Source organism: uncultured Helicobacter sp., from assembly GCF_910577135.1.
Classification (GTDB): domain Bacteria; phylum Campylobacterota; class Campylobacteria; order Campylobacterales; family Helicobacteraceae; genus Helicobacter_C; species Helicobacter_C mastomyrinus.
This window is the reverse complement of the sequence record NZ_CAJTLL010000005.1, coordinates 1-57,671: the sequence shown is the minus strand read 5'-3', so window position 1 is coordinate 57,671 and position 57,671 is coordinate 1. Positions and strand designations below refer to the sequence as shown.

Below are 57,671 nucleotides of genomic sequence, written 5' to 3'. Positions count from 1 at the left end.
CAAAATTCCAAAGAAAATATAAAAAGGCTTTTGCAAGACTTTATCACAAAACCAAAAGAGGAATTATGTAGAATCTATGATATTGGAGAGGATTCTGGGGGTTGGAAGTTGGATTGGGCTATTGATGAAGTTAAGAAAAATAAAGATAATTTAGATGAATTTATAATGCAATGCCATTATCGTCCTTTTGATATGCGTTGGACTTATTATACAGATAAGAATTGTGGTTTTATGGCTCGTCCTGTTTATGATGTGTTTCAACATTTTTTGCAAAGTAAGAATCAAGCATTACTTGTTTCAAGGCAAAGCTCGGCTGTGGGTGATGATGAGATAAATACTATTGCTATTACTGATAAAATTGTAGATATTAATTTTTACCGCAGAGGTGGCGAACAAGTAATGCCTCTTTACCTAAAAAATACAGAATCTAGCAAAGAAAAAAGCACAAAAAAGAGCAAAAAAGATTCTAAATCTTGTCATACCCAAGAAGTGCAAAGTGAGAATGAAGAATCCAAAGGACAATGGGTAGAAAATTTCACGCCTGAATTTAGAGAGTTTATAGATTCTAAATACAACGAACATTTCGCTCCAGAGCAGATTTTAGGCTACATTTATGCGGTGCTATTTCATAAGGATTATAGAGAAAAATACATTGATTTTCTCAAAATTGACTTCCCAAAGATTCCATTTGTGGAATCCAAAAAGAAGTTTTTAGAATTTAGCGCATTAGGGCGGGAGCTTATGCTTGCACATTTAATGCAAGATTCGCAACAAGAGAGAGAGAGAGAGAGAGAGAACAGAAATGATGAGAATGACTTGCAATATTGGGCTAAATGTGGCAAGACAATACAAGATGAGCGGTTCTTGGCAATGTGCGATAGTAACGAATACTCTAGTAGATTTATCGCTAATGGGTGGTGGCAACACAGGTGCGGGGACAATATTCCCCCTCTATCTCTACCAAAAGGCTTAAGTATGAATATCGGTTTAGTCTGTGATAGAGGGTGCAAGTTACAAGAAATCAACAATATCTTCATCACGCAAAACATTATTGATTTGCATTTGGTGGGTAGTGGGAGCTATGTTTTTCCACTTTACATAAATGAAAGGGTAAGAAATGAGTGAGCAAATCGGCGAAGCCAAATACAAAGACCCAAAAAATAAAAATCTTAAAATTGAAAAAATCGCCTATGACCCAAAAGAACAAAAGCTTTTTGTCAATGAAAATTTACATTTTTGCGGTGTGAGTGAGGCGGTTTGGGAATATAAAATCGGTGGCTACCAAGTCTTAGATAAATATCTCAAATCCCACAAAGGCGAGGAGATAGATTATAAGCATTTTAGCAATATCATAAAGACTTTACATAAAAGTTTGGAGATAGAATCTTGCATTGCAAATATAAAATTAGTATGATAATAAATGATTAAAGAACTACCAAAGAAGCAAAAGGAACTCAAATGACTTTGATTTTAGAAAATGTCGATAAGAAATTTAAAAAATCTGTGGAAGCCTTTGCGAAAGCGATTAATGCAAAGTGTAAGGAAAGCCAAGATTCTAGCAAGTCTCACAAAAAGCCAAGCAAAAGGCTTCTAAAAGCCATAGAGGAAGTGCGAAATGGGGAAGTAGAGGTGTTTGAGGATTTTGAGAGTTTTAAAGCGGATTTGATGAAATGAAGTATCTTATAGAGCGGAGCAGGAGCTTTAAAAAATCTTTTAAGAAGCTTAACACAGGAGAACAAGAGCTTGTTTTGAAAATCATTCACAGACTTGCCAATGATAAGCCTTTAGAGCAAAAGCACAAAGACCACGCGCTTAAAGGCGAGTATATAGGCTTTAGAGAATGCCACATCAAGCCCGATTTACTTTTAATCTACCAAAAAGATAAACATATTTTAATCCTCACTTGTATCGATGTAGGCTCACATAGTAAGTTATTTTAAGTGATGATAATTACAAAGATTTCTCTTAAATATAGAGCTACAATATTTGCCTACAAAAAGCATAACTACTAAGATTCTAAAATAGGAAGCAAGATGAAGCACGTACTACAAGGGATTTATGGCATTTCAAATGAAGCCCTTACTCCCTATGAGATTCTCTCTCAATGTTTAGAATCTGCCCTCAAAGGCGGGATAAAAATATTTCAACTCCGCGATAAAAGCCATAGCGATGAGTGGCTCTATGAGAGGGCAAAGCCGCTTATGGAGCTGTGTGAAAAATATAACGCGCTATTTGTGATAAATGATAGACTAAATCTCGCCTTAAAGCTCAATGCCCCTGCCCTACATTTAGGCAAGGACGATGGGGCGATTCAAAATGCGCGGGAGCGATTTAAAGGGATTTTGGGTGCTTCAAGCTATGGAGATTTGCAAAGGGCAAAAGATTTAGAATCTTTGGGTGTGGATTATGTCGCCTTTGGGGCGTTTTTTGCCTCTCCTACGAAGCCAAATGCCCCGCTTGCGCCTTTAGAAATTCTAGAAACTGCTAAAGCGAGTTTAAACACTCCTATTTGCGCTATTGGGGGGATTAGCACTCATAACATACATTTGCTAAAAAATACCGATATGTGCGCAGTTATAAGCTCTCTATGGGAAAAAGATGATACAAATAAATCCCCCCGCACCTCAATTTTTGAAAATATATATCAAAATGCCTCTACCCTCACTTCTAGATTTCAAATCTAAATTTTATAAAAACTTAAAAATGTGCAATTTGTGGAGTTAAGATGAAACAATAAAATGGAATGAGATTTGTGCGATACAATAAACACCTTTTTTGGACAAAATGATTAGCAAAAGGCATAAGCTTCAAAAATATGCGTAATCCCTCTTTAAAATCCAAGCTACACAAGACTTAAAAAGCAAAGGAGATTTTGAGCTTATAACTCTTTTTATTTAAATAAAGCATCATATATCGGCTCTGTTCTTCCCGGCATAAATATAAAATTTTAACTCGATAGAAACAAATCACAAAAGCATTCTGTCTATGCTCTCAAATTTTCCCAAAATACTTAGTATTAAGTATTTTTTAAAGGTTTAGAAACTATATTAATCCATTTCAAAGGAGGCATTATGTTTCAAAAAATCCTTATTGCCAATCGTGGTGAAATCGCCGTCCGTATCATTCGCGCGTGTAGAGATTTACATATCAAAAGTGTAGCTATATATGCACGTGCTGATAGAGATTGTCTACACGTTAAAATGGCTGATGAATCTTATGAAATCAGCGATGACCCGCTTAAGGGTTATCTTGACGCGGACTTGATTGTAGAGACAGCTCTGCGAGCGGAGGTTGATGCGATTCACCCCGGTTATGGATTTTTAAGTGAGAATGCCGCCTTTGCCAAAAAGGTGCAAGAAGCGGGAATTGTGTGGATTGGACCAGATTCACAAACGATTGCCAAAATGGGCGATAAAAACGCTGCTAGGGAAATTATGCAAAAGAATGGAATCCCTATCGTGCCGGGCACTCAACCACTCAATCAATACCCCACAAGAGAAATTGCTAAATTCGCACAAAAAATCGGCTATCCTGTGATACTCAAGGCAAGTAGTGGCGGTGGTGGACGTGGCATACGCGTGGTGGAGAGACAAGAGGACTTAATAGAGGCTTTTGATGCGTGTAAGCGCGAGGCGATGGCATTTTTCAAAAATGATGATGTCTTTATGGAAAAATATGTTGTAAATCCCCGCCATATTGAGTTTCAAATCCTTGCGGACAATTATGGCAATGTGATACATCTCTTAGAGCGGGATTGCTCGATACAAAGACGTCACCAAAAGCTTATAGAAATCGCCCCTAGCCCCCTTATCAGTGAGGATTTGCGACGTAGAATGGGGGCTACTGCTGTGGCTGCGGCAAAAGCGGCGGGTTATACCAATGCGGGGACGGTGGAATTTCTACTTGATGAGAATAACAACTTTTATTTTATGGAGATGAATACCCGTATTCAAGTTGAACACGGTGTTACAGAAGAAATTACCGGCTATGATCTCATAGGACGACAGATTCGTATCGCACAAGGCGAGATTTTAGATTTAACACAGCACGATATACACGCACAAGGCTTTGCTATTGAGGCACGTATCAATGCTGAAGATGTGGCAAATGACTTTGTGCCAAATCCGGGCAAAATCACTACTTATTATCCCGCACTTGGACCATTTGTGCGCGTGGATAGCTGCATTTATAAAGATTATGTGATACCGCCATTTTATGATTCTATGGTAGCAAAGCTCATAGTGAGGGCTTCTAGTTACAATCTCGCTGTGAATAAACTCGCCCGTGCCTTAGATGAATTCACCATTAAAGGCGTAAAGACGACTATTCCTTTTCTTATCAATATTTGCAATGATAAAGACTTTAGGCGCGGGTATTTTGATACCTCATATATCGAAAATAAGATTGATGAACTAATGCCCACACCACAATCTAAGCCCGAAGATGATATGGTAAGCGTGATTGTGGCAGCATTGAGTGCACGTTATGGAGCATAAATGAAAAATATTTATCAAAGCACCGCTTTTTTAGACAAAAGGGCTTGTGAGAAATATCAACTCTCCCCTGAAATTTTAATGGAAAATGCCGCTTGTGCGTTAGAAACACTCATTGGCACACTCACGCACAAAGGCAGTGTGATTACGATTCTATGTGGTAGTGGCGATAATGGAGGCGATGGCTATGCTCTTGCGAGACGTTTGAGTGGAGATTATGCTGTGCGGATTATGCAACTCAAAGAACCTAAATCGCCCCTGTGTCAGCAAGCTTACGAACGCACAATGCAATGTGATGTGAAGTTTATTAAGAAAATTTTACCTTGCGATGTAATGGTAGATTGCGTCGTGGGAAGTGGCTTAAGGGGGAATTTAGAATCTAGTCTAAGTGATGTGCTAAAAAACGCCCAAAAAGCCGCACGTATCAATATTGCCTGTGATATCCCTAGTGGGCTTAATGAATCAAATGATGGCTTTGTTTTCAAGGCACATCACACGATATGTATGGGTGCTATTAGCCTTGTGTGCTTAAGTGATAAGGCAAAGGACTTTGTAGGCACATTGCATATTGGCAAGCTCGGCTTGAGTGAGAGTCATTATCAAGTAAGTTCTAATATCAAAATGCTTGAATCTTGCGATTTATCCCTGCCCCAACGCATACAGGAGAATACCCACAAAGGCAATTTTGGGCATTTGGCTGTGTTTGCAGGAGAAAAATGCGGAGCAGCGATTATGAGCGCGCAAAGCGCATTATCATTTGGTGCGGGACTGGTGAGTATTATTAGCGATGAAAATATCACTATTCCTAGCGAAATAATACAGGAGCATACCTTGCCACAAAAAAGCACAGCCCTTGCCTTAGGTATGGGGCTTGGCGTTGAAAAAAGTGCGGAGATTCTAAAAGATTTATGTGAATCCAGCCTCTCTTGTGTGCTTGATGCTGATGTGTTCCACACACCAATAATAAAAACATTCCTTGATGAATCCCTCAAGCAGCAGCGACTTGACTTCATACGAGAGATTATCCTTACCCCTCACCCCAAAGAATTTGCCTCATTACTCCAAATATGCGACTTAGGAGCATACACCCCACAGAAAAAGCTAGATTTAATGCTTCATTTTACACAAAAATATCCACACACCACGCTTGTGCTAAAGGGTGCAAATGTATTCATCGCTAAGGCACAAGAAGTTTATATCAATCCTCTAGGGAGTAATGCCCTTGCTAAAGGCGGTAGTGGTGATGTCTTAAGCGGACTTATAGGTGCGCTTCTAGCACAGGGCTATGGCGCCCTGCATTCTGCTATTCAAGGCTCACTCGCTCATACACTCGCAGCAAAAGCAGCACTAAAGCATATCGCCTCTTACGCGCTCACGCCTCACACACTTATAGAATCTATTCGCACTCTACATATTTCACAAAGGATAAAATAATGAATGATACATTTTCCATAGGCTCATACAACTTCACTTCACGCCTGATTGTAGGCAGTGGCAAATATAAAGACTTTGCTACTACAAAGGAAGCGACTTTAGCAAGTGGCGCAGAAATCATCACTGTTGCCGTGCGGCGCGTGAATATTATGGACAACAAAAGTGAGAATCTGCTTGAAACTTTTAAGGATACCACGATTCAGTTTTTACCAAACTCCGCTGGTTGCGTCAATGCAAAAGAGGCAATCACACTCTTTCGCCTTGTGAGAGAAGCCACAGGCATTAGCTTTATTAAACTTGAAATTATCGGTGATACAGAAAAAACGCTTTACCCTGATGTAATGGAGACTTTAGAGGCGACAAAGATTCTAGCAAAAGAGGGATTTTGCGTCCTTGCTTATACAAACGATGACCCCATTATGGCAAAACGATTACAAGATGCTGGAGCAGCTGCTGTAATGCCCCTTGCTGCGCCTATTGGAAGCGGACTTGGGATTCAAAATCGCTATAATATTAGCTTCATCAAAGAAGCTATTAATGTCCCGCTGATTGTCGATGCGGGTGTGGGCTGTGCGAGTGACGCAAGTATCGCTATGGAGCTAGGGGCTGATGGAGTTTTGACAAATACTGCCATAGCTCAAGCGCAAAATCCCATAGCTATGGCTGAAGCGATGAAATATGCGGTAAAAGCCGGACGCTTAAGCTATCTAGCCGGACGCATACCGCGTAAGCCCTATGCGAGTGCGAGCTCGCCCATTGAAGGTAAAGCACAACTTGTTTAGATTCTAGGTTGAATATGAAAATAAAACTACACAGATTCTATGCCTGTTTGCATTATAGTAATAAGAGTAGCTATGAAAGATAGAATCTTCACAAAAGATATTGGTAAGCAATTTGAGTTTGATGCGCAAGTGGCAAGTGTCTTTGATGATATGTTAGAGCGTTCAATCCCTCACTACAAGGAAGTGCTAGGGCTGATTGTGGATTTTTGCGCTATGAATCTTAAGACAGAAAATGCGCTTATCTATGATTTAGGAAGCTCCACAGGCACGACACTTCTAGCCCTTTATCAAGCTCTGCCCTCCTCTACACACTTTATAGGGATTGATAACTCTCAAGCTATGATTGATAAAGCCACGCTCAAGACAAAGGCGTATGGGGCAAATATCACATTTTTATGCGAAGATGTTTTTAGCTATCAATTTTTGCCCTCACATATTATTATCGCAAACTATATCTTGCAGTTTATCCGCCCTATGCAGCGACAAGCACTTTTGCAAAAAATCTATGATAGCCTTGCAGATGATGGGGTTTTGATTATAAGTGAAAAGATGAGTTCTCCACATAGAATCCTTGATAAGCAAATGATAGAGCGATATATGCGCTATAAGATGGAGCAAGGCTACACGCAAAGTGAGATTAGCAAGAAGCGAGAAGCCCTAGAAAATGTGCTCATCCCCTTTAGCCTAGCAGAAAATATAACTATGCTTAAAAATGTAGGATTTAGCGGCGTGGAAGTGCTATTTAAGTGGGTGAATTTTGGCACTTTGATTGCTAAAAAATAATATAAAACGATGGTTTTATTTGATGTTTTAGCATCTCAAAAAAATATTTTTATCTTAATGTATGATTTCTTTTTCTACACCACGAGAGCCAAGCGAGAAAGTGGGTAGGATTATTTTAATAAAACCCATACCAAATTGGCTTCATTATATGAAACTTTTATAAAATCTATTATATTTTCAATAAGGGGGGGGGGGATGCAATGGAAGCGGTAGATAAAACAAATGAAATGGAAGCTAAGCTATATGCAAAGTTTGAATCTATATGTCGCAAGATTCCCTATCCGCAGAATACAAGCTATAGAGATATGAATGAACAGGAAAGAAAGGCATATAAACAAATATACTAAGTTTTAGTGCTACAAGAATGAGACATTTTGCAGGAATGATATACGAGCTGATTAAAAATCATTGTAGAACATATATAGCTAAACTTGATAAAAAGTCCTACCCACAGGGCAAAGCATTAGGGTATTTAATCGATGATATAAAGCTACGCCACATGCTCTATTTTAGAATGCTTCTTATCATACATATCCGCTGTGCTGATGATGCTAATGACACCTATACCTTACAGCATAATCCCGATAAAGTAACACAATACATCATAAAAAAACTAAACAGATACGTACGTTATACGGGTGCTGTAAGCGCTAAGCATTCGATCAAAAAGACACAAAATGGGTTTAGACTCGCTATTATTTATACCATGCCAAAAACACGATATCCATCCTACGCCATACACGCCCTTACAGAAATCAAACGCACTCAAAAATTAGAACAATCCTCACGCACACAGAAACAAAAAGCATAAAAGCTATATAAATGGTTTTATAAACCAATCCTCAATCACTTGTTTATCTAACTTTAGGGTAAGCTATCGCTTTATCCCCTCTTTCTACTCGTGGCGCAGAGCGTCAATAGGATTAAGCCTTGAAGCGCGTTTAGCCGGTAAGTAGCCAAAAAGCACCCCAATAAATGCGGAAAATACAAAGGCAATAATAGCTGTGGGTATATCAAAAATAAAGGGAATCCCCATATACTTACTCAACGCAAAAGAGGCAAAAAACGCCCATAAAATGCCAAGCAGCCCTCCAAGTGAGCTTAAGGTAATGGCTTCTATCAAAAACTGCATAAGCACTTCGCTTTGCAATGCCCCAATCGCCATACGTGTGCCTATCTCTCTAGTGCGTTCGGTAACAGATACAAGCATAATATTCATAATGCCTATGCCTCCTACGATGAGACTTACGCCCGCAATAAGCCCTAGAAGCGCGGTAAGTGTTTTAGTAGTAGAGGTAAGCGTCTCTGCGATTTGCTTAGTATCCATAATCTCAAAAGAATCTCTATCGCCCGGGCGGACATTACGCACTTGGCGCAATATCCTTGTCAAAGCCGGGACTACTTCATCTGAATCTACACCATCTTTAGCACGAAGCATAAGGCGATTCACATAAAAGAGCGTATTAGCCCCTACCACAGAGCGCAAGAATGCCTTCATAGGCAATAGCACCACATCATCTTGGTCATTACCCATACCGCCCTGCCCTTTAGATTCTAACACACCGATACATTCACACACGATATTATTTAAGCGAATTTTCTGTCCTAAGGGATTTTTCTGTCCAAACAAATTTTTTAGCACAGATTCACCAATCATACAGACATTACTACCCACGCGATATTCATTATCTTCAAACCCTCTCCCCATACTCGTATCCCATTGTGTTACGTCAAAAAACGCCGCATTCACGCCTTGCACTTGCGTTGTTGTATTTTGGGATTGATATTGCAGCATTACGGAGCTTTGTGCGATGGGAGCGAGGGCTTCAATGTATTCTTGTGAAAGCGTTTGCACACTTTGAGCTTCCTGCATACTGAAATTACGGCGGAGATTCACACCGCTTGGATTCATCACACGTGCAGGAAAAACAAGCAAAAGATTGCTCCCTAAGGAGGAGATTCTATCACTTATCATTTTTGTAGTGCCATTCCCTAAGCTAATCATCACTACCACCGCACCCACACCAATAATCACGCCAAGCATTGTAAGGAAAGCCCGTAAAAAGTTACGCTGAATCTGTCGCAAGGCTAACGCAAAGGCATTGAGTATCATTACGCTTCTCCCACATCATACTTTGAATCACTTAGCAATCGCCCATCTAAAAAATGCAATTCCCTGCTTGCATATTTTGCCATATCCGGCTCGTGCGTTACCATAAGGATAGTAATACCCAAAGTTTGATTAAGGCTTTTAAGAATCTCCATAATCTCCACACTTCGCTTTGTATCAAGATTCCCTGTTGGCTCATCAGCAAGGAGAAAAAGTGGCTCTGAAGCAATCGCTCGTGCGATAGCCACACGTTGCTGCTGTCCGCCGCTTAGTTTAGCACTCGTATGCGAAACCCATTCCTTAAGCCCTACTTTATCAAGCGCGTTTAAAGCAATTTCCTCCCGCTCTGCCTTTTTGACACCTCGATACATAAGGGGTAATTCAACATTTTCAAGTGCCGTTGTCCGCGCTAAGAGATTGAATCCTTGAAAGATAAAACCAATATAATTACGACGCAAAAGGGCGCGTTCATTCTGCGTTAATCTAAACACATCAACATCGCAAAATAAATATTCCCCGCTCGTGCCTACATCAAGTGTGCCAAGGATATTAGCAAGGCTTGATTTACCCGAGCCACTAGGTCCCATCAATGCGACAAACTCACCCTTATCAATTTGCAAATCTACACCCTTAAGTGCCTCAAATGCACCCTCGCCTTTACCATAAGTCTTACGCACATCTTTTAAGACAATAAAATCTTGAATTTTTTCCTGCATATTGCCCTCTTATTGCACTTTTACGCCGGTGATAATGAATGTATTTTCATCAATGCCACTTAAAATCTGCACAAAACTCCCATCGCTAATGCCTACCTCGACATTTACAGATTCTGGCTTGCCATTTTTAAGAATCCATAATGTCCCACTTTTACCTCGCTGCTGTTTTTGCTTAGGAGCGCTTGTCTGTGCTCTAGGGGGACGTGGTGGGGTAAACATAGAACCTAGAGCCGATTTACCTTTTTGTGCTCCTGCCTTTTGAAGCGATTTGTTTAAGTCAAAATAAAGCGCTGCACTTGGCACAAGCAGGGCATTATCCGCTTTAGCAATAATAATATCAGCTGTGGCACTCATATCCGGACGCAAAAGGAGATTTTTATTATCCACTTCGATTTTTGCCCGATAGGTGATAATCGAGCTACTTGAGCTCGTGCTAGAGCTAGAGCTTGAACTTGAGCTGGAGCTACTGCCATCACCTGAACCAAAATTCACGCGATTAACTTTTGCGTGAAAATTTCTATCTGGATAGGCATCAACGGTGAAAATAACTTCTTGTCCTTCTTTGACTTTGCCAATATCAGCTTCCGAGATACTTGCATAAAGTATCATTTCCTCCAAGTTTTCTGCTACTTTAAATAAAGTAGGTGCTTGGAAGCTCGCTGCCACACTCTGCCCTACTTCCACGCTACGACTAAGCACAATACCATCAACAGGCGAGATAATTTCGGAGTTTTTCAAATCAATCTTGGCGCTCTCAATGCTTGTTTGAATCTCATTAATCGAGGCTTTTTTAATATCTACATCAGCGCGTGCTGAAGTGTAGCTTGTCTTCGCTGCTTGTAGCTCAAGCAAAGAGGGTGAAGCCCCACCTGTAGCGTCATAAAGCTCTTTTAGTCTATCATAATTCCACTTTCTATCAACCAAAGTCTGCTCACTTGCCTTAAGATTAGCCTGTGCGGATTTGAGCTGTGCTTCATATCGAGCAATGTTTTGATTAATCGTTTCAGGGTTAATCCGTGCTAAAACTTGTCCTTCTTTTACTTCATCATTTTCTTCGGCAAGCACTTCAAGCACAAGCCCTGAAATCACACTCCCTATTTCAATTTCATTAAGTGGAGAGAGTGAGCCAGAGGCGGAGATAGTCGATTTTATATCTCCACGTGTAGCTTGAGTAGTATCATATATAATATGTGTGCTAAAAATCTTATATATAGCCACAATACACACAATTACTGCTATGATAATACTGCTTATAATAACCCACGCAAGAGGAGTGAGCTTCCTGTGTGTTTTTTTATTACGTAAAGCTTGATATAGATTCATTGCTGCTCCCTTGTGATAGTATCCTCTTTGGTATCATCAATGCTTGAAAGTGCGAGATTACCCCCGAGTGCTTTAAAAAGTGTGATAACAGATAAGACTTCATTCGTTTTTGCACTAAATAGCTGCGTTTGCAGACTAAAATAGCTATTTTCAAGCCCTAAAAAATCATTTTTATCCAACAAACCACGAGTGCTTTTAGCGCTATTATCTTTATAGGCTTTAAGCCCAATGTCATAAACATCTTGTGTATTTTGTAGCTGACGTTTCTTAGATTGGACATCAAAAAGCGCATTTTCTACTTCACCTAAAGCAATATTGATGCTATTTTGCAATGTATAAAATGCCTCATTACTCAATTCTTTTTGTATAAGATAATTTTGCTTTAAAGAAGTGCGATTAAGTAAAGGAGTAGCAATAGAATTAGCAATTTGAAAAACAATAGAGCCAACAGAATTACCACTCGTGCTATATAAAATATCCCCTATTGAGCCGCTAAGGGAAATAGTAGGCAATCTCGCCGCATTAGCATTTGTCTGCTTATAAAGCTGTGCGTGGAGGGCATAAATATTTGCCTGAATATCAGGACGTGAGAGCAAAACATCACTTGGCATTTTATCGACATAAAATGCCCTAATTTGTGGGAACTCATACTCTTTAGAATCTAAGAAATTAATCTTTTGCTTAAGCTCCTCAAGCGGAATATTTAAAAGTGTAAGCAAAGCATTTTGATTTTGCTCAAAAGTATAAAGCAAAGATTCATAATTATTTTTTTGCGTTCGCGTATTAGCCACAATGCTTTGATAGGCATTAATATCAATCAGCCCTATTCTAAACCTATCGGTATTGATTTGCTCGATCTGCTGGAGATTCTCTAGTGTTGCCTTTGCGATTTTGACAGAATGTGCATTATCTCTTAATGTAAAATAGAGTGTTGCTACTTCAGCAATTAAGCTAATTTGCGCGTATGCGAGATTGCTCTGGGCTTGAAGATATGATTTCTTACTCGATTGGCGCAAGGCATTAAGCTTACCAAATAAATCAAGTTCCCAGCTCATACTCAAACTCGCATTAATAGAATTTGCACCCGGACGCACTATCGTGCTTTGAGAGAGTGTGCGGTTATCGATATAGCTTGAATTAAGCCCTGCATTAATCGTAGGTAGCATACTCGCAGTATTGATTTTCACTTGAGATTTGGCTTGTTTGATACGTGAAATCATTGTAAGGACATTAGTATTTTTTTCTAAAGCAATATGAAGAATCGTATGTAAATCCTTATCATTAACCAAAGCAACAAACTGCTCTAGGCTGAAGGGCTCTTCTTTGTCTTTGCTTGTTTTATTTTTTGTAGTATTTTCAGCTTTTACAGAATCTACCCTCTGTGTAGGCTTTTTCAACGATTCAAGATTGCGGAAAGATTCAGGAATATGGGTTTGCTTGGCATTTTCTTCAAGTGTAGGAATCTGTGTACTACACCCTATGTATATGAATACTAAGACACCCAACAAACATAATCGTTTCAATACTTTTACCCCTCTTTAAAGATTGTGTAATTTTGAAAAATAAGCCGGCATAGTATTAAAACAATGTGAAATTAAAGTGAAATTAATTTTTAATTCTTAAAATCACATAGCTTCAAATACCAAACTTAGAATCTTGTGTATATCAAAGGTTTTCAATGCTTAAACATCTCACTTGCTTTTTGCTCTGCCTAAACGCTCTTTTTATAATGAGTGCTTGCTCACATCATAGTGATTTACAAACCTTTAATGAATACTATTATAGCGGACAAGACATAAAAGCTTATGAATATGCCAAATCAAAAACAGGTAAAAATGGAGATGTGCTATGGAATCTACAAGCGGGTATGAGTGGTTTTAGCACACAGACAAAAGAAAACTTGATGCTGTTAGAACAAGGTGAAATGCTCTTTAGCAAGTATGAAGCCGAGGGTTTAATGGGTGGAATATTTGGCAATATCGGTGCAATGCTTGTGAATGAAAATGTAAAAAATTATAGAGGCAATATTTATGAGGGTGTAATATTTAATTACTACAAAGCCCTTAATGCTATGGCTCAAGGTAATTATGGTAAAGCTCGTGTGGAGTTTAACCGCGCTAATGATAGACAAAGACGTGCTAAAGATTATTTTAGAAAAGATATTCAAAAAGCGCTTGAAGAAGAAAATAAACAAAATGCTCAAAATTCTACGTTAAGACAGATTGATACACATAATTCAAGCAGAGCCATTTCTCCCATATTAGAGCAACAATATAGCAATCTCAAGGCTTTTCAAGCCTATGAAGGATTTATCAACCCTGCAGTAAGCTATGTATCGGCTTTATTCTTTATGAGTGAGGGGGACTATGCCAAAGCAATGGATTTATATAAAGAATCCTATGGTATTACTAAGGCTAAAGTGATTGATGAAGATTTGAAAGTGCTCCAAAGGCGCAAGAGCGGTCGCATAAAGCAAACATACACATGGCTTATTATCGAAGATGGACGAAGTGCTATGAAATATGATACATCGCTCAATCTCCCATCTTTTTATGTAAGTAGCGAGATTTTACACATAGGAGTATCCATACCTACACTTGTAGAGGGAAAAGCTACATCGAGTAACTATCAGGCTCAAAGTTATAGTGGAGAGACTTTCCAAGCTTACGAAATAAGCGATATGGATAAAGTGATTGCTAATGAATTTCAAAAGCAGCTGCCTTTTATCCTCACACGTGCTATTACATCAGCTATTCTTAAAGCCACCACACAAGCTGCTTTGAGTGATCAGCTAGGCACACTTGGGGCACTTGCAGGGGCAATCTATTCAGCCGGAACTACCAATGCTGATATACGTATAAGCACAGCCTTACCCAAACGTATCCTTGCTATGCAGATTCCTAACGATATAGGCAATTTCACACTCAAAGCCGATAGTCGCCCTTTATTTCATATTCATTTTGAATGTATTGAAAATAACAATTCTCCACAAAATGAATCAAAAAGCAAAACAAACTTGATATACTTATGTCACAAAAATGATAATATTCTCTACTTAAGACATAAAAGTGTAAATCCATTTTATCGTATTTTAAAAGGAGGCACGTAATGAATAAACACTTACTCTACACTATTGCTCTTAGTATGTTATTTGTGGCTGGTTGTGGCACATCGCCCAAATATATAGATACCGCGGATTCTAAGTCTTATACAAGTATGGGGCTTGATTATCACGATATTGAAAAGGCTGCGGTAGATAGCATGCAGTCTTTGCTCAAGAGTGCGTATGTGCGTAATATTTCCAACACAGGCTCACCAAAAGTATTGATGATTTCAGATGTTATTAATGACACTATGCAAAATATTGATACCGATCAACTTACAAGAAAAATTACACGCGATATGCGTAATAGTGGAAAGTTTGCACTCACTCTTGCAGTAGGAGACAAAAAAGACAAAGGTATTGCTATGGGGAGAAGTGTGCGTGATGATGATGAGTTTGACCAACACACTACGATTGAAAAAGGCACACTCAAAGCCCCTGAATATTCACTATCAGGTAAAATCGTGCAAAAAAATACTAAAATCGGCTCAAAGCAACGCACAGATTATTACTTTCTTCTCACACTTACGAATCTTAAAAACGGATTGGTAGTCTGGGATGACGAAGTCAATATTATTAAAGTTGGCTCAAATTCATCAGTGAGCTGGTAATTTTATTTTATAACAAAGGGATACAATGCAAACACAAGTAAAACATATTTTGGCAGGGAGTATTGCAGCAGTGCTGTTTATTGCAGGTTGCGCTAACAAAGATGACGCATTAGGAGAAGGTGCAAAAAAAATCGATAAAAAAGCGCTTCAAGCTCTTAATATTCAAGGTGCCCCAAATTGGGTTCTTAATGGCGGACAAGGCGATATGAGTGCGGTAGGGATTGCCGATATTGTCAATGGAGATTTAGGCTTTGCCCGCACAGAAGCTTTAGCTCTCGCTCGTGATGAACTTGCTCGTCAAGTAGGCACAAAAATTCAAAACACCATTAATCGTGCAGCGAACGTAAGTATGGGGGCTTCAACTCAAGATGCGCAAGTGAGCAAAACAAGTAAGCAAATTACAAAACAAACTGTTTCTCAAACATTAAGTGGCACCAAGCAAACAGATACTTGGATCACCAAAGATGCAACAAAACTTTTTGTTCTCATTAAGCTTAATCCAGAGCTTAAGGCCAAATTGGAAGCAAATGTAAAAAAAGAAATTAATAAAAGCACTCTTCATACGCAAGCCAAGCAAGACGCAATTAATGCCGTTAGTGCAACCTTATCTACTGCTGAATAGTAGCACTAAAATAGAATGCTATCACTGCGTTTTGTATGCTTAATTGCATTTATTTGCATATATGGAGGCTGTGGGGCTTCCCCATCTAAACCTCCATTGTGGTATGGCAAAAGCACAATAAGCGATCAATCCTTAATCGGTTTTGGGAATGATAAGAATCTTGATTCTGCAAAGGCAAAAGCCTTAAGCGATATTGTTACACAACTCAATGTACAAGTGAGTTCGCAATTTACCTCCACTACCCAAAGGCAAGATTTTCAAACAAGCCATAATGCAAGTAGCGATGTCTATCTTGATAGTGCAAATATCAACCTTAATGATGTGCACTATACAAAGAGTGCATTTGAAAATGGGCAATTTTATATTCAGGCAGAAATTACAAAAAATGCTCTTATCGCACAATTCCAAAAAGAATTTGATGTAGCCTATAATAAGCTTAATCCCGCCAATCTAAAGAAATGTAGGATTCTCTCTATTAAAGACAAAACACGTCTTGCAAAAATACTCAATACGCTACATCTTTATGCAGATTTACTGCAAACATTAGGCAAAAGTAGCAAATCCCTCAGCAGTTTTGAATCTATACTGAACGCAAATACACCCCTTCCTTTAGCACAACTTCTCATTGAAACCAATATGCCAAATGATAAAATCAGCAATGATTTAGCAAAAGAATTAGGGTATTTCTATCGTATCCAAAACAATGCAGCACACACACTCAAGGCAAAAATCCAAATAAGCAATACAAGCAGTGAAAACGCAAAGATAAACATACTCTTTAGTATACTTGATTGTTCTAGCAACCCTATTTTTAACACAAATGTATCTTATGAAGCAATAGACACCAAAGATGCCCTATATGTTGCTTCCCAACGCGTAAGCATACAGCTCTACAAAAAAATACAAGAGTGGATAGAGGAATAAACCAATCTCTAGTTTATAGCTATCCTCTTAGAATCTTCACACAATCTTTAATAGAGGCAATGAGATACTCTATATCTGCTACATTATGGGTATAATGGATACTTACACGTAGCCACATAGGCTTTTTAGCTAATGTACCCTCAGGCATAAGATAGTGCCCATAAGGTCCCGCGCAACTGCACCCTGCACGTGTTTGAATCCCATATTTTTTACTAAGCAGGGCGCATAAATCAAGGGGTGAGATTGAGCCGATATTAAAGCTTACAATACCCAATCGCTCAAGTGATAAATCTCCATAAATGCTTACTGCAGGGATTTTAGCTAATTCGTGTAAAAATACCTCTGTAAGAATCTTCTCCCTCCTTGCTATCCAGTCTAACCCCACCTCATTGCGCAGCTGATAGGCTAATGCTGCATAGAGTAAGCCCAATATATGCGGCGTGCCAGCCTCTTCGCGCAATTTTATATCATCAATAAAGCAATGTGTCTCATCATTAGCATATTCCATCACTCCACCACCGCTAAAGCTTGGCGGCAAGGCATTATCAAGCAATGATTTACGTATAGATAAGATTCCACAAGCCCCCACACCACCTAAAAGCTTGTGTGGTGCGAGAAAAGCCGCATCAAAATGAGTAGAATCTACCACCATATAAGGCGAGGAGCTAGCCATATCAAGTGCGATAATCGCTTTATGTTCGCGCAAGAGCTTCACACAAGATTCTAAAGGTGTGAAAATCCCTGTAACATTAGAGGCAACATTCAAGCTTGCAATAATCTTTTTATCTTTCAAATCACATAGTATATCTTTAAGATGAGCTACATCGGGCAATCCACGTTTATCAAATGCGATTTTATGCACGTGGCAAAGCCCCTCTTTGTAGCTTATTTCATTAGAATGATGTTCAAATCCGCTCATAATAATATGTGGCAGATTTAGCATATTTGTCTGTATATCGTAGTTCTTGAGACGCATAAGTAAGGGTAAAGATGAATAAGTGTGTGAATGAGTAGTGTCTTTTGTCGTTATGGCATTTTCAAGCATAGATTCTAAATGCAGCAAACTGCGCGGTGGCACATAAATACCCATTAGCTCTTGAAATTTCTTAATGCCAAAGCTCGCCCCGCTCCCTCCAGCAATCAACACAAAATCATCACTCAATCCCAAAGCCTCTGCAATGTGCTCCTTTGCTCTCTCATAAATCTCACTCATCAACGCCGCGTGTGAAGCAAAATGTGAATGTGTATTCGCATAATAGGGTAAAATAGATTCTATACGTTTATTAATCGCCCTATATGAAAGCCCTGAAGCCGTGAAATCAAAATAACGCTCTCCATTAGCAAGGAGAGTATTAGCGCGAAGCGTAGAAAGTATATCGCTATCGATATTCAGCAAGGGAGCAAAAAAGCGAGTAATGATTTTCCCATACTTTTGTGATGTGAGCGGCATTATTTTATTCCTTGATAAAAAATGACATTGTTACTTTATGTATCGCTTGAAAGCAAAACAACATTTTGCTTTCCTTAAAAATCCCACAATCTTTGCTAGGAGCGTATTTAAATAACATATAAAAGAAAAAGTAAATTTCAAAAAATAAACAAATGCAGCGTTTAAAAACAACATTTTGGATAACTTTCACTTTACTTTCCTTATTATTTAGGATTTTTATTATACAATTTGAAGCAAACCATTATATAAGGTTTTCGTTTCTATGACAACAACAAATCCACAAAACTAGCAAGGAGAACACAATGAGGGAAGAATACGAGCAGTTTCTTAAAGAGTATAAAGCACATACAGATGAGAGAGCTACGCAAGGTGTGCCACCACCACCGCTAAATATAACGCAAACGCAAAAAGCCATTGATATGTGTAAAGATTCTAGTCTAAATGCCGATCAAAAAGCGTTTGCTAAGGAATTACTTACACATAGAGTGAATCCGGGTGTCGATGCGTCCGCACAGCTTAAGGCGGCATTTCTAGGAGAGATACTCCTTCATAATAAGCAAGATTATGGCTTTACTCCAAGTGAAGCTGTTACTTATCTAGGCACAATGCTTGGGGGCTACAATGTAGCACCACTCATTCAAGGACTTTCCTTGCCAGATACTGCATTAGCTCAAGCCTGTGCGAATGCACTAAAACACACGCTTCTAATTTATGATAATTTTGAAAAAATTGCGGCGCTTAACACCCCGCTTTCAAAAGAAATTATAGAATCTTGGGCAAACGCAGAGTGGTTTAAGAGCAAAGAGGATTTGAACGAAAAAATCAAAGTATGTGTGTTTAAAGTCGATGGAGAAACAAATACCGATGATTTAAGCCCAGCAGGAGATGCTTTCACTCGAAGTGATATTCCACTCCACGCAAAAGCTATGCTCAAAAGTCGCATTGAAAATTTCGAGCAACGTATAGAAACTGCCAAACAAAAAGCAGCGCAAAACAACGCCATAGTAGCATACGTGGGCGATGTGGTCGGCACAGGTAGTAGCCGTAAATCCGCTTGTAACTCGATTATGTGGCATTTTGGCAAGGAAATTCCTTATATTCCCAACAAAAAAAGTGGTGGAATTGTCATAGGGAGCGTAATTGCACCTATTTTCTTTAACACTTGTGAGGATAGCGGGGCATTGCCTATTGTGGCTGATGTGAGCGAGCTCAAAGATGGCGATATTATTGAAATTGATACAAAAAAGGGTGAGATTAGCAAAGATAGCAAAGTTGTGGCTACTTTCAATCTTAATCCCGCAACTATTGCTGATGAAATCCGCTCCGGTGGTAGAATTCCCCTCATTATCGGTAGAGGATTAACCACGAAAGCACGAGAATACCTTAAACTTGGTAAAAGCGATGTGTTTAAAGAGCCAAAACAACCAGCCCCTAGTAACAAAGGTTATACATTAGCGCAAAAAATGGTAGGACGTGCCTGTGGTGTAGAGGGCGTGCGTCCGGGTAGCTATTGTGAGCCAAAAACCACAACCGTGGGTAGTCAAGATACCACAGGTGCGATGACACGAGATGAAATCAAAGAGCTTGCCGCACTTAGCTTTGGGGCGGATTTTGTATTGCAAAGTTTCTGCCATACTGCCGCTTATCCAAAACCTGCTGATGTGAGCTTACACGCAACTTTACCAAATTTTGTAGCCGAACGCGGTGGCGTGGCATTGCGTCCTAAAGATGGTGTGATACACTCTTGGCTTAATCGTATGTGTTTACCTGACACGGTAGGCACAGGAGGGGATTCTCACACGAGATTCCCTATTGGCATTAGCTTCCCTGCAGGAAGTGGACTTATCGCGTTTGCTGCTGTTACAGGCTCTATGCCCCTTGATATGCCTGAATCTGTGCTTGTGCGCTTTAAAGGTAAGCTCAATCCGGGCATTACATTGCGCGATTTAGTAAATGCTATCCCTTACTATGCGATCAAGCAAGGACTTTTGACCGTTGAAAAAAAGGGTAAAAAAAATATCTTTAGTGGAAAGATTCTAGAAATTGAGGGCTTAGGTGATTTGAAAGTCGAACAAGCTTTTGAACTAAGCGATGCGAGTGCAGAGAGAAGTGCGGCTGCTTGTAGTGTGCGCCTTAACAAAGAGCCAATTATTGAATATCTAAGCTCGAATATCAAGCTTATAGAATCTATGATTGCTAATGGCTACCAAGACGCTAAAACCTTGCAAAGACGAGCAGACAAAATGAAAGAATGGATTGCTAATCCTGTGCTTTTAGAGCCTGATAGCGATGCGGAATATGCGGCGATTATTGAAATTGACCTTGCAGATATTAAAGAACCTATCCTAGCTTGTCCTAATGATCCAGATGATGTAGCCACACTCAGCGAAATCCACGCTAATCCTAAACGTCCAAAAAATATCGATGAAGTATTTATCGGTAGTTGTATGACTAATATTGGGCATTTTAGAGCTTTTGGTGAGATTGTTAAAAATGAAGGGCAAAGTAAAACGCAGATTTGGATTGCCCCTCCTACTAAAATGGACGAAAAAGAGCTTACCAAAGAAGGTTATCTCTCACTCTTTGGTGCAGCAGGTGCGAGGCTAGAAGCTCCCGGCTGCAGCTTGTGTATGGGAAATCAAGCACGTGTAAGAGATAATGCTGTGGTGTTCTCTACTTCCACACGAAACTTTGATAATCGTATGGGTAAAGGCGCACAAGTCTATCTAGGCAGTGCGGAGCTTGGCGGTGTATGTGCGACTTTGGGACGTTTGCCAACCGCACAAGAATACCTTGAAATCGCTCCTAAAAAGATTGAATCTCAAAAAGCAAGTATTTATACTTATCTTAATTTCAATCTTATGCCAGATTTCTCCCTCTAAGCGACTTTATCAAAATGCAGTGGCACTCCTAAGTGCCACCTTAGAACTTAAAAATACAAACTATGAGCTTTATTTTGCTCAACATAGTTTAGCTTATGCTTTATTCTTATCATCACAAAAATCAAATCTCTTGTTCTTCATAGGAAAATATAAAGAAACTAACACTTATTGCTTGTCTCCATAATTAGAGCAAAATCACCCCATAACCTTGAGCAAATGTTTTACAACCAGCTCCATTTTATCAAAGTTTAAAATCTTAAAAGGCGATTCAATGGGCAACATCAAACAAAATTATAGATTTGATTTAAGAGCTAATTCTTTGGCAAAGGCAATACAGCCTGAAATACTTGTACTTGGGCTAATGTAGGCTTTTATATCTGTATCAAAATGTGCAAATGTGCTTTCTCCTATCGCGATGGCTCTATATTGACTATCCCAACCAAAATTTTTGATAAAGCTATGATAGCTACTTGGTGCGGTGAAAATAATCACGCTATGAGGTGGTGGCTTCAAGGATATATGAAGGTCTAAAGGGATATTTTCATAGGCAATCACTTCTTCAAGTTTGATTCCCTCTGATTGTAAAATAGAATCTAATCCAGAGACAATTTCTTTAGCGCGTAAATATAAAGGATTACGCTCCTTTAATAATGGACAAATCTCTGCTGCAAATGCCTTGCCCTGCGTTTTTTTGCCTACATACTCCACTAATGCCCCACATTCATAGAGTGCCTTTGCACTCGCCTCACTTATCACAAAACTTGGAATCTCTATCCAACGCGCAAGGTGAGGATTACAAGAAGCAGATTCTATAAGGGATTTTATCGCATATACTGATGTAAAAATGAGTGCATCAATATATTCTAATGTATGTGTAATTGGCGTAAAGACTATGCGATTTGTAAGGAGGCATTTTACACCCTCCACCTCACGTGTGCCTGTCAGCACCACTTCATATTCATCTAGCATTTATTAATCTATTCTCCGCGCTAGATTCCAAAAATATAGCCCTACCCCACCACTTATGATAAGCATTATCCCCAAAGCGAGGCTAATGAGTGTCGCTAGCACTTCAGGAAAAAGTATAAAGAGAATCCCCAGCACAACATAAAGTCCTCCCATAATGATAATACTCATCTTTGTATTCGCACTCACCACATAGCTAACCCTCCACGCGTGTATAAACCACAACACACCCTTAAGAATGAGCCATAACGCAATGAAAAGCGGGATAAAATTTTGCGCAATATCCTCTCCACCAAAGAGAAGCACCACGCCAAACACGCACGAAACAATCCCATCAAGCAAAATCATCATATATCGCATTTGTATAAAATAAACAATCTCGCCAATACCGCTGAAAAGCATTATAAAGCCTACGAGATAGGCAAGAAATCGCATTGTATCAAGTGGATTTGCGATACATACAACACCCAAGACAACAAGAGAGACACTAAAAGCCAACCATAGCACACGATTAAAACGCATTATAAACTCCTTTCATTAAGTTGTGTATTTTTTGAAATGCTTAGCACTAAGCCGATAGCTATACAGTTTGCAATCAATGAGCTACCTCCATAGCTTAAAAATGGCACGGCTATACCCTTCACAGGCGTGATACCCGAGATACCAAAGGCATTGATAATAAGCGAAAAGCCAAGCAAAAGGGCTATACCTACGCAAAAAAGATAATATGTTTTGTTAGCAATACGATTAGCAATACGAAAAAAACGCCAAAGCATATAGCTAAATAGCATTACAATTACAAATAATCCTACAAAACCAAGCTCCTCAGTAATCCCCGCTAAGACAATATCCGTATGCACATCACTTAAAAATCCAAGCTTGATATACCCCTCTCCAAGCCCAGAGCCAAAGAATCCTCCACTTGATATAGCATTTGCTGCGTGGTAGATTTGATAAGGTTCGGGTAAGCCACTTACACGGAGATTTTCTGCCCAGCCTTGAGGTAAAAGGGCTAAGACAGAATCTTGCGCACTCGCCCACCACGACTTCACACGTAAGATTCTATGCGGACTTGTGATAATAGCTACAAATGCCGTGCTAATCGTCCCTAAAAAAATTACTCCAAGCAAACGTAGGCTCCCACCGGCAAAGAGCAACATTACGCCTAGAGTTAACGCTAAGAGTATCACTTGCCCTAAGTCATTTTGTAGTACAGCTATTAACACCACTGCCACAATGAACAATATAAGATAAGGAATAAAAATTTTAATCTCATCTTTAATCGATAAATCCACATCGCTCACAAATTTGCGTGAGAAGCTCCACGCCAAAAAATATACAAAACCAATTTTAAAAAGTTCTGATGGAGCTAAAGAAATAAAAGGTAGCCTTATCCATCGTTTTGCCCCACCAGCAGAGCTTATGAAGCTTTGAGGAAGAAAGTGCATACCGATCATAAGAACAATAGAAAGAATAAAAATAAATAAGCCAATACGTTTGAAATACACATTAGGCTCAAGACGTGAAAGCCACCACATCAGCGCAATACCTATACAAGCCGCAATCAATTGACGCATAAAAAAATGAAAAGATGAATAATTATACAAACTCGTAATATAAACCGCTAGCGAATAAGACATTACCACACCGACACAAATAAGCAAGGTAACTGTATAAAAAAGCCTAGAATCTACCATAAAACTCACTTTTGCTTAATTAAAATGACGATTTTAACAAAATTACTAAAATATTAGCGAAACAAAAACTCTCTACTCATCACAGATTTTTAAAAATTTCCTTCTTACCCGCGCCGTATCAAATACGCCATTTTGTGCCCTTTGATTAAAAGAGTTAAAAATCTCATTAATAAAATTTATATCCAACACATAATCCTTTAGACTTTGTAAAAATATTTAGGTGTTTTTATATACATTTTATATAACTCTCAATCTTACCTTTGCTGCTTGCGTGCTGCTTGCGCTTCTTGTGTGTGAGTATCATCTAGGCAATCTAAAGCAGAAGCAAAGCTACACGCTAATCTGTGCGGAATTATTAGTGTATAGTGATAGGATAGTTTATCGCGTAAGCAAGAGCGATTTGTGTGTTTAAAAAGGCAAGGGTGGCATAAATACTTGCTAAAACTATCTTTTTACCCAAAGATAGCGAGATAAAATCCTCCACAAGCAAAGCTAGATACTCTACGATAAAATCTAGTCTATCAGGGCTAAATCTCCCTCCTACTAAATTAATGGCTTTAAGCGTCCAGATATTCTCTCTTGGTATATGGGAATTAAAGTCAGCACAGGCTTGCCACACAGACATACAAAAAAACACTTGAGAAACCCGAAATCATCAAGTCCGCCTTTTTAAAGGTATAAAATAGATGTGCCAATATCCCAAATTACATTTGATACTTCTTTAAGCAGTTTTGTAAATAGGCGATATTGCTGGATTTCCGCCTCTCTTATAAAGCTTTGAGGGTGAGGGTGGACAATGATATTTTATAAGGGCATTTTGCAAGAAATTCTAAAAAATATAAGCCCTAGCTTTGTAAGGAACATCTTCTTATGTCAAGAGGGCGAAATAAGTATGGTAGGGGCATTAGGATTATACAAAGTAATGGGCGAATCTTGCAAAGATTTAAAACTAGAAGAGAGATTATTCAAGATAAGTGTTAGCTACGATTACAATATGCTTAGGCTTGAGATTATGAACAGATACTACATCATGGACAAAGTCTTTTTGAATCTGATTTGCCACTAATACGGAATCAAAATAATCTCTACCAACATACCCGATAAGTCATAGACAAGAGATAGTACACGATATGGCAGTAGTGCTTTACACCGCGACTTCTTTTAATCTGTAGTATATCCAAGCCCGGTGTGGTCAGTGCTCATATATCAGCTCTTAAGAGATTAAGCTTTATATAAGCTTTTTACTTATGCCAATATATTCAAAATGTGCAAGCAGCGAGGTATCACGCGATAATACGGGGTCAGATTCTAAAGAGGCTTAATATGAGCCAAAAAGGTTTTTAAGATATGAAATATCGCAATTTAATTTTTTCAAATACAATAATGAAAATCAAAAATTAAGGAGACTCTATGAAACTTCACAGCATCTTCCGCACACTTGATGCATTTTATGTCTTTTTGCTAAGTATTGGTGTGGGCTGCATTATGACATCTGCATTTGCAGCAGCTGCGATATTTGGAGCTGCAAACTCTGTACCCGCACTGAGCGTTAGCGATAGTGGCTTGATTATGGGACAGATTTTCCTCAAGTGCAATAACTACTTCAATTTCCTTGCTATTGTGATTATTGTCTATGAGTTAGCTGGTTTTGTTTTTGCTAAACAATTTGCTTGTAGCGCACAACGCAGGTTTTGGCTACTGCTTGGTGGGATTAATGTTATTTTGATTTTCCTTTTCACGCTCTATTACACACCTTTTATTATGGAGGCTCAAGCGCAAGGAACTATCAACAATGACGCGTTTAGCTCTATGCACAAACAAAGCGAGTTAGTATTTAAAATCTTACTTTTTACATTAAGCATATCTGCCTTGTGGAGAGGGATTATCACCACCCGCCCACGCTCTTAGACAACACAATGACAAAAAGCAGAATCTGTTTATAAACTACACAGGAATTTTATTTTTACACAAAAAACAATAAACTTCTGTATATATCATTAAGGAATCTTCGTAATAGTAAAAACGCAAATAAAACTACAGGAGATATTATGAAAAAAATCTCAATCCTTGCATTCATAAGTGCAATAAGCATAGCCTTTTGGGGTTGTGGCGAGAATAAAACGCAACAACAAGATGTATATAAAGTCAAATTTGCTCACGTGGTGAGTGCAAACACGCCTAAGGGACAAGCTGCTGATTTTTTCGCTAAACGTGTAGATGAGCTAAGCCAGGGTAAAATCAAAGTAGAAGTTTTCCCTAGCGCACAGCTTGTCGATGATGATAAGGTATTCCAAGAATTATCGCGCAACAATGTGCAAATGGCAGCACCAAGCTTTTCAAAATTTACTCCTATCGCAAAGGAATTTAACATTTGGGATATACCTTTCTTATTCCGTGACACAGAGCATTTACATAAGGTTATGGACGGCGAGGTAGGACAGATTCTCAAAGATATTATTTCTAAGCGAGGTATTGTCGCGCTTAATTATTGGGACGCAGGATTCAAACAATTTAGCACAAATAAAAAACCTATTATTATCCCCGAGGACGCTAAGGGGCAAAAAATGAGGATTATGAGTTCAAAAGTGCTTGAGGAGCAAACAAAAGCATTAGGGGCGATTCCACAAGTTTTACCTTTTAGCGAGGTGTATTCCGCACTTTCCACAGGTGTTGTTGATGCAGCTGAAAATCCCCTCTCTAATCTTTACAATTCTAAATTTTACGAAGTGCAAAGCTCTATTACGCTTTCAAATCACGGTTATTTAGGCTATCTTGTCGTAGTAAGCGATGGATTTTGGAAACAGCTCCCTGATGATTTAAAAGAAATATTCAAACAAGCGCTTCACGAGGCTACAGAGTTTGAACGCACCCAAAGTGCTAAAGAAGAAAAAGTGTTACTAGATAAGCTTAAAAAAGATGATGCTACAAAAACAGAAATAATAGAACTTACAGATGAGCAAGTCGCTCAATGGAAGGAAAAAATGCAAGCAATTTATCCAAAGTTTTATGAGCTTGTAGGACAGGATTTAATTGAAAAAGTTTTGCAAGTGCAGTAATTAAAGGATAAGGCTTCATAATGCTTTCTTGGATTGCCAAACCATTTGTGTGGGCACACCATAGTTCACAGGTGCATAGAATCTTCGCCATTTTAGACACTATCATCGCCTCTATTAATAAAAATATCGCCGTAGTTGGCTTACTTGTGGGTGTCTTAATCACCGCTATAAATGTATTTTGCCGCTATCTCACGGGGCTTTTTCCCGAATTTTTCCATCTTTCACTCACTTGGGCGGAAGAAATCGCTCGATATTGCTTTTTGTGGTCAGCTCTTTTTGGTGCGGCTTATGGATTCAGAAAAGGTGTGCATATCAGCGTTACTATGCTCTTAGAGCGATTCCCTCCTAAACTCGCTAAAGCCTGTATGATTGGCATACATACCCTAAATTCTCTTTTTCTTGCTTTTATGACTTATGCTGGGGCTATGGTATGCTATGATAATTATCGTATTGGCTATATGAGTGAGGCATTACATAATGTCCCATTATGGATTTTTCTGCTTTGTTTGCCATTAGCTTTTTTTGGCGCGACTTATCGCTCAATCGAAAAAATCTACGAAGTGTCTTGGACACAAGCGGACAAGGTCGTAAAAAATGCAGAAAGTGAAATGATACACGATTCTGTTATCAAAGATTAGCGGGGTATAAATGAGTGTTGCGTATTTATTATTAGTGTTGTTTGGTTTGCTTCTCATAGGCGTACCTGTGAGCATTGCCTTGGGTGTTAGCGCTGTGAGTGCGCTTTTTATATTCACTTCTTATAATGTCGTAGGCTCAGCAGAGATTATGTTCAATGGCTTAAAACCTGCTCTTATGGCAATTCCTATGTTTATCTTGGCAGGCTCACTTATGAGCAAGGGAAGTTCAGCGCAACGTATTGTGGATTTTGCAAAGTCTCTTGTGGGGCATTTACCCGGTGGATTGCCTATCAGTGCGATTTTAGCCTGTATCATCTTTGCTGCGGTAAGTGGTAGCTCTCCTGCTACCGTGGTGGCGGTTGGTTCAGTAATGTTTTTAGCTATCAAAAATGCAGGATACCCTAAAAGCTATGCTGTGGGGGCGATTACCTCTGCGGGAAGTTTAGGAATTCTCATTCCGCCTTCTGTGGTGATGATTGTCTATGGGGTTACCGCTGAAGTTTCCATTGAAAAACTTTTTATGGCTGGCATTATTCCGGGCTTAATGATTGGTACAATGATGATGCTATATGCTTATATAGGAGCAAAAAGATTAGGATTTAAGGCTAGTGTGCCCGAAAGTTTTGCCTTGCGCTTTAAAAAATTCCACGAAGCCTTTTGGGCTTTACTTATCATTTTTGTCATTATTGGCGGTATTTATGGTGGTATATTTACTGCCACAGAAGCAGCGGGCATTAGTGCTGTATATGCGTTTATCATCTCCGTTTTTGTATATAAAGACATCAAATTTAAAGATCTCTATGCCGTGTTTTTAGATGCGGCAATCACCACTGCAATGATATTTTTTATCATCGGCTTTGCAGTAGTGTTTGCTCATTTTCTCACCAATGAGAGAATCCCTCATCTTATTGCAGAATTCCTCGTAGGACAGCAAATGAGTTGGTGGATGTTCCTCATTCTTGTCAATGTTGTATTATTTATTATGGGGCAATTTATGGAACCTAGTTCTGTTATTATGATTATGACTCCTTTACTCTTACCTATTGCCATAGCGCTTGGCATTGACCCTATACATTTTGGCATTGTGATGGTTGTCAATATGGAGCTAGGTATGCTTACGCCACCTGTGGGGTTAAATCTTTTTGTGGCAAGTTCACTCACAGGCTTAAGCCTTAAAGATGTAACTATATCTGTTTTACCCTGGCTTGTTGTTATGCTAGTAGGCTTACTCTTAATAACATATATCCCTCAAATTTCGCTTTGGCTTCCTAATCAAATCAACTGAAACCTAAAGGAGTGTTTATGGATTTTAAAGACATTAAGCATATTGAAAAAGCGCAAAGTTTTAATCGCAAAGATGGCGCAAAGCTTTTTGTTGTGCTTATTTTTTTCTTAATCATTTCACTTGTAGCCATTTTTGCTCACACAGGACATAACACACTTCTGCTTGTATTTGCTACCATCATCGGCGGCTATATGGCTATGAATATTGGTGCAAATGATGTAGCAAACAATGTGGGACCAGCTGTTGGCTCTCACGCTATTACGCTTGTGGGGGCAATCATTATCGCGGCTATTTGTGAAGCTATGGGGGCAATCATTGCTGGGGGCGAGGTGGTGGAAACTATTAAATCTGGCATTATAGATTCTAAGCAAATTTTAGAACCACGTATATTTGTCTCTCTTATGCTTGCTGCCTTACTTTCTGGGGCAGTATGGCTGCATTTAGCTACTGCCATTGGTGCACCTGTATCTACTACACATTCGCTTGTAGGGGGAATCTTGGGTGCTGGCATTGTGGCTGGTGGCATTGATGTAGTAAATTGGATAGAGCTTTTACGCATTGCTTCTAGTTGGATTATTTCCCCTGTGCTTGGCGGTATTATCGCCGTCATTTTTCTTATTATCATTAAAAAAAGCATTACCTATAAAGAAAACAAACGTGAAGCTGCTAAAAAGGTGGTGCCTATCCTCATTTTTGTGATGACTTGGGCTTTTAGCCTTTATCTTATCCTTAAAGGATTAAAGAAAGTCCTGCCTATCCTCGATATTGGCGTATCTGTGGCTATTAGCTTTATTATTGCCATCATTGTATATTTCACCGTGCGTCCCATTGTGGCAAAAAAGGCAGATTCTCTCCTAAATACAAAAGAAGATATTAACTCCCTTTTTACTATCCCACTTATTTTTGCAGCTGCCCTTCTAAGCTTCGCTCACGGGGCAAATGATGTGGCTAATGCCATTGGACCTCTTGCTGCTATTAATGAAACACTTCAAAATCTAGATTCCCTACCCTCTGCAAAAGCCGGTGTGCCTTTGTGGATTATGATTATCGGGGGGCTTGGTATTTCACTTGGTTTAGCCCTTTATGGTCCTCGCCTTATTCGCACTGTAGGAAGTGAAATTACAGAGTTGGACAAAATGAGGGCATTTTGTATCGCTATGAGTGCAGCTTTAACCGTGCTGCTTGCCTCGCAGCTAGGATTACCGGTAAGCTCTACGCATATTGCACTTGGAGCAATTTTTGGTGTAGGATTTTTGCGCGAATATCTCAAAAAGCGCTATTATGAAATGCAGCAAACCATCATAGAAGCCCACAAAGGCAAGGACGCGCAAGAGGTAGAAGCTTTTTTAGAAAGATTCAATAAGGCAAGTATTAAGAAAAAGGGCTTAATGCTTGAGGCATTAAAAAGCAATGATAAGCTTAAAATGCTGCCACGTCTTGATAGAAAAGAGCGCAAATCACTCAAAAAAGCCTACAAACAAGAGCTTGTTAAGCGCAGTGCGATTAATAAAATTATCGCTTCTTGGCTTATTACTGTGCCTATGTCTGCGCTACTTGGAGCATTGACATACTATATAATTATTAGTGCTGGTTTTGAACTTTAGTATTTTAAAAGATTTGATTGATTACAATTCAAATCTTCATTTTTCTTAAGGAGAATTTTTGGACCCGTATTCGTCGGTTTTAATGCTTATCCTAGCATTGTTTTTAGTTTTTCTTAATGCTTTTTTTGTGCTATCAGAGTTTGCAATTGTTAAAATTCGAAAATCCAAGCTAGAGGAACTTGCCAATAATGATGTAAAAAATGCCTCTCTCGCCTTAAAGATGACTAATTCACTCGATACCTATCTCAGTGCTACACAGCTTGGTATCACCTTTGCTTCTTTGGCGCTTGGGTGGGTGAGTGAAAATGCCTTTGCTAATCTCATCGCCCTGCCCTTTCATTATCTCTTAGAATCTTCACCCTTTCTCGTGCATTCCATCGCTTCAGTGATTGCCTTTATATTGGTAACACTCCTGCACGTCGTGCTAGGTGAGCTTGTACCAAAATCTATTGCCATTGCTAAAACTGAATCTGTGGTGCTTTTTGTCGCACGACCTCTCTATACTTTTTGGATTATCTTTTCTCCTTTTGTTAAGCTTTTTGATTTGCTCGCGGCATTTTTCTTAAAGCTTATCCATATCACCCCTGCACACGAAAATGAAAGGGCACATTCAGATGAAGAGCTAAAAATCATCGTAGGAGAAAGCCTTAAGGGTGGATATTTAGATTCTATCGAAGGAGAGATTATCAAAAATGCAGTAGATTTCTCCGATACCCTTGCTAAAGAGATTATGACCCCACGCAAAGATATGATATGCCTCAATGCCCAAGATAACTATGAAAAAAATATTGAAATCGTCCTGCAGACTAATCACACACGTTATCCCTACTACCAAGATTCTAAGGATAATATCTTAGGTATGATACATATCCGCGATTTATTTGAAAACACTTTTAAAGGCGGGGAGCATAATCTCTCAAAGCTTGTAAGAAATATGATTATCGTGCCAGAAACAGCCCATATCTCGCAGATTCTCAACACTATGAATCGTCAGCAAGTCCATACTGCACTCGTTGTCGACGAATATGGCGGCACTTCAGGGCTTCTAACGATGGAGGATATTATCGAGGAGATAATCGGCGATATTAGCGATGAACACGATTTAAAAATCGAGAATATGAGGCAAATTGACGCACATACATATGAGTTTGATGGCAAACTTGAGCTAGAGAGTATTGAGGAGAGATTTAGCATTGCTTTTAGCAATACAAATGACCATATTACCATAGGCGGCTATGTATTTGGCTTACTAGGGCGACTTCCTGTGGTAAAGGACAAAATCAACGATGAGTATTTTACTTTTGAAGTGCTTGAAATGGACGGAGCGAGGATTAAAAAGCTAAAAGTTACTTTGCTAGAAGTGGCATAAATCATTAAGTTTCCAAAGTAAAGTCCATTCAAAAGAAGGGGCTTTAGCTTTATAGAAGGGTGTATGAGACATTATTTAACACTAGTAGGCTACCCTTTAGTAATCCAGCAATCACGTCCAAACAAAAATTGCATTTCAACCAATACGAATGCAAAATATCCACATTTTGCAACGCATTAGATGGCTCTTCTTTTTTAAGGCTTGATTGAGAGCACCGCTTACAACCCCGCCAATACGGAAAAAGAATATCTCATTAAGACAATCGCAGCATTACTGCCTTTTTACACTTTTATAGGCAAATTTCCTGCCGTAACCAAAGAAAATCGTGTCATATTTTACAAACAAGCAGTATAACAATGCCCCCTACAACTAAACCAACATTAAAATAATGTTATTTCGTTTTTATTTTTGCTTATAAAAGCGAGACATTATGCGCTCACCAAAAAAATTATTAATTTTGACTTCAAGTGCTTATCGCCTACTTTTATCCCTCACCATTTTTACAAGCGCGATAGTATTTTCACGTGGTAAATCAGGGAGCATTCCGTGCCCTAAATTAAAGATATGTCCGGGCTTTTTGCCCATTATGGAGAGAATCTCATCTACACCTCTCTCCATAGATTCTATATCATACAATCTTGATGGCTCTAAATTCCCCTGCAAAACATATTTTCCTCCTAGCTTTGCTTGAGCAAGATTCATAGGTGTGCTCCAATCCACACCAAAAACATCAAATACCCCATCGATTTTATCTAAATACCCCGCAATCCCCTTAGGGAAAAGCATAACAGGGATATGCGGATATTTCGCCTTAAGATATGAGGCGATATCTTTCATATATTTCCAACTAAATTCCATATACGCCTCACATTCTAACGCAGCTGCCCAGCTATCAAAGATTTGCACTGCATTTGCCCCAGCGAGAATCTGCCTCTCCACATAGTATTTCAACTCCTCGCTTAATCTCTCAAGCAATGCTCTTAGAATCTGTGGCTCTTTATATAACATAGCCTTGCTCTTTGTATATGTTTTACTCCCCTGCCCTTCAATCATATAGGTAGCCAACGTCCAAGGAGAACCACAAAATCCTATGAGTGCCTTATCTTTAGGGAGCTTGGCGCGGATAGCACTTACCGCATCATAGACATAATTAAGACGTGTATATGCCCTCTCACTTAAAGCATTTATATCCTCCATCGTGCTGACTGTTCTTTGAAAATGTGGTCCCTCACCGGCTAAAAACTCCAGTGGCAGCCCCATCTCCATCGGCACTACTAAAATATCACTAAATAAAATCGCCGCATCAACATCTAAAATCTCTATGGGCTGAAGCGTTACCTCTGTAGCAAGCTCCACATTTTTACATAAATCTAAAAAGCTCCCTGCCTTTGTGCGAGTTTGCCTATATTCACTCAAATAGCGTCCAGCCTGTCGCATAAGCCATATAGGTGTATAGGGTGTGGGCTTCCTAAAACACGCATCGATAAAAATCATTCCTGCCACCTTTTAACTTTGTTTTTTTATTATTTATTCTCTTGCATTTCAATCCACTTTTGAGCGATTCTCACTGCATTTGTTGCCGCTCCTACGCGAATCTGGTCTGCTACACACCATAAATGCACAATATGTTTATCAAAATTATCTGCACGTATGCGCCCTACGTATGTTTGGTCTGTCTCACTTGCAAAGCTTGGCATAGGATAGAGTTTGCGCTCTGGATCATCACAAAGCACTACATTAGAGGACTGCACGAGAAGCTCGCGAATTTTTTTTACATCAACTTTCTTTTCAAATACAATCGTAACAGATTCACTATGACTGCGTAAAACCGGCACACGCACACAAGTAGCACTCACAGGGAAAGAGACGTGCATAATCTTATGTGTTTCATTAATCATTTTCATTTCCTCTTTGGTGTAGTCATTTGGCATAAATACATCAATATGTGGAATCACATTAAAAGCCAAACGATGGGGAAATACTTCAGCCGCCGCCTCATCAAGCTTAAAGGCAAAAAATGCCTGCATTTGCATTACAAGCTCCTCCATACCGCGTTTGCCCGCTCCACTTGCTGCTTGATAGGTGCTTACATCTACACGTTTTATGCCAAATACCTTATGCAAGGGTGCAAGGATTTGCACCATTTGAATCGTAGAGCAATTAGGATTAGCAATAATCCCCTTTTTGCGCCATTCCTTAATATCCTCCGCATTCACTTCAGGCACGACAAGTGGCACATCACTATCCATACGGAAATGGCTTGTATTATCTATCACTACCGCTCCAGCTCTTACTGCACTTGGTGCAAACTCTGCGCTTACCTTGCCTCCTGCTGAAAAAAAGGCTATCTCTACATTTTCTTTAGCAAAAATTTCGTGTGTTGTCTCTTGTATTTTATACGTTTGTGAATCAAACTCTATCTCCTTACTCACACTGCGCTTACTTGCTAATGGCACAATCCTCGCCACAGGGAACTTACATTCCTCCAAAACTCTAAAAATCTCCTCGCCAACAGCCCCACTTGCACCTACCACAGCGACTATATATTTTTTCAAAGCCAATCCTTTTCACAAATATATTGCAGTGTAACAAAGATTTTTCAATTAATGGATAATTAAGAATCTTCCATAAATCTCTTAGCTAAAAGTGTCTCCAAAGCACTTTTTTTACCCTCTATTCTAAGCCTCACCCCATTTGCTAAAAACGAATCTTTATAAACCTTCAAACCCATTTTTTGTGCCTCATACTCACACAAGGAAAGTTGATTATAGGCAATTTGTAATGTTATACTTTCACTCATTACAAATGTTTGCAATAAATGCTGTGTTTGAGCCATTTCTATGGTATTTTGCACAGCTGCCGTATATGCTCTCACTAGCCCACCAACGCCCAAAAGCTGCCCACCAAAATAGCGCACAACCACCACCCCCACATTAATAAGCTCCTCCCCACGTAACACATTCAAGCTTGGTATACCGCTACTCCCCTTTGGCTCTCTATCATCATCAAAAGATTCTATAATATGCTGATATTCATTCAAATGCCGACTCGCACGAACAAAATGCGCCGCCTTTGTGTGTTCTTGTCGCAAATTTTTATATAAAGTGTCAAATTCACCAAAAGGTGTTAAAAAGCTTAAAAACTTTGAACCCTTACTCTCAAAACTACCCTGTGCTTGAGAAAGAAGCATTTTCATTTTAATCTTCAATCAATTTGAGATAATATGTTGCCTCTTTGCCTTCTAACTGCATTTGATTACCTTTTTTACGCACAATAAAATCTCCCTCCAAGGCTTTTAGAAAATAATACTCATATTCCGCGCTCTCGTGGGGGAAGCATATACGACGTGATGAGCCACTATTGCTCACTTTTAGTTTTTTGCCACTCAAGGCAAAAGTTGCAAAATAATTATTGCATACACTCACGCCAAAGATACGATTTTCATCTACATCAAAGCTCATACTCGACTTGGCTTGCTCCCATATAGGTGTAAATTCACGCCCATTTTGATAAAGAATCTTGTATACATACCATTGCTTACTTGACTCTAACAGCGCTTCTTTATTCTCTTGTCGCACTAAATCCACAAAGCACCCACTCATTACTATCAAAGCCGTCATAGCGCATATTGTAATCTTAAAAACATACTTCATTGTTTTCACCCAAATACTTTAAATTTTGCCTATTCTAAGCCATTTATAAGTAAAGCATTATAGAATCCCTTTGCAAACACATACCCACAAATCAGCAAGGAATGATATTTATGCACATTGATTTACATAATCACACTGCCCTTTGTCGCCACGCTACAGGCACAATGGAGGAATATATCATTCAAGCCATCGCACAAAATATTGATATTTTTGGCTTCTCCTGCCACGCACCTATGGCATTTGATGAGGCATATCGTATGAATCTGGCAGAACTCCCCCAATATCTTAGAGAAATCACCCGTTTGCAGGAAAAATTTAAAGATAAAATTACCATTCTAAGCGCCTTAGAAGTCGACTATATCCTACATAGAGAGGATTTGATAGAATCTCCACTTTTATCACAGCCTTTTGATTATCTCATTGGCTCCGTGCATTTTTTAGAATCTTGGGGCTTTGATAATCCTGCGTTTATAGGCGAATACGCTAAACGCGACATCGAGCAATGCTGGAGTGAATATCTATGCTCCATCGCTCAAATGGCGCAAACAGGCTTTTTTCAAATCGTAGGACATTTAGATTTGCTCAAACTCTTTGGACATACTATGCCTGATTCTCAAATACCCTATCTCAATCGCGCCTTAGAATCTATCGCCGATAATCATTTGGCTATCGAGCTTAACGCTGCTGGGTGGCGCAAACCTATTAAAGAATGCTATCCTAGCGCATTTATCTTAGAAAAAGCCTTTCAAAAAGGTATCGATATTACCTTTGGTTCGGACGCCCATAGTGTAGAACACATTGGCTTTAGATATAATGATTTATGCGCTTTAGCAAAAAGTGTGGGCTACACCCACGCTCTTTATTTCTCGGAAAAACAGCCCATCAAGGTAGTTTTTTAGGTTTTTTATACTCACATTGCATAATTTTTCAGAATACTTCAAAGCACTACTAGCTTTTCTTAAGATTTAAAAAAGTATAATCAAACCTCCCTATACAGAACTAAATATTAAGTTTTAGACATTTTAATTTTTAATTTGAAGGAGACAAAATGAAAAAATTGTTTTTAATTATCGGCGCACCCGGCTCTGGTAAGACAACAGATGCACAACTTATCGCACAACACAATACAGATTCTATCGTGCATTACTCTACCGGAGACCTACTCCGTGAAGAAGTGGCAAGTGGAAGTGAGCAGGGAAAGATCATTGATAGTTTTATCAGCAAGGGGAATCTTGTGCCGCTTGATATTGTGGTAAGCACCATCCTCAATGCCCTAGCCAATGCGCCTAAAGATGTAATCATTATTGATGGCTATCCTCGCAGCGTGGAGCAAATGCAAGCCTTAGATGAAAAGCTAAAATCTCAAAATCAAGTAGAACTTATAAGTGTTATTGAAGTGCAAGTAAGCGAAGCAGTCGCACGATACAGGGTATTGGGGCGTGCAAGAGGAGCTGATGATAATGCAGAGGTATTCAATAATCGTATGCAAGTCTATCTCTCACCATTAACAGAAATACAAGCATTCTACACACAATCAAAAGTGCTGCATAAGATTAATGGGGAACGTAGTATCGAAGAAATTGTGAGCGAAATGGAAACATTTGTGAAAAGTAAAATCTAATACAAATCCTCAAGCTCTTATGTGTAATTTACTTTTAAATTAAGAGGAAACATTTTCTCCATAGCAGCAAAGGGATACCTTAAGCCTATTCAAAGATGCTGCAATACAGTGTCATTTAAAATAAAGAGACCTTAGTATAATCTCATTCTCACTTGTATATTGCCTAAGTCAAATTACCCTCTCTGCATCATAAGTTAATGCCTTAAAAGGTTTGCAAGTGCAGAATGAGAGCAATCCAAGTCTATCTTAAAAACTTTATGTATGCTCTTTACGTTTAATTTCATATAAATTAAAATAAATAAATTTAGAATCCTACCTATTGTTTTTTGTTTGATAAAAAGCAATCGTTTTCTTACAATTTATTTAGCTTTAATTGTTACAATCGCGCTTATCTTAATAATTAGTGGAGACAACTATGAAACTACAGCTCAATAAGCAAATCTGTGTGGGATTTTTTTTAATATGCGCAACATCTGTATATGCAAAAACTTATGCAACTGTCGATGGCAAAGCAATTACGGATAAAGATATAAAGATTCTTGAACAGAATATCCCAAACTTTAACTACAGCAAACTCTCTGAACAGGAAAAAGAGATGTTTATTAATGAGCTTGTAAATAGGCAGCTTATGATTAAAGCCGCAAAACAAGAAAAGCTTGACACCTCAAAGGAATATATTGATGTCGTCAATAACATAAAAGATAATCTGCTTATTGACTTATGGACAAAACAACAAGCCGATAGCATTCAGGTGCCAAATATGAATGATGCGCAGATTCGCAAAATTTATCAAGAAAATGAAGGGCTTTTCATCAATCAGGAAGGTAAGGCAAGGCATATTCTTGTAAAAACTGAAGCAGAAGCGAAGAATATCATTAAAGAGCTTGATAAGGCATCAAAAGGCAAAGTAGAAGCGAAGTTTATCGAGCTTGCCAATCAAAAATCTATCGATCCTGCTTCACAGCAGCAAAAAAATGGTGGTGATTTGGGTGTATTTCAACGCTCTATGATGCACCCTGATTTTTCAAAGGCTGCCTTTGACTTGAAACCCGGCACATATAGTAAAGAACCTGTGCATACTCCTTTTGGCTATCACATAATCTACTTAGAGCGTAAAAGTGAGCCAAAAATTGTTCCGTATGATGAGGCAAAAAAAAGTATAGAAAACGAAATCAGGGCGCAAAACGTAAGAGAGGGTATGATGCAAAAAATTCAGGCATTGCGACAAAAAGCTAAAATTGAAATCACAAAATAAACATATAAAATTACCTAAGGAGGGAATATGTTAGTTTCCGGGAGCGAGATATTGCTCAAAGCACATAAAGAGCGCTATGGTGTAGGAGCATTTAACTTTGTTAATTTTGAGATGCTAAATAGCATTTTTGTGGCAGCAGATATAGCCAAATCCCCTATTATTGTGCAGGCAAGTGAAGGGGCGATTAAATATATGGGGATTGATATGGCAGTGGGAATGCTAAAGATTCTCTCTAATCGCTATCCGCATATCCCTGTGGCGCTTAATCTCGACCACGGCACGAGCTTTGAATCTTGCAAGAAGGCTGTTGATGCGGGGTTTACCTCTGTGATGATTGATGCCTCTCATCACCCTTTTGAAGAAAATCTCGCCCTTACAAAAGAGGTTGTAGAATACGCACATTCTAAGGGCGTGAGTGTAGAGGCGGAGTTAGGGCGACTTATGGGGATTGAAGATAATATCTCTGTGAGTGAAAAAGATGCGGTGCTGATTAATCCTGATGAGGCAGAGGAGTTTGTGAAAGCTACGAAAGTTGATTATCTCGCTCCTGCTATTGGCACAAGCCACGGGGCATTTAAGTTTAAAGGTGAGCCAAAGCTTGATTTTGAACGATTACAAAAAGTAAAAAGACGCACAAATATCCCACTTGTTTTACACGGAGCGAGCGCTATTCCCGAATATGTGAGAGAGGCATTTTTAGCTACAGGTGGGGATTTAAAGGGGAGTAGGGGAGTGCCTTTTGAGTTCTTGCAGGAAGCCATTAAGGGCGGGATTAATAAAGTTAATATCGATACAGATTTGCGCATTGCCTTTATAGCAGAAGTGCGGAGAGTGGCAAATGCGGACAATACGCAATTTGATTTGCGCAAGTTTTTTACTCCAGCTATGGAATCTGTAATTAAAGTAATGGTTGAACGTATGGGAATCTTAGGAAGCGCACAAAAGATATAGACTTTTTTCTCCCATAAATATATGCGTTCCAAGATTCTAAGCCCTAAAAACTCACTTTGATAATCACTGCAAAAGAATATAGAATTGCTTATTTTTAGACATCACAGGAAATTATAAGGTATATCCAAAACCAACTTCTTCACGCCCCCCACCCCACTCATCTCCTTCCATTCCAAATATAATACCCCAAAGGTGAAAAGATTTTTCCTCTTCTATTTGAGAATACCTTTCATCCCTCAAGTCCAAAAACATAAATCTCTTTTTACCTTAAAGATATAAAGATTATATCATTGCTTATAAGTTGAAGGAGAAAATCTTACAGTGCTTAAAGATTGATGTGTAAGTTATTATTTTATCTTAATATTGCTATAATCCCATCTTTATATCAATAATGCACAAGGATTCGTATGGGACGAGCATTTGAATATCGCCGCGCAGCTAAAGAAAAACGATGGGACAAGATGAGCAAAGTCTTTCCCAAACTTGCAAAAGCCATTACTGTCGCCGCTAAGGAAGGTGGGGGAGACCCTGCGATGAATGCTAAGCTCCGCACGGCTATTGCCAATGCTAAGGCACAAAATATGCCAAAAGACAATATCGATGCGGCTATCAAACGCGCAAGTGGCAAAGATGGCACCTTTAGCGAAATCACTTATGAGGGCAAGGCAGCCTATGGTGTACTTATATTTATCGAATGCACGACAGACAATCCCACACGCACTATTGCTAATATCAAAAGCTATTTTAACAAAACGCCCAATGCAAGTATCCTTACCAATGGCTCTATCGACTTTATGTTTGCGCGAAAAAGTGTGTTTGTATTTCGCACAGATAAAGATGTAGCAGAGATAGAATTAGCCCTTATTGATTATGGTTTAGAGGAACTAGAAAGCGCAGAAGATGAGCAAGGTGCATATTATACCGCCTATGGAGATTATAAAGATTTTGGCACACTCAATGAAGGCTTTGAATCCTTGCAGATTCCAATCCTTAAAGCCATCCTGCAGAGAATTCCAACCTCACCCATTACCCTTGATGAAGCCCAAATGCAAGAAATTGAAAAACTACTTGATAAAATCGAGGAAGATGACGATGTTCAGGCGGTTTATACAAATATCAGTTAGCATAAATAAGCCTTATTGAGAGTAAAAAAGTAACCTTTTTTCTCTATTTGTAAAGTATTTTTTACCAAATAGCCCTTTTGTTAGAATCTATACATTACAATTTTTCCAATAAAACAACAAAAGGGAAAAAATGACTCATTCTGCATTTGAACACCCCTATTTTGGTGTGTTTGTATTATTTGTCCTCACTTGCGTTGCTTTTACCCTCACGCTTCGATTGCAGCGCATTCTTTCACGTAAGCTTGCTAAAAAAGATAGAGAAAAGCTCAAACTCTCTACCTATGAATGCGGTCCCACGCCTAACAAACAGCCAAACAAAATCTCCACGCATTTTTTTATCCTCGCTCTACTTTTTATTCTTTTTGATATTGAAGTGATTTTTATGCTACCTTGGGCGATTAATTTTAAATATTTTGCACATATCGGGCTTGGCAGCTTTGTGTTTATAGAAATGCTAAGTTTCATTGGATTACTCGTTATAGGCTTTATCTATGCGTGGAAAAAAGGAGTTCTATCGTGGCAAGACATCAAATAAATTACGCACAAAGTGGCGGTTTGCCTATCGCCCTTAGCAGTGTGGATAAACTACTCAATTGGGGGCGAAGTAATTCATTATGGGGGTTAACTTATGGTTTAGCCTGTTGTGCGATTGAGATGATGGCTACAGGTGGTAGTCGCTTTGACCTTGATAGGTTTGGGACAATCTTCCGTGCTTCTCCTAGACAAGCAGATTTAATGATTGTATCAGGCACAGTTACTAAAAAACACGCCGAGTTTGTCCGCAGACTTTATGACCAAATGCCAGAACCCAAATGGGTGATTTCTATGGGTAGTTGTGCCAATACCGGCGGTATGTTTAATACCTACTCCACTGTGCAAGGCGTGGATAGAATCATACCTGTGGATATCTACTTGCCCGGCTGTGCGCCTCGCCCTGAAACCTTGCAATACGCCATTATGGTGCTGCAACAAAAGATTCGCAGACAAAAGGCTCTGCCACAGAATCTACAAAAGCGACTTGTGTAATGCAATCTAAGGAAAAGTGATGATAAGACAGAATCCCCCTAAGGCTAATGCTCAAAAAAGCGCATACTACACGCATCGCTTTGATGTCGCGCCCACTTCACCAAAGCTCCAGCTTGAAGGCTTTGAAGCGGAATGCAAAGCTATCCAAACACCCATTGCAAAAAGCTATATGCAAAATAACCTTGCAACATTGTGGGTAGAATCTGCTCATCTTTTCGCACTCATTAAGGAGCTTCACGCACTAGGCTATGCTACACTGACTGAAATGAGCGCGATTGATAGATTGCAAGATTGCAATGAATTTGAATTGTTTTATCTTTTATTGAAGCTTGAGGATACTCACTCAAAGCGATTAAAGATTAAAACTAAAATCAAAAAAGGACAGCATATCGCCTCCCTCACGCCACTTTTTAAAAGCGCAAATTGGAGTGAGCGTGAATGCTATGATATGTTTGGCATTATTTTTGATGAACACCCTTGTTTGCAGCGATTGCTTATGCCCAAGGATTGGGTAGGACACCCATTGCTTAAATCCTATCCTTTGCAAGGTGATGAATATGCCGCGTGGTATGAAGTAGATAGAATCTTTGGCAAGGAGTATCGTGCCATTATCGGCGCAGAGCAACGCGATAGCGCAAGGATTGACTTTAATGATGATAAAAACTTCGCACCCACTACTCCTACGCCTATCTATCAAGAGGAAAATACTCCTGCTTTTGTCAAATCCTTTAAAAAGCATACAAAACTAAAGGCGCGGCGATGAAGCAAAATTACACGAGATTAAAACCAAATTTTGAAAATATCTTTTTTGAGCAAGAAAATGATAAAATGGTGCTTAACTTTGGACCCCAGCACCCCTCTGCTCACGGACAGCTCCGCCTAATTTTAGAACTTGATAATGAAAAAATCATCAAGGCTACACCTGATATTGGTTATCTCCATCGTGGCATTGAAAAACTAGCTGAAAATATGATTTATAATGAGTTTATGCCTACAACCGATAGACTTGATTATATCGCCGCTACAAGCAATAACTATGCCTTTGCGCTAGGAGTAGAAAAGCTCATTGGTGTAGAAGTGCCTTTACGTGCGCAGGTTATCCGCACTATGCTTTTAGAAATTAATCGCATTATCTCACATATCTTTTTCCTCGGTGTACATGGTATGGACGTGGGTGCGCTTTCTATATTTTTGTATTGTTTTGTAGAGCGCGAGTATGGCTTGGATTTAATGGAGGATTACTGCGGAGCAAGACTTACGCATAATGCCATTCGTATCGGTGGTGTGCCGCTTGATTTACCCAATGGATTCCTAGAGAGTGTAGAGAAATTCACACAGAGTGTGCCCAAAACGCTTGATTTGGTGCAAGGTTTGCTTGATAAAAATAGAATCTGGCGCATTCGCTTAGAGGGCGTGGGGCAGGTATCACAGGATTTTATCAAGCAATGGGGTTTAAGCGGTATTATGGCACGAGGCAGCGGTATCAAATGGGATATTCGTAAGCATAATCCCTATGAGCTTTATCCACAGCTTGATTTTGAAGTGCCTATCGCTAATGAGGGGGATTGCTATGCGCGCTATCAGCTCTATATTGAGGAAATCTACCAATCCCTAAAGATTCTAAAACAACTCATCACCCTCTACCCTAGCACACCACCAGAGATTATGGCAAAAGATGCACGTTATCTCTCTGCGCCCAAAGAGGATATTATGACGCAAAATTACTCCCTTATGCAGCACTTTGTGCTTGTAACTCAAGGTATGCGCCCACCTGTAGGAGAAGTATATGTCCCTACCGAATCTCCTAAGGGTGAGTTAGGTTTCTTTATCGCCTCTCTTGGCGGCACATCGCCACATCGTTTAAAAATCCGCACCCCAAGCTTCCATCACACAGGAGCATTACAAGAACTTTTAGTAGGACATTATCTCGCAGATATTCCCACCATCATTGGCTCTACCAACATTGTTTTTGGCGAAGTGGATAGGTAAAGGACATCAATGAAACGATATGATTTACGGCATTTAGCAAATGATTTTGATAAAAGAATGAATGAAATATGCGATACATTGCAGGATGGCGAGGTAGCTATTTTCCTCTTTGAAGTGCGGGATTTTACTAATGTGCAAAAGGCGATTGATTGTATCTTGCATCATGGTGATGAATTACTTAATAGCCTCCGTTTTAATGAAGTGGATTGGACTATCGTAGTAAGGAGAAAAGCACAATGAAAGCTTTTGTCTCTCTCCTTGCTAACATCTCTCAAAAGACCATAAAACACGATGTTAAAGGATACGATACGCTTCTTAGTTTTGGTTACTTTTGGCAAAATCTACCTGATTGCAAACAGCTTTTTGCCCTGCATCCGCTTTTTTTGTTTGATAATCCATCTGTGCAAACCTTGCGATATGAAATCGGCACAGAATTTGGCGTAGTATGGCTTTTAGCACATACCCTTTCCTCTATGCTTAATGCCTCAAATCCACTCACACAAGACCTTCAAGCCACATTAAAGCATATCGATATAGGCTATCTTGCCTCAGAATCTAATCTCGCTGAAGAGGAGCTAGAGGGCATAAGCGATTATCTCTCTCATACCCAAAGCCCCATAGGCATAGTACTTGGCAAGGAGTTAGCCCTTCACCCTCACGCAGAGGATATTGCCTTGATATGTGGCATACTTGGGGCAAGTCCTTATATTGATATGATTATACCAGATTTCACAGAGAACATTACTCTTAGCACACCACCACATCTTGACTTACAAATATGCGAGGATTTACCTGAATCTAATGGCAATTTTATCTATGCCCTACCCTCTACACTATCCACGCCTACACTTAAGATCCCGCCGCTTTTTGCTCCTGCTCTAAAGCTTAAAGATGGACAGCATATCACATTAAACTTTGAATCTCAAAGTATCAAGGCAATATGTCAATGCGATAAGGCACAAAAAGGTACTATCGCTCTCTTGTATTTGCCACAAACACACGATATAGGCTATCCCTACAAAAAAGTCGAGGTAATATTATGAGTGAAATTACTATCACAATTAATGGGCAAAACATTGCCTGCAATGAAAGCGAAAGTATTTTACAAATCGCACGCAGAAAGGGCATTGAAATTCCTGCCATCTGTTATCTCTCTAACTGCTCTCCCACAGTGGCTTGTAAGCTATGTATGGTAGATATTGATGGTAAACGCAACTACTCTTGCAACGCAAAGGCTAAAGATGGTATGAATATCCTCACTCACACGCCTGAAATCCTCGAAGAACGCAATGCCATAATGCAAAGCTATGATGTCAATCACCCCTTACAATGCGGTGTGTGTGATAAAAGCGGCGAATGTGAGCTGCAAAACTATACCTTAAAAATGAATGTAACCACGCAGGAATATCATATTAAAGAAAGCGACAAACCTCACAAAAGCTGGGCAAAAGCCGTATATGACCCTAATCTTTGCATTATGTGCGAACGTTGCGCCACTACGTGTAAAGATAATCTAGGTGAATCCAAGCTCAAAGCCCAAAAAGCACCCTTAGAGCCACTCGATAATGCCTTATGGAAAGATTCTATGCCAAAGGACGCCTTGAGCGTATGGGCGCGGAAGCAAAAGGCATTGATTGATTTTGTAAGCGATACGCCTTGCTTTGATTGTGGTGAGTGTATTAGTGTGTGTCCTGTGGGGGCTTTAAGCACAAATGATTTTAAATATAAGTCTAATGCGTGGGAGCTAAAAAAGATAGATTCTACTTGTTTCCACTGCCCTATGGGCTGTAAAATCACCTATGAAGTCCGCCATAATGATACACTTGGCACACCACATATTTATCGTATAAAAAATGACTTTTATTTCAATCCTATCTGTGGTGCAGGGCGATATGGCTATGATGTAAGCTCAAGTATAAATCCCACACAGAATCTACAAGCAGCCATTGAAGCTTTCAAAAAGGCAACGCATATCAATATAGGTAATCAAACAACCAATGAAGAAGCCTTCGTGCTCAATCACCTTGCTAAGAGTCTAAATTGCACCCTGCATAATGATGAAGCCTTACATTTTAAGCATTTTATAAATACATTTCTCACATATGCACGAAAGAGTATGCTTAATCACCTTGATAGCTTTAGAGAATCCCAAAATGCCATTATCATAGGTAGTGCGCTTAATTATCAAGTACCAAATTTACGCTATATGCTCAATAACAAACTTAAGCTCCTTAAAGGCTCACAAGCCATATATATGCACCCGCTTGATGATAGCCTTACAACAAGCCTAAGTAAGAATCTTACTCATATTGCTTATCACCCCGACGCACTTTGTGTCGCTGTGGGAAGTGTGGCTCTAGCTTATCTTATGGATAATCCCTCACAAGATACAGAAACACAAATGCTTCAAACGCTTTTGCAGCCCATTATTGCAAGTAAGCAAAGTATTTCTAAGCCCATCACTAAAGAAATCAAAAAAACCATCACTACCACAAATGAAGCCGGTGAGGAGGTAAAAGAAGAAATTGCAGAAACTATTGAAGAAATGCAAGAGGAAATCATCTATCAAACTCTCATAGACGCACATATCAGTATGGAACATTTGAACGCATTAGCCCAAATGCTAAAAACTAATCCCGTGCTTGTGCTTGGGGCTGATGTGTATGAAAATGCCAATATGCAGATATTGGCGCAAATTCTGGCTATTTTAGAGCGTAAAAATGTACTAAAAACTATCTTTATCCCGCCTTTTGCCAATGCGCTAGGCTTAGCGATGATTTGTGATTTAAGCCCTAAAGAAAGCACAAATGAGGGCTTTAGCATAGGATTCCGCGATAAGGGCGATTTTGTATGTGAATCTAATTTCATAAGCATAGATTCACAAATGCCTACTTCCCCTACTACGCCTGATTTTATCCTCCCTGCGCTCAATCAAATGGAGGGCACTTATACGAGCATAGATTGTAGAATCTTGCCTCTCAAACCCGCGCTTCCCTTCAATGGTTATGATTTAAGCGATATTGCTAAGGCATTTGATATGAAAGGCGATTATTTGATTGATTATACAAGCCTTATTTGTGGCTGTGAGTTTGATGACTTTAAAAATGAATACTTGAATGATGGCACAGATATGCGTGGCTATCGTTTTAAAAGCCTTCCTCTTGCTCCATTGGATTTGCCACATTCACTCCCGCTTACATTACCCACTTATAAGCAAACATTCAATGCCTATAAGCTCCATTCTCCATCGCAATTTAATACTTATACCGCAGGAAGCACGCATTTACAAAACAAAATGGGAATCTATGTAAGCCACGCCTTATTACAGGAATTAGGACTGGAAGAGGGAGATTCTATCACACTTACAGATAACACACATCAGGTAAAAGGCGCGGTATTTGTGGATTATTATCTTAATAGCTCTTATTTCCTTATTAACCCTATGCTTGAGGGTGCGGATAAGGTGTTTAATACTACCCTTTGGACACATTTACATATTTCACACAAGGAAGAAGCATGAGTGATTTCAGCGCTAATATTGTAGAAACCCTCCTAGAAATCGTCATTGTTTTGCTTATTTTCTCTGCACTTGCAGGTTTTGGCACATATTTAGAACGCAAGATTCTAGGCTTTTTTCAAAAACGCATAGGACCAAACTATGTAGGACCCTATGGCTTATTGCAAGTGCTAGCCGATGGCATTAAGCTTTTTACTAAAGAGGATATTATCCCACAAAATGCGATTAAGCCTATTTTTATTATCGCTCCATCAATTGCTGCTATTACTGCCTTTATCGCTATGGCACCCATACCCTTTTTCCCAGAATTTGAGCTGTTTGGCTACACAATACGTCCTATTATCGCAGATATTAATGTAGGGATTCTCTTTGTCCTTGCTGTGGGTTCTTGTGGCATTTATGCACCACTTTTAGGGGGGTTAAGCTCGGGTAATAAATGGTCGCTCCTTGGGGGCGCTAGGGCAGCTTTGCAATTTTTAAGCTTTGAGGTGATTACATTCCTCTCACTCTTAGCCCCGCTTATGCTCGTTGGCTCTCTTTCACTCATTGATATTAATAGCTATCAGCAGGGTGGGATGCTTGATTGGCTCATTTTTAAGCAGCCTCTTGCCTTTGGGCTTTTCATCGTGGCTGCCTATGTCGAGCTTAACCGCACACCTTTTGACTTATTAGAGCACGAGGCGGAATTAACGGCGGGATTTGCAAGTGAATATAGCGGCTTAAAATGGGGTATGTTCTTTATTGGTGAGTATGCAAATATGTTTGCCACAGCATTTATCCTAAGCCTTATTTTTTGCGGTGGATTCAATGATTGGGGCATTATCCCCGGAGGCATTGCTATCTTACTTAAAGTATGCTTTTTTATCTTTTTGTTTATGTGGGTGAGGGCGTCATTCCCACACGTGCGTCCTGATCAGCTTATGCGTATGTGTTGGAAAATTATGCTTCCTTTAGGACTGCTTAATGTGCTGCTCACAGGCTGCATTTTATTATTTTAGGAGGATAAATGAAAAATGATTATTATGTTTTAACTCCTCGCAAAAAGCGTGAAGTGCAATCTTTCCCTACGCGTGTAGCCATCACACTCAAAGCCACCTTCAGCGTTGATTTATTTGCCGGCCTCAAAAAGGCTTTGGGTGTATTTTTTGCCCCTAAGGTAACTATCCCTTATCCAATCGAAGTAATCCCTCTAAGCCCACGATACAGGGCAATACATAAGCTTCAAAGACTTTTAGAATCCGATAATGAACGATGCATTGGCTGTGGATTATGTGAAAAAATCTGCACGAGTAATTGCATACGCATAATCACCGATAGGGGCGATGATGGACGAAAAAAGATTCTTAGTTATAGTATCAATTTTGGACGTTGTATTTATTGCGGATTATGCGCTGAAGTCTGCCCAGAACTTGCTATTGTGCATAGTGATATGTTTGAAAATGCAAGTGTACAGAGGGCGCACTTTGGCTTTAAGCCCACACTTTTAGAATCTAAATCCTCTCTCATAGAATTTAGCGGCTATGGCTCTCTATCACCTCACGCAGATGAACGTATGCAGCCTACTCCTCTAAGCTATGTCCTTACTCAAGATTCGCAACCTAGCACAGAATCTTCTACACAGGAGAATAGCAATGTTTGAAACTATCGTCTTTTATCTCTTTAGCACATTATGTATTGTGTGCTTTTTAATTGTGGCAACCTCCTCGCAGATTCTCTATGCGATGACCGCTCTTGCAAGTGGTATGATATTCATTTCGGGCATATTTTTTGTGCTTGATGCGGAATTTTTAGGCGTCGTGCAGATTGTTGTATATGGAGGCTCTGTTGTGGCGCTCTATGCCTTTGCAATGATGTTTTTTGATAGTGCGAAAGATGTCATAGAATCTCGCAAAAATCAATGGGTGGCAAGTGTGCTGTGTGTGGGGATTGCTATCGTGCTTGTGGGGGCATTTGGTATGCCTTTAGTAGGCAATAATTTAGAGACTATCGCCATTTCACAGAATCTTATTGATATTGCAGAGATGAACAATATCCAAATGATTGGCTATGTGCTCTTTACAAAATATCTTATTCCCTTTGAAATAGCCGCTTTTATGCTGCTTGTGGCAATGGTAGCAGGAATTGTATTAAGTATCAAAAGGAGTAAGAATGGTTAGCCTCAATCACTATTTACTGCTATGTGCAATCTGCTTTTCTATAGGGCTTTTTGGCATATTAAAAAGACGCAATATACTTATGCTATTTTTTGCTACTGAAATCTTACTTAATAGCATTAATATCGGCTTTGTGGCGATTGCTTCATATCTTAATGACTTGCAAGGTGAGATTTTCGCACTTTTTATTATCGCTATTGCTGCGGCGGAAATCGCTGTGGGATTGGGGCTTGTGGTGATTTGGTATAGGAAGCATCGCACACTTGATATAAGCACGATAGAAAATCTCAAAGGATAATCTATGACACTTGGTAATGAAACACTCATTCAATTAGTCTATATCGCGCTTTTTGCGCCACTTTGCGGAGCTATTTTTGCAGCATTTTTTGGACATAGACAAAAATGCCTTATTGCTGGGATTGTCCCTACACTCTTGCTTTGTATCTCCTTTGTGGCTTCTTTGCTACTCTTTATAAGCCTTTATCAAGCTGATTTGATTATCCACATTGATTTTCTCACTTGGATTGAAGCGGGGGATTTTTATAGCTCTTTTGGCTATATGGTTGATGTTATTAGCGTGAGTATGATGCTTGTTGTAAGCCTTATTTCTATGCTCGTGCACATCTATTCTATTGGCTATATGAGGCACGATAAGGGATTTAACCGCTATTTTAGCTATTTAAGTGCGTTTGTGTTTTCTATGATGTTGCTAGTAATGAGTGATAATTTTCTTGGGCTTTTTGCTGGTTGGGAGGGCGTGGGGCTATGCTCTTATCTGCTTATTGGCTTTTGGTATGAAAAGACAAGTGCAAATTTTGCCTCCATAGAAGCCTTTGTGATGAATAGAATCGCCGATCTTGCACTTATTATAGGGATTTTCCTTATTGTATATCATTGTGAAAGTCTAAAATACGAAGAAGTATTTTTATCATTGCAAACAGAAAATTTTGATAATAGCTTATTTGTGTGGATTGGAGCATTACTCTTTGTAGGAGCTATGGGTAAATCTGCGCAATTCCCTTTCCATACGTGGCTTGCTGATGCGATGGAGGGACCCACACCTGTATCAGCCCTCATACACGCTGCCACAATGGTAACCGCAGGAGTATATCTCGTGGTGCGCTGCTCTCCAATCTATCAAATGATACCCGATGTAAGTTTTTTCATCGCCTCGCTTGGCATGTTTGTAGCCATTTTTGGCGCGAGTATGGCACTTGTAAATAGGGATTTAAAGCGAATCATCGCCTACTCTACCCTGTCGCAACTTGGCTATATGTTTGTCGCAGCAGGGTTTGGGGCGTATTGGGTAGCGCTCTTTCACCTCATTACTCACGCCTTTTTCAAATCCCTGCTTTTCTTGGGTGCAGGAAATGTAATGCACGCTATGAATGATAAGCTTGATATTACTAAAATGGGCGGTTTGCATAAGCCATTACGCTACACGATGATAATGATGTGTATCGCCTCTGTGGCACTAGCGGGAATCTACCCCTTTGCAGGATTTTTCTCTAAAGATTTGATTTTAGAAATCGCCTTTTCAGAGCATACATTAATATGGACCATACTGCTTATATCTGCACTTTTTACGGCATTTTATAGCTTTAGATTACTTATGCTTGTATTCTTTGTGCCTAAATCTCATCACGAACACCCTCACGAAGCCTATCCCTATATGCTTTTAGCTATGCTACCCTTAGCTATTCTCTCTATCATCGCTGGGCTTGGAGAGGTGTTAGAGCATTTCTTAAGTGGGTATATTCCCTATACACTGCCCACACTCCCTACACAAACACATTTCTTGCTAATTGGCGCTACACTCTCACTTGTCGCTCTTGTGGCACTCTTTAGTATTATTAAATACGCTAAAGGTGGCTTTAGCACATTTTGGGAGCGCACTTTTATCTACAAGATTCTCTATAATAACTACTATATCCCCAAACTCTATGAATGTTTTTTTATCAAGCCCTATCAAAAATGTGCCCTATTCTTATGGCATAAAATAGAAATAGGCATTGATCACTTTACAGACACTATCGCGCATTATGTAAGGGCACTAGGGGGCAAACTCTCACTTATTCAAAATGGCTCACTTACGCGTATGCTTACACTTATGATTGGAGGATTGACTCTCTTACTCCTTGCGTGTGCGCTTTATTTTATATGGAGGCAGTTATGAATTACCTTCTAAGCATTATTATCTTTTTTCCATCATTTGCTGCAACCCTCTTATATGTGCTAAAGGGTGAAAATAGTCGCATATTTGGCATTATTGCAGCAGCTTTGGAGTTGCTTTTTGTCGTGCTTTTATGGAGTGAGTTTAATGTAGGCTATGGGGGGATTCAGTTCTCTAGCCATATAGACATTATCCATTCTTATGGTATAAGCTATTATGTAGGTGTTGATGGCATCTCGCTTTTTCTCATTGCACTTAATGCACTCATTACACTTCTTGCACTATGTCTTTTTAAATATCTCAAAACTTCGCTCATCATTGCTACCTTATGTCTTGAAAGCATTATGATGGGTGTGTTTAGCGCACTTGATGTAATGCTCTTTTACATCTTTTGGGAGCTTTCACTTCTGCCTATACTCTATACGCTTGGTGTATGGGGTGGAGAGAAGAGAATCTATGCCGCCATTAAATACTTTATCTATGCCTTTGGCGGCTCGATTATTATGTTACTAGGGATTTTATATTTTGCTTATCAATATAAGCTCGTTATGGGAGTATGGAGTTTTAATCTCCTTGATTGGTATCAAATCTCCCTTGATTGGCAGACTCAAAAATGGCTTTTTGTCGCATTTTTTGTCGGTATGGCAGTAAAGATTCCTCTCTTTCCGCTGCATTCTTGGCAGCCACATACCTACACACAAGCGCCATTTATTGGCTCCGCACTTCTATCGGCTGTGGTGAGCAAAATGGGGGCTTACGCTCTCTTGCGCTTTGTATTACCGCTTTTCCCTAATGCAAGCGATTCCCTCAATGTCTTTATTGGTATTATTTGTGTCTTTATGATTGTCTATGGAGCGATGATAAGCTTTGTGCAAAAAGATCTAAAAACTCTCCTTGCTTATAGCTCACTTTCGCATATGGGTATCATCGTGCTGGGTATCTTTGCGCTTAATGCAGAGGGCTTAAGCGGAGCGGTGTTTTTTATGGTAACACACGGACTTGTTGTCGCGGGGCTTTTCTTCCTTGTGGGTGTGGTGTATGAGCGAGTGCAGACACAGCAAATATCATCATTGCAAGGCTTAGCCCATAGTCTGCCCAAATTAAGTAGCGTCTTTGGCATAGTGATGATGTGTTCTCTAGGATTACCTCTCACTATGGGTTTTGTGGGTGAGGTGCTATGCCTATATGGATACTTTCAAGTAAGTCCTCTTATCGCATTCTTGGCAGGAAGCAGCTTTTTTGTTGGGGCGATTTATATGCTTGTGGCTTTCAAAAAAGTTTTTCTAGGCACTACACTTCCGCAATACAGCACCCTTAAAGATTTACGTCTAAGAGAAAAAAGTATCTTTATACCCATCATCGCCTTTATTATCTGTTTTGGAATCTATCCCAAACCCATACTTGAGCCTATAGATTCCAGTGTGCAAACACTTGTAAAAACCATTGAAGCAAAAATTCTCTCCTATGGCTCAAATCGTATCATAGAAGGGCAAAATCCTTATCCTTACGAGCATATCCCTAATGATTTTGATGATAAAGGAATGCTCATTATCCCCAACATAGGAGATTAATATGCCAGAATCTATGTATTTTTCATTCGCACAACTTCAAATACCCTTGCTTATTCCTATGTGTATCTCGCTCTTTGGTGGGATTATTTTACTTGGTATTGGAGCTTTAAATAAAATAAAAACTCGCGAACTCTATATTGCCATAAGCCTACTTTTTGTGATTCTTAATCTTGGTTTTCTGCTCCTTGAGGGCAACCCCTCACCACAATTTGGATTTTTCAATCTCTTGCTTATTGATGGTATCTCGATTTTAAGCCAGATACTTATGCTTCTAGCTACGTTTGTGCTTTTATGCTTTTTTATGTATAAAAATACTTTTACAGAAACCCAAAGTGCAGAATTTTATGCACTCCTTTTATTTGCTATTGCCGGATTTGCCTTTATGGTATCAAGTGAGAATCTTATCCTTATACTCTTAGGCTTAGAATGCGCTTCTTTAAGTCTTTACACAATGATTGCATTGCATAATAATACAAAAGCCTTTGAAGCCTCTATTAAATATTTTGTGATGGGTGCATTAGCCACTGCTATCTATGCTTTTGGTGCTATGCTTTTATATGCTGCCACAGGAAGTTTAGAAATATCACATATTGCCTATTTTTTATACACTCATCATTATGAGCCTTCTATTTTAGTTTTTTCAGGCTTTGCATTTTTACTCTGTGCGCTTGGCTTCAAGATTTCCATCGTGCCTTTTCATACTTGGGTCCCTGATGTTTATGAAGGTTCAAACCCACTTTTGGCTGCCTTTATTGCTATTGTTCCAAAAATTGCTACCTTTGCCATTATTATACGAATCTTTACTCCTTTTATGTACTCCCATAGCCCCTTTATAGAATATGTCCTCTATGCACTTGTGGTGCTTACTATGACTATACCCAATCTCATTGCTTTAACACAAACAGATGTGAAACGTATGCTTGCATATAGCTCTATTTCACATTCTGGCTTTGTGCTAGGCGCGATTTTGATAAATGCCCCTCAAATCGTATTTTTGTATTGGTTTTTATTCCTCTTTACCAATATTGGTGCTTTTGGTATTCTATGGCTAAGTCAAAATGACAAAGATAGTGAAGATAACTATACTTTTACCTCTTTGGGCGGAATGATAAAGACAAACACTACTCTAGCCGTCCTCCTTACGCTCTTTATGTTTGCTCTTGCTGGGATTCCACCTTTTAGTGTCTTTTGGGGTAAAATGTATCTCATACAAAGTGCTTTAAGTGCAAACTATATCGTTCTTGCGATCATTATGGCGTTAAATAGCGTTATAGGGGCATTTTACTACCTTAAAGTTGTTATTTATATCTTTGCTAAAAAGCCTCATACTGCGTCCCATCACTCCCCACTTACCTCTTCAAGCATATTTGCCTTGAGTCTTACTCTTATTGTGAGCATAGCCTGCATATTTATGGTCCAAAATTTGCTTGAAGTAGTTACAACTTATATTGGATAGTGGCTTTTAAACAGAATCTAGCCACTCTAGGAGTGCTTGTGCAAACATTTATAGTGGCTTTTATATGCCTTTTGCCCCTATGCGCCCTTGGGCTCGATGTTACCATCAACTATGGCAAGGAGCTAAAAGAGCATTTTTCTGTCCTAAATATTATCCATAACGAGCCTTTAGAATGCACCCAGAATCGCAATGCTCAAGATGAAGTCGTGTATGTTGCCTGCACACTTGATCGTATGCCTATTGCGAGCTTCACCCCCACAGAAACGCTTTTTTTTCGATTCTGGAGTCGTGTAGTTGATGGAAGATTCTATCTTTATGTCGAACCCAAGCATAAAATGATACTTTTTGCCACGCCAAATGATTTAAAAAAAACTACCCCTATCACGAAAGAACAGCCACCTAAAAGCAAATCGTGGCAAATCATTGGCTATAAAAATACAATTCCTTTCCTCAATGACTACGCCAATCAAAACAAACCAAGCGGACTAAATTTTCCTATCAAAATCATCAAAAACAATGAGCTCTATTTTAATGATTTGGATATTGAGAGGGGACCTCTTCATCACGATGATGGAGAGGATTTCGTAGCCTATACACAAATTAAAACATTAATTCAAAACCAAGCCTACATTGATGCAGTAAAACGTATTGATGAAACGCTCATTGCCTACCCTAAAACTATCTTTGCCAAAGACTTGCTGCTCTTTCGATTACGCGCATTAGAACATTTTGATTCTGTAGAAAATAGCGATATGATTATCGATATGGGAATAAAATGGATTAAAAAATACCCCACAGATTCTAATGTCCCTGAAGTGTTGTTTTATCTAGGGAATGCCTATGCTGATATGAGAATCCCCGAAGAAGCAAAATATTATCTTGAAAGAATTATCAGTGAATACCCACAATCACGTTATATGCCTCTTTCTAAAATGGCACTTGCAAAGCATTTTTATAGCAGCACTGATACAAATGCTGCATCTAGACTCTTTGCTCAAGCCTATCAAGAAGCAAAGGACTTAGATAGCGCAAGTGCGGTGGCGATTGAATGGAGTAAGTTCTACCTCCAAAATAGAAATAAAGAGCAGACTCAAAAGTTATTAGAAACAATGTTTAAAGTCAATCCTAGCTATATTACAAAATATCCTCTTAAAACCTATGAATTTCTCAATCTTTTAGCCGAGGAGCAGCTCTATCTTATCGCTGCACAACTTGGAGAATATCTCTATAATCATCTTTTAAGCGATGATATAAACAAAGAAGAATTGCTTAACAATGTAAGTTTATGGTATCAAGCGGCAAATGCTGTGCAAGATGCGCACAGAATCAATAAAATTTTTCTTAGCGAATTTGAACATCGCCCCTTAGCAGATGAAGTAAAAGATAGGGATGATAAGCTCCTCTTTGCCCTTACAGAAGATGATAGCATAGAAGCTAAACTTGAAAAATATGATTATATTATTGAACATTATGCCAATTCACCCGAGCAAGAAAAAGCACTAATGCTAAAAGCCCAAGTGCTTTTTGATGAGGGCAAGTATGAGGAGGTATTATCTCTCAAAGAGCATCTTAAAGATACGCCCCTTATAGCACAAAGCTATAGCGCACTCATTCACAAATCGCTTGAAGATAATGACTGCAAAATCACTGCAAATTATTATATGCAATACCCATATGTGAATTTAGAACCTAAGCAAAAAATGCCTCTTTTTGATTGCCTTTACTCGCTCGCACTCAATAAAGAAGCCGCACAAGTCTCCGCTAATATGGCTACAGAATCTAAAGATTTACCAACAAAACTTGCTTGGCTCTATCGCGATACACTTAATTTTGCCAAACTTGGTGATAATAAAAGCACTGCACTTGCAGGAAGAGACACACTAGAGCTTGCTAAAAGTTTGCAAGAGGCAAAATATTATGATGTGGGCTTTTTACTCTTTAATGCGCTAAACGAGCTCAATGACAAAGAGGGTGCGCTACAAACCTATGCCTTTTTAAAAGAAAAACAAGCTGACAATCCCCAAATGCTGGGTGTAGATCTATATTTGCTGAAAAATGCAGAAACACAAAAAGATGAATTAAGCATTGAAATCTACGCCAAGGATATTTTACGTTTGCAAAAGCTTACAAATAATATAACAGATTCTCCGTATGTGGATTTTGCCCTCGCTCAAAGCTATATCCGCACTCAACGCACAGATGACGCCTTAAATGTACTTGATACACTCCTTACAAAAGATATGAATGATGATAATAAGCAAAAGGCTCTTTATCTCAAAGGCTCACTGCTTAAAACTCTAGGGAGAGATTCGCAAAGCACATTTGAACAATGCCAACTTATAGCTCACGAGGGTGCGTGGAAAAATCTCTGTTCTCAAGCCTTAGAAATGCTAAAGGGTAGCCAATGATATATAACTTTACTGACGAGCAACTCCGTCGATATGCAAGGCATTTTAGCCTTGTGGAATGCGGATTTAAAGGACAGGGCAAAATTTTAGAATCTAAGGTATTGATTGTAGGGGCTGGAGGGCTTGGATCACCTGTAGCATTCTATCTAGCCGCAGCAGGGGTGGGGCATATAGGCATTGTCGATGGAGACAATGTAGATTTAAGCAATTTACAGCGGCAGATTCTGCACACCACCGCAGAAATAGGCACTCCTAAAATAGAATCCGCGCAAAAAAAGCTCCACGCCCTTAATCCCCATATCAAAATCACCACCTATCCTACTATGCTTAATGCGAGTAATGCGCTAGAGATATGTGAGCCTTATGATGTGATTGTTGATGGGAGCGATAACTTTGCGACAAAGTTTTTAGTCAATGATATATGCGTGCTACTCAATAAGCCCTATTCACATGGGGGAATTTTGCGCTTTAGCGGACAAAGTATGAGTATTGAGCCCAAGGTGAGTGCGTGCTATGCCTGTGTGTTTGATACTCCACCTGATGATAAAAATATCCCAAATTGCGCTACTGCAGGTGTATTTGGCTCTGTGGCTGGAATGCTTGGCGGTATCCAAGCCACAGAAGTGCTAAAAATCATTACAGGCATAGGACAGCCTCTTTATAATCAGCTTCTAAGCTTTGATGCTATGGAAATGAACTTCCGCAAAATCACGCTTAAAAGAAACCCACAATGCCGTGTATGTGGAGAAAATGGCATAACGAAACTGCAAGATTATGCAAACCCCGTATGCAATACAAAAAATTAATTCAAACCCCTTAGAGTTTTTATATCAAATTCTACGTGTTGAGCAAATATCAACTTTATTAAAGTTTGAAATTCTTTTATGTTTTCTTTTTTCTATAAGGAGTGAGCAGTATACCTAGTG

General features: G+C 39.2%; 57 protein-coding genes (1 of these 57 running past the window's edge). 43 read left to right on the top strand and 14 right to left on the bottom strand.

What is annotated here, in order from left to right:
• The 11 genes from QZ289_RS03760 to QZ289_RS03710 all read left to right on the top strand — a co-directional run.
• A protein-coding gene (locus QZ289_RS03760) for a type ISP restriction/modification enzyme (RefSeq protein WP_295699362.1) crosses the window boundary here: on the top strand, positions 1-1,125 show its final stretch. Its footprint begins 2,439 nt before the window's first position; 1,125 of the gene's 3,564 nt are visible here — the last part of the coding sequence; the start codon falls outside the window, past its left edge; it ends in the stop codon at positions 1,123-1,125.
• Positions 1,118-1,414 carry a type ISP restriction/modification enzyme gene (locus QZ289_RS03755; RefSeq protein ID WP_295699361.1) on the top strand — a complete coding sequence of 99 codons (297 nt, stop codon included), beginning with the start codon at positions 1,118-1,120 and terminating at the stop codon, positions 1,412-1,414. Before QZ289_RS03760 ends, QZ289_RS03755 begins: the two co-directional genes overlap by 8 nt.
• A 44-nt stretch (positions 1,415-1,458) precedes the next feature.
• The gene (locus QZ289_RS03750) at positions 1,459-1,674 is read left to right on the top strand and encodes a hypothetical protein (protein ID WP_295699360.1); all 216 of its coding nucleotides are present in this window, start codon (positions 1,459-1,461) and stop codon (positions 1,672-1,674) included.
• Entirely contained in the window at positions 1,671-1,940 is a 270-nt protein-coding gene (locus QZ289_RS03745; RefSeq protein ID WP_295699357.1) for a type II toxin-antitoxin system YafQ family toxin, read from the top strand. The genes QZ289_RS03750 and QZ289_RS03745 overlap by 4 nt, the downstream gene beginning before the upstream one ends.
• A 93-nt stretch (positions 1,941-2,033) precedes the next feature.
• On the top strand, positions 2,034-2,684 hold the full coding sequence (gene thiE / locus QZ289_RS03740) for a thiamine phosphate synthase (RefSeq protein WP_295699355.1): 651 nt from the start codon (positions 2,034-2,036) through the stop codon (positions 2,682-2,684).
• Between the two features lie 387 nt (positions 2,685-3,071).
• Positions 3,072-4,496 (top strand): acetyl-CoA carboxylase subunit A, encoded by a 1,425-nt coding sequence (locus QZ289_RS03735; RefSeq protein WP_295699352.1) that lies wholly within the window; start codon positions 3,072-3,074, stop codon positions 4,494-4,496.
• Positions 4,497-5,927, top strand: a complete 1,431-nt coding sequence (locus QZ289_RS03730; RefSeq protein ID WP_295699350.1) for an NAD(P)H-hydrate dehydratase — start codon at positions 4,497-4,499, stop codon at positions 5,925-5,927. It abuts the gene before it with no gap.
• Positions 5,927-6,709, top strand: a complete 783-nt coding sequence (locus tag QZ289_RS03725; RefSeq protein ID WP_295699347.1) for a thiazole synthase — start codon at positions 5,927-5,929, stop codon at positions 6,707-6,709. The genes QZ289_RS03730 and QZ289_RS03725 overlap by 1 nt, the downstream gene beginning before the upstream one ends.
• 72 nt (positions 6,710-6,781) lie before the next feature.
• Positions 6,782-7,492: a carboxy-S-adenosyl-L-methionine synthase CmoA gene (cmoA, locus tag QZ289_RS03720; RefSeq protein ID WP_295699344.1), complete on the top strand. Its 711-nt coding sequence runs from the start codon at positions 6,782-6,784 to the stop codon at positions 7,490-7,492.
• 200 nt (positions 7,493-7,692) lie between these two features.
• Entirely contained in the window at positions 7,693-7,839 is a 147-nt protein-coding gene (locus QZ289_RS03715) for a hypothetical protein (protein WP_295699342.1), read from the top strand.
• Between the two features lie 17 nt (positions 7,840-7,856).
• On the top strand, positions 7,857-8,303 hold the full coding sequence (locus QZ289_RS03710; RefSeq protein ID WP_295699340.1) for a hypothetical protein: 447 nt from the start codon (positions 7,857-7,859) through the stop codon (positions 8,301-8,303).
• 84 nt (positions 8,304-8,387) lie between these two features.
• Here QZ289_RS03710 and QZ289_RS03705 read toward each other — a convergent pair whose 3' ends face one another.
• From QZ289_RS03705 to QZ289_RS03690, 4 genes are read right to left on the bottom strand one after another with little or no spacing between them, the layout of a single operon-like run.
• Complete coding sequence (locus QZ289_RS03705) at positions 8,388-9,605, bottom strand: ABC transporter permease (protein ID WP_295699337.1); 1,218 nt, start codon at positions 9,603-9,605, stop codon at positions 8,388-8,390.
• Complete coding sequence (locus tag QZ289_RS03700; RefSeq protein ID WP_295699335.1) at positions 9,605-10,318, bottom strand: ABC transporter ATP-binding protein; 714 nt, start codon at positions 10,316-10,318, stop codon at positions 9,605-9,607. The genes QZ289_RS03705 and QZ289_RS03700 overlap by 1 nt, the downstream gene beginning before the upstream one ends.
• A 9-nt stretch (positions 10,319-10,327) precedes the next feature.
• Complete coding sequence (locus QZ289_RS03695; protein WP_295699333.1) at positions 10,328-11,641, bottom strand: efflux RND transporter periplasmic adaptor subunit; 1,314 nt, start codon at positions 11,639-11,641, stop codon at positions 10,328-10,330.
• On the bottom strand, positions 11,638-13,164 hold the full coding sequence (locus tag QZ289_RS03690) for a TolC family protein (RefSeq protein ID WP_295699330.1): 1,527 nt from the start codon (positions 13,162-13,164) through the stop codon (positions 11,638-11,640). The genes QZ289_RS03695 and QZ289_RS03690 overlap by 4 nt, the downstream gene beginning before the upstream one ends.
• Positions 13,165-13,319: 155 nt before the next feature.
• On the opposite strand from QZ289_RS03690, the gene QZ289_RS03685 reads away from it, so the two are divergent.
• Genes QZ289_RS03685 through QZ289_RS03670 form a run of 4 tightly spaced genes read left to right on the top strand, consistent with a single transcriptional unit; the run spans position 13,320 to position 16,901 of the window.
• Positions 13,320-14,750, top strand: coding sequence for a hypothetical protein (locus QZ289_RS03685; RefSeq protein ID WP_295699327.1), 1,431 nt, complete (start codon positions 13,320-13,322; stop codon positions 14,748-14,750).
• On the top strand, positions 14,750-15,355 hold the full coding sequence (lpoB, locus tag QZ289_RS03680; protein ID WP_295699325.1) for a penicillin-binding protein activator LpoB: 606 nt from the start codon (positions 14,750-14,752) through the stop codon (positions 15,353-15,355). Before QZ289_RS03685 ends, lpoB begins: the two co-directional genes overlap by 1 nt.
• A gap of 25 nt (positions 15,356-15,380) precedes the next feature.
• Positions 15,381-15,977 (top strand): LPP20 family lipoprotein, encoded by a 597-nt coding sequence (locus QZ289_RS03675; RefSeq protein ID WP_295699323.1) that lies wholly within the window; start codon positions 15,381-15,383, stop codon positions 15,975-15,977.
• Between the two features lie 15 nt (positions 15,978-15,992).
• Positions 15,993-16,901: an LPP20 family lipoprotein gene (locus QZ289_RS03670; RefSeq protein WP_295699320.1), complete on the top strand. Its 909-nt coding sequence runs from the start codon at positions 15,993-15,995 to the stop codon at positions 16,899-16,901.
• Between the two features lie 19 nt (positions 16,902-16,920).
• Here QZ289_RS03670 and QZ289_RS03665 read toward each other — a convergent pair whose 3' ends face one another.
• On the bottom strand, positions 16,921-18,351 hold the full coding sequence (locus QZ289_RS03665; RefSeq protein WP_295699318.1) for an aminotransferase class V-fold PLP-dependent enzyme: 1,431 nt from the start codon (positions 18,349-18,351) through the stop codon (positions 16,921-16,923).
• A 302-nt stretch (positions 18,352-18,653) separates the two neighbouring features.
• Here QZ289_RS03665 and acnB point away from each other — a divergent pair, with 302 nt between their 5' ends.
• Positions 18,654-21,233, top strand: a complete 2,580-nt coding sequence (acnB, locus tag QZ289_RS03660) for a bifunctional aconitate hydratase 2/2-methylisocitrate dehydratase (protein ID WP_295699315.1) — start codon at positions 18,654-18,656, stop codon at positions 21,231-21,233.
• 291 nt (positions 21,234-21,524) lie between these two features.
• Here acnB and QZ289_RS03655 read toward each other — a convergent pair whose 3' ends face one another.
• The 4 genes from QZ289_RS03655 to QZ289_RS03640 form a co-directional block, all read right to left on the bottom strand.
• Positions 21,525-22,202: a uroporphyrinogen-III synthase gene (locus QZ289_RS03655; protein ID WP_295699313.1), complete on the bottom strand. Its 678-nt coding sequence runs from the start codon at positions 22,200-22,202 to the stop codon at positions 21,525-21,527.
• 3 nt (positions 22,203-22,205) lie between these two features.
• Positions 22,206-22,721 carry a DUF308 domain-containing protein gene (locus tag QZ289_RS03650; protein ID WP_295699310.1) on the bottom strand — a complete coding sequence of 172 codons (516 nt, stop codon included), beginning with the start codon at positions 22,719-22,721 and terminating at the stop codon, positions 22,206-22,208.
• Positions 22,721-23,896, bottom strand: a complete 1,176-nt coding sequence (locus tag QZ289_RS03645) for an FtsW/RodA/SpoVE family cell cycle protein (protein WP_295699307.1) — start codon at positions 23,894-23,896, stop codon at positions 22,721-22,723. Before QZ289_RS03645 ends, QZ289_RS03650 begins: the two co-directional genes overlap by 1 nt.
• 355 nt (positions 23,897-24,251) lie before the next feature.
• Entirely contained in the window at positions 24,252-24,521 is a 270-nt protein-coding gene (locus QZ289_RS03640) for a hypothetical protein (protein ID WP_295699305.1), read from the bottom strand.
• 785 nt (positions 24,522-25,306) lie between these two features.
• On the opposite strand from QZ289_RS03640, the gene QZ289_RS03635 reads away from it, so the two are divergent.
• The 6 genes from QZ289_RS03635 (at position 25,307) to QZ289_RS03610 (ending at position 31,848) form a co-directional block, all read left to right on the top strand.
• Positions 25,307-25,804 (top strand): DUF4149 domain-containing protein, encoded by a 498-nt coding sequence (locus tag QZ289_RS03635; protein ID WP_295699304.1) that lies wholly within the window; start codon positions 25,307-25,309, stop codon positions 25,802-25,804.
• A 140-nt stretch (positions 25,805-25,944) separates the two neighbouring features.
• Positions 25,945-26,952, top strand: a complete 1,008-nt coding sequence (locus tag QZ289_RS03630; protein ID WP_295699303.1) for a DctP family TRAP transporter solute-binding subunit — start codon at positions 25,945-25,947, stop codon at positions 26,950-26,952.
• Between the two features lie 20 nt (positions 26,953-26,972).
• Positions 26,973-27,590 carry a TRAP transporter small permease gene (locus QZ289_RS03625; protein WP_295699302.1) on the top strand — a complete coding sequence of 206 codons (618 nt, stop codon included), beginning with the start codon at positions 26,973-26,975 and terminating at the stop codon, positions 27,588-27,590.
• A 10-nt stretch (positions 27,591-27,600) separates the two neighbouring features.
• Positions 27,601-28,875 (top strand): TRAP transporter large permease, encoded by a 1,275-nt coding sequence (locus QZ289_RS03620; RefSeq protein ID WP_295699301.1) that lies wholly within the window; start codon positions 27,601-27,603, stop codon positions 28,873-28,875.
• Between the two features lie 17 nt (positions 28,876-28,892).
• Entirely contained in the window at positions 28,893-30,479 is a 1,587-nt protein-coding gene (locus QZ289_RS03615; RefSeq protein ID WP_295699300.1) for an inorganic phosphate transporter, read from the top strand.
• A gap of 58 nt (positions 30,480-30,537) precedes the next feature.
• Positions 30,538-31,848, top strand: a complete 1,311-nt coding sequence (locus tag QZ289_RS03610; RefSeq protein ID WP_295699299.1) for a hemolysin family protein — start codon at positions 30,538-30,540, stop codon at positions 31,846-31,848.
• 471 nt (positions 31,849-32,319) lie between these two features.
• On the opposite strand, the gene hemE is transcribed toward QZ289_RS03610, so the two are convergent.
• From hemE to QZ289_RS03590, 4 genes are read right to left on the bottom strand one after another with little or no spacing between them, the layout of a single operon-like run.
• Positions 32,320-33,342, bottom strand: a complete 1,023-nt coding sequence (gene hemE / locus QZ289_RS03605) for a uroporphyrinogen decarboxylase (protein WP_295699298.1) — start codon at positions 33,340-33,342, stop codon at positions 32,320-32,322.
• Between the two features lie 29 nt (positions 33,343-33,371).
• Positions 33,372-34,403 carry an aspartate-semialdehyde dehydrogenase gene (locus tag QZ289_RS03600; protein ID WP_295699289.1) on the bottom strand — a complete coding sequence of 344 codons (1,032 nt, stop codon included), beginning with the start codon at positions 34,401-34,403 and terminating at the stop codon, positions 33,372-33,374.
• A 59-nt stretch (positions 34,404-34,462) separates the two neighbouring features.
• Entirely contained in the window at positions 34,463-35,044 is a 582-nt protein-coding gene (locus tag QZ289_RS03595) for a YigZ family protein (protein ID WP_295699286.1), read from the bottom strand.
• A gap of 1 nt (position 35,045) precedes the next feature.
• Positions 35,046-35,501, bottom strand: coding sequence for an META domain-containing protein (locus tag QZ289_RS03590; protein WP_295699283.1), 456 nt, complete (start codon positions 35,499-35,501; stop codon positions 35,046-35,048).
• 110 nt (positions 35,502-35,611) lie between these two features.
• Here QZ289_RS03590 and QZ289_RS03585 point away from each other — a divergent pair, with 110 nt between their 5' ends.
• From QZ289_RS03585 to QZ289_RS03570, 4 genes are all read left to right on the top strand, one after another.
• The gene (locus tag QZ289_RS03585) at positions 35,612-36,400 is read left to right on the top strand and encodes a histidinol-phosphatase (protein WP_295699281.1); all 789 of its coding nucleotides are present in this window, start codon (positions 35,612-35,614) and stop codon (positions 36,398-36,400) included.
• A 149-nt stretch (positions 36,401-36,549) separates the two neighbouring features.
• Positions 36,550-37,122 carry an adenylate kinase gene (locus QZ289_RS03580; protein WP_295699280.1) on the top strand — a complete coding sequence of 191 codons (573 nt, stop codon included), beginning with the start codon at positions 36,550-36,552 and terminating at the stop codon, positions 37,120-37,122.
• Positions 37,123-37,537: 415 nt separating this feature from the next.
• Complete coding sequence (locus QZ289_RS03575; RefSeq protein ID WP_295699278.1) at positions 37,538-38,377, top strand: peptidylprolyl isomerase; 840 nt, start codon at positions 37,538-37,540, stop codon at positions 38,375-38,377.
• A gap of 27 nt (positions 38,378-38,404) precedes the next feature.
• Complete coding sequence (locus QZ289_RS03570; protein ID WP_295699275.1) at positions 38,405-39,328, top strand: class II fructose-bisphosphate aldolase; 924 nt, start codon at positions 38,405-38,407, stop codon at positions 39,326-39,328.
• Positions 39,329-39,439: 111 nt separating this feature from the next.
• On the opposite strand, the gene QZ289_RS03565 is transcribed toward QZ289_RS03570, so the two are convergent.
• On the bottom strand, positions 39,440-39,580 hold the full coding sequence (locus QZ289_RS03565) for a hypothetical protein (RefSeq protein WP_295699271.1): 141 nt from the start codon (positions 39,578-39,580) through the stop codon (positions 39,440-39,442).
• A 155-nt stretch (positions 39,581-39,735) separates the two neighbouring features.
• On the opposite strand from QZ289_RS03565, the gene QZ289_RS03560 reads away from it, so the two are divergent.
• The 17 genes from QZ289_RS03560 to QZ289_RS03480 all read left to right on the top strand — a co-directional run bounded on the left by QZ289_RS03560 (position 39,736) and on the right by QZ289_RS03480 (position 57,551).
• The gene (locus tag QZ289_RS03560) at positions 39,736-40,452 is read left to right on the top strand and encodes a YebC/PmpR family DNA-binding transcriptional regulator (protein ID WP_295699268.1); all 717 of its coding nucleotides are present in this window, start codon (positions 39,736-39,738) and stop codon (positions 40,450-40,452) included.
• 130 nt (positions 40,453-40,582) lie between these two features.
• Positions 40,583-40,987: an NAD(P)H-quinone oxidoreductase subunit 3 gene (locus tag QZ289_RS03555; protein WP_295699265.1), complete on the top strand. Its 405-nt coding sequence runs from the start codon at positions 40,583-40,585 to the stop codon at positions 40,985-40,987.
• Positions 40,969-41,478 (top strand): NADH-quinone oxidoreductase subunit B family protein, encoded by a 510-nt coding sequence (locus tag QZ289_RS03550; RefSeq protein ID WP_295699263.1) that lies wholly within the window; start codon positions 40,969-40,971, stop codon positions 41,476-41,478. The genes QZ289_RS03555 and QZ289_RS03550 overlap by 19 nt, the downstream gene beginning before the upstream one ends.
• 19 nt (positions 41,479-41,497) lie before the next feature.
• Positions 41,498-42,241 (top strand): NADH-quinone oxidoreductase subunit C, encoded by a 744-nt coding sequence (locus QZ289_RS03545; protein WP_295699261.1) that lies wholly within the window; start codon positions 41,498-41,500, stop codon positions 42,239-42,241.
• Positions 42,238-43,467, top strand: a complete 1,230-nt coding sequence (gene nuoD, locus QZ289_RS03540) for an NADH dehydrogenase (quinone) subunit D (protein WP_295699259.1) — start codon at positions 42,238-42,240, stop codon at positions 43,465-43,467. The genes QZ289_RS03545 and nuoD overlap by 4 nt, the downstream gene beginning before the upstream one ends.
• A 9-nt stretch (positions 43,468-43,476) precedes the next feature.
• On the top strand, positions 43,477-43,707 hold the full coding sequence (locus QZ289_RS03535) for an NADH-ubiquinone oxidoreductase subunit E family protein (RefSeq protein WP_295699256.1): 231 nt from the start codon (positions 43,477-43,479) through the stop codon (positions 43,705-43,707).
• Positions 43,704-44,510, top strand: a complete 807-nt coding sequence (locus QZ289_RS03530) for a hypothetical protein (RefSeq protein WP_295699253.1) — start codon at positions 43,704-43,706, stop codon at positions 44,508-44,510. The genes QZ289_RS03535 and QZ289_RS03530 overlap by 4 nt, the downstream gene beginning before the upstream one ends.
• Positions 44,507-46,987 (top strand): NADH-quinone oxidoreductase subunit G, encoded by a 2,481-nt coding sequence (locus tag QZ289_RS03525; protein ID WP_295699251.1) that lies wholly within the window; start codon positions 44,507-44,509, stop codon positions 46,985-46,987. Before QZ289_RS03530 ends, QZ289_RS03525 begins: the two co-directional genes overlap by 4 nt.
• The gene (gene nuoH, locus QZ289_RS03520) at positions 46,984-47,982 is read left to right on the top strand and encodes an NADH-quinone oxidoreductase subunit NuoH (RefSeq protein ID WP_295699248.1); all 999 of its coding nucleotides are present in this window, start codon (positions 46,984-46,986) and stop codon (positions 47,980-47,982) included. The genes QZ289_RS03525 and nuoH overlap by 4 nt, the downstream gene beginning before the upstream one ends.
• Before the next feature lie 8 nt (positions 47,983-47,990).
• A complete protein-coding gene (gene nuoI, locus QZ289_RS03515; RefSeq protein WP_295699246.1) occupies positions 47,991-48,623 on the top strand; it encodes an NADH-quinone oxidoreductase subunit NuoI in 633 nt (210 codons plus the stop codon).
• Positions 48,616-49,140, top strand: a complete 525-nt coding sequence (locus tag QZ289_RS03510) for an NADH-quinone oxidoreductase subunit J (RefSeq protein ID WP_295699244.1) — start codon at positions 48,616-48,618, stop codon at positions 49,138-49,140. The genes nuoI and QZ289_RS03510 overlap by 8 nt, the downstream gene beginning before the upstream one ends.
• Entirely contained in the window at positions 49,133-49,435 is a 303-nt protein-coding gene (nuoK, locus tag QZ289_RS03505; RefSeq protein ID WP_295699243.1) for an NADH-quinone oxidoreductase subunit NuoK, read from the top strand. Before QZ289_RS03510 ends, nuoK begins: the two co-directional genes overlap by 8 nt.
• Positions 49,436-49,438: 3 nt before the next feature.
• The gene (gene nuoL, locus QZ289_RS03500) at positions 49,439-51,313 is read left to right on the top strand and encodes an NADH-quinone oxidoreductase subunit L (RefSeq protein WP_295699241.1); all 1,875 of its coding nucleotides are present in this window, start codon (positions 49,439-49,441) and stop codon (positions 51,311-51,313) included.
• Positions 51,310-52,881, top strand: a complete 1,572-nt coding sequence (locus QZ289_RS03495; RefSeq protein ID WP_295699239.1) for an NADH-quinone oxidoreductase subunit M — start codon at positions 51,310-51,312, stop codon at positions 52,879-52,881. Before nuoL ends, QZ289_RS03495 begins: the two co-directional genes overlap by 4 nt.
• 1 nt (position 52,882) lies before the next feature.
• Positions 52,883-54,337 (top strand): NADH-quinone oxidoreductase subunit NuoN, encoded by a 1,455-nt coding sequence (gene nuoN / locus QZ289_RS03490; protein WP_295699238.1) that lies wholly within the window; start codon positions 52,883-52,885, stop codon positions 54,335-54,337.
• A 38-nt stretch (positions 54,338-54,375) separates the two neighbouring features.
• The gene (locus QZ289_RS03485; protein ID WP_295699236.1) at positions 54,376-56,745 is read left to right on the top strand and encodes a tetratricopeptide repeat protein; all 2,370 of its coding nucleotides are present in this window, start codon (positions 54,376-54,378) and stop codon (positions 56,743-56,745) included.
• The gene (locus QZ289_RS03480) at positions 56,745-57,551 is read left to right on the top strand and encodes a HesA/MoeB/ThiF family protein (RefSeq protein ID WP_295699540.1); all 807 of its coding nucleotides are present in this window, start codon (positions 56,745-56,747) and stop codon (positions 57,549-57,551) included. The genes QZ289_RS03485 and QZ289_RS03480 overlap by 1 nt, the downstream gene beginning before the upstream one ends.
• Positions 57,552-57,671 lie beyond the last annotated feature (120 nt).

Excerpts from the sequence above, each read along its gene's own strand:
- QZ289_RS03755 (WP_295699361.1), top strand. The coding sequence starts at position 1,118 with ATGAGTGAGCAAATCGGCGAAGCCAAATACAAAGACCCAAAAAATAAA.
- QZ289_RS03750 (WP_295699360.1), top strand. The coding sequence starts at position 1,459 with ATGACTTTGATTTTAGAAAATGTCGATAAGAAATTTAAAAAATCTGTG.
- QZ289_RS03745 (WP_295699357.1), top strand. The coding sequence starts at position 1,671 with ATGAAGTATCTTATAGAGCGGAGCAGGAGCTTTAAAAAATCTTTTAAG.
- thiE (WP_295699355.1), top strand. The coding sequence starts at position 2,034 with ATGAAGCACGTACTACAAGGGATTTATGGCATTTCAAATGAAGCCCTT.
- QZ289_RS03735 (WP_295699352.1), top strand. The coding sequence starts at position 3,072 with ATGTTTCAAAAAATCCTTATTGCCAATCGTGGTGAAATCGCCGTCCGT.
- QZ289_RS03730 (WP_295699350.1), top strand. The coding sequence starts at position 4,497 with ATGAAAAATATTTATCAAAGCACCGCTTTTTTAGACAAAAGGGCTTGT.
- QZ289_RS03725 (WP_295699347.1), top strand. The coding sequence starts at position 5,927 with ATGAATGATACATTTTCCATAGGCTCATACAACTTCACTTCACGCCTG.
- cmoA (WP_295699344.1), top strand. The coding sequence starts at position 6,782 with ATGAAAGATAGAATCTTCACAAAAGATATTGGTAAGCAATTTGAGTTT.
- QZ289_RS03715 (WP_295699342.1), top strand. The coding sequence starts at position 7,693 with ATGGAAGCGGTAGATAAAACAAATGAAATGGAAGCTAAGCTATATGCA.
- QZ289_RS03710 (WP_295699340.1), top strand. The coding sequence starts at position 7,857 with ATGAGACATTTTGCAGGAATGATATACGAGCTGATTAAAAATCATTGT.
- QZ289_RS03705 (WP_295699337.1), bottom strand. The coding sequence starts at position 9,605 with ATGATACTCAATGCCTTTGCGTTAGCCTTGCGACAGATTCAGCGTAAC.
- QZ289_RS03700 (WP_295699335.1), bottom strand. The coding sequence starts at position 10,318 with ATGCAGGAAAAAATTCAAGATTTTATTGTCTTAAAAGATGTGCGTAAG.
- QZ289_RS03695 (WP_295699333.1), bottom strand. The coding sequence starts at position 11,641 with ATGAATCTATATCAAGCTTTACGTAATAAAAAAACACACAGGAAGCTC.
- QZ289_RS03685 (WP_295699327.1), top strand. The coding sequence starts at position 13,320 with ATGCTTAAACATCTCACTTGCTTTTTGCTCTGCCTAAACGCTCTTTTT.
- lpoB (WP_295699325.1), top strand. The coding sequence starts at position 14,750 with ATGAATAAACACTTACTCTACACTATTGCTCTTAGTATGTTATTTGTG.
- QZ289_RS03675 (WP_295699323.1), top strand. The coding sequence starts at position 15,381 with ATGCAAACACAAGTAAAACATATTTTGGCAGGGAGTATTGCAGCAGTG.
- QZ289_RS03670 (WP_295699320.1), top strand. The coding sequence starts at position 15,993 with ATGCTATCACTGCGTTTTGTATGCTTAATTGCATTTATTTGCATATAT.
- QZ289_RS03665 (WP_295699318.1), bottom strand. The coding sequence starts at position 18,351 with ATGCCGCTCACATCACAAAAGTATGGGAAAATCATTACTCGCTTTTTT.
- acnB (WP_295699315.1), top strand. The coding sequence starts at position 18,654 with ATGAGGGAAGAATACGAGCAGTTTCTTAAAGAGTATAAAGCACATACA.
- QZ289_RS03655 (WP_295699313.1), bottom strand. The coding sequence starts at position 22,202 with ATGCTAGATGAATATGAAGTGGTGCTGACAGGCACACGTGAGGTGGAG.
- QZ289_RS03650 (WP_295699310.1), bottom strand. The coding sequence starts at position 22,721 with ATGCGTTTTAATCGTGTGCTATGGTTGGCTTTTAGTGTCTCTCTTGTT.
- QZ289_RS03645 (WP_295699307.1), bottom strand. The coding sequence starts at position 23,896 with ATGGTAGATTCTAGGCTTTTTTATACAGTTACCTTGCTTATTTGTGTC.
- QZ289_RS03640 (WP_295699305.1), bottom strand. The coding sequence starts at position 24,521 with ATGTCTGTGTGGCAAGCCTGTGCTGACTTTAATTCCCATATACCAAGA.
- QZ289_RS03635 (WP_295699304.1), top strand. The coding sequence starts at position 25,307 with ATGAAACTTCACAGCATCTTCCGCACACTTGATGCATTTTATGTCTTT.
- QZ289_RS03630 (WP_295699303.1), top strand. The coding sequence starts at position 25,945 with ATGAAAAAAATCTCAATCCTTGCATTCATAAGTGCAATAAGCATAGCC.
- QZ289_RS03625 (WP_295699302.1), top strand. The coding sequence starts at position 26,973 with ATGCTTTCTTGGATTGCCAAACCATTTGTGTGGGCACACCATAGTTCA.
- QZ289_RS03620 (WP_295699301.1), top strand. The coding sequence starts at position 27,601 with ATGAGTGTTGCGTATTTATTATTAGTGTTGTTTGGTTTGCTTCTCATA.
- QZ289_RS03615 (WP_295699300.1), top strand. The coding sequence starts at position 28,893 with ATGGATTTTAAAGACATTAAGCATATTGAAAAAGCGCAAAGTTTTAAT.
- hemE (WP_295699298.1), bottom strand. The coding sequence starts at position 33,342 with ATGATTTTTATCGATGCGTGTTTTAGGAAGCCCACACCCTATACACCT.
- QZ289_RS03595 (WP_295699286.1), bottom strand. The coding sequence starts at position 35,044 with ATGAAAATGCTTCTTTCTCAAGCACAGGGTAGTTTTGAGAGTAAGGGT.
- QZ289_RS03590 (WP_295699283.1), bottom strand. The coding sequence starts at position 35,501 with ATGAAGTATGTTTTTAAGATTACAATATGCGCTATGACGGCTTTGATA.
- QZ289_RS03585 (WP_295699281.1), top strand. The coding sequence starts at position 35,612 with ATGCACATTGATTTACATAATCACACTGCCCTTTGTCGCCACGCTACA.
- QZ289_RS03580 (WP_295699280.1), top strand. The coding sequence starts at position 36,550 with ATGAAAAAATTGTTTTTAATTATCGGCGCACCCGGCTCTGGTAAGACA.
- QZ289_RS03575 (WP_295699278.1), top strand. The coding sequence starts at position 37,538 with ATGAAACTACAGCTCAATAAGCAAATCTGTGTGGGATTTTTTTTAATA.
- QZ289_RS03570 (WP_295699275.1), top strand. The coding sequence starts at position 38,405 with ATGTTAGTTTCCGGGAGCGAGATATTGCTCAAAGCACATAAAGAGCGC.
- QZ289_RS03565 (WP_295699271.1), bottom strand. The coding sequence starts at position 39,580 with ATGTTTTTGGACTTGAGGGATGAAAGGTATTCTCAAATAGAAGAGGAA.
- QZ289_RS03560 (WP_295699268.1), top strand. The coding sequence starts at position 39,736 with ATGGGACGAGCATTTGAATATCGCCGCGCAGCTAAAGAAAAACGATGG.
- QZ289_RS03555 (WP_295699265.1), top strand. The coding sequence starts at position 40,583 with ATGACTCATTCTGCATTTGAACACCCCTATTTTGGTGTGTTTGTATTA.
- QZ289_RS03545 (WP_295699261.1), top strand. The coding sequence starts at position 41,498 with ATGATAAGACAGAATCCCCCTAAGGCTAATGCTCAAAAAAGCGCATAC.
- nuoD (WP_295699259.1), top strand. The coding sequence starts at position 42,238 with ATGAAGCAAAATTACACGAGATTAAAACCAAATTTTGAAAATATCTTT.
- QZ289_RS03535 (WP_295699256.1), top strand. The coding sequence starts at position 43,477 with ATGAAACGATATGATTTACGGCATTTAGCAAATGATTTTGATAAAAGA.
- QZ289_RS03530 (WP_295699253.1), top strand. The coding sequence starts at position 43,704 with ATGAAAGCTTTTGTCTCTCTCCTTGCTAACATCTCTCAAAAGACCATA.
- QZ289_RS03525 (WP_295699251.1), top strand. The coding sequence starts at position 44,507 with ATGAGTGAAATTACTATCACAATTAATGGGCAAAACATTGCCTGCAAT.
- nuoH (WP_295699248.1), top strand. The coding sequence starts at position 46,984 with ATGAGTGATTTCAGCGCTAATATTGTAGAAACCCTCCTAGAAATCGTC.
- nuoI (WP_295699246.1), top strand. The coding sequence starts at position 47,991 with ATGAAAAATGATTATTATGTTTTAACTCCTCGCAAAAAGCGTGAAGTG.
- QZ289_RS03510 (WP_295699244.1), top strand. The coding sequence starts at position 48,616 with ATGTTTGAAACTATCGTCTTTTATCTCTTTAGCACATTATGTATTGTG.
- nuoK (WP_295699243.1), top strand. The coding sequence starts at position 49,133 with ATGGTTAGCCTCAATCACTATTTACTGCTATGTGCAATCTGCTTTTCT.
- nuoL (WP_295699241.1), top strand. The coding sequence starts at position 49,439 with ATGACACTTGGTAATGAAACACTCATTCAATTAGTCTATATCGCGCTT.
- QZ289_RS03495 (WP_295699239.1), top strand. The coding sequence starts at position 51,310 with ATGAATTACCTTCTAAGCATTATTATCTTTTTTCCATCATTTGCTGCA.
- nuoN (WP_295699238.1), top strand. The coding sequence starts at position 52,883 with ATGCCAGAATCTATGTATTTTTCATTCGCACAACTTCAAATACCCTTG.